The sequence below is a fragment of the Microbacterium ulmi genome (genome assembly GCF_011759705.1).
Lineage (GTDB): Bacteria > Actinomycetota > Actinomycetes > Actinomycetales > Microbacteriaceae > Microbacterium > Microbacterium ulmi.
On the sequence record NZ_JAAOZF010000001.1, the window covers coordinates 783,647 to 838,341 of the forward strand.

Sequence of the window (54,695 nt, forward strand, 5' to 3'; positions counted from 1 at the left end):
GACGGCTTGCGGCTCCCGTAGAACTTGTAGACGAGAGAGGCGTGCGGATGCAGCCACACGGTCGTGCGCCCGTCGCCGAGGCTCGCGTCGTTGCGCCACGTGAAATGGAACGCCTCGCCTCGCCTCAGCTTGTTGCCGATGACGAGCTGCAGGTGCGCGAGGATGCGGTCGTCGAAGTCGACCTTGACGTTGCCCTCATAGATGAACGTGCCCATGCGTGTCCCTTCTCTCAGCGCGGCCGCGAGGCGGCGCGCCCGGCTCACTCCGACTCGACGGCGCTCGTGTGGTGCGGCGTGCCGACGGGCTTGGACTCGGCGGATCCGCGCTGTCGAAGATAGATCGTGAACGCGACCATGGCACCCACCGCGAGGAACTCGGACTGCCAGTTCTGCAGCGTGCGATTCCAGAAGTCCGGCGAGACGAGGTAGTCGGACCACGCGAGCGACGGCATCCCGTGCTCGGCGTTCTCCTCGTTCGCCACGACGAGTCCCGCGAGCGACTGCGCGAGCCACGAGAGCACGAAGATCGCCCCCATGACGATCAGCAGCGAGTTCGCGTAGAGCGCGCCGCGAAGCCCGCCGGCGCGCGCCCACCGCGGAGAGTCCGGCCGGGAATGCGCGCCCACGAGCTGCTCCTCGTCGCTGCCGACGCCCTCGCTGCCGGGCTTCTTCGACTCGGGCGACCCGCGCTGGACGAGCCAGACCGTCGCGAGGATGAAGAGGAAGAACTGCAGGAACTCGGACTGCCAGTTCTCGGCGACGTCGACGACGAAGGCCGACGAGGTCACGAACTCGGTCCAGCCGATCGGCGGACGGCCGTGCTGGGCGAGCTCCTCGTTCTCGTACGCGAGACCGACGACCGACTGCGCGGCGAGCGCGACGACGAAGATCAGGAGGAATCCGAGGCTCAGCGCGTTGTCGCGCAGGAAACGTCGCACCGTCACCGTCCTGTGAGGGCGATCGCGATCATGACCGCGAGTCCGACGCCGACGATCGTCATCCAGGTCCAGAAGACGAACCGTCTGCCGAACGTGCCCTCCGTGGTGTCATCGGCCATGGGGCCACCCTAATCCCGCACCCCGTCCGAGGGCCCGAGCCCCGGCGGCCGCCCGCGCCGCTCTCCACCCTCGCTAGGGTGGGCCGCATGGGCACCATCTACTACGGCGGCGAGGCGACTCCGATCCACATCGAGGATCGCGCCCTCGCGCACCTCAAGGTCGTCATCGCGACGAAGCTCCGCCGCGGCGAGGCCTTCACGCTGTCGTGGCAGCACCCGGAGGACCAGCCTCGCGGTCGCAGCACGATCTGGCTGCATCCCTCGATCCCGCTCCGCTTCGTCTTCGACGACCCCGAGCCGCCGATGCTCAGCCGCACGTGGATGGAGGAGCTCGCGAACTCCGCCAACACGTCGGGCGGCATCCTGCTCGTCGCGGAGCACATCGACACGGCGCCGGTCGGGACGGCCGCCGAGGGAGCCGGGGAGTCCGCCTGACCGGATGCCGGTCGGGGCGTTCGCGTCAGAGGCCGCTCAGCGCGCCGTCGAGATCGGCGAGGAGGTCTTCGGCCGCCTCGATGCCGACCGAGAGCCGCACGACCTCCGGCGGGACGGCGAGCTCGGTGCCGCGCACGGACGCGTGCGTCATCTCGTCCGGGTAGTTCATGAGCGACTCGACGCCGCCGAGCGACTCGGCGAGCTGGAAGACGCGCGTCGACTCGGCGAAGCGGCGCGCGGCAGCGGCATCCTCCAGCGCGACCGAGACGATCCCGCCGAATCTCGACATCTGCCGTGCCGCGAGCTCGTGGCCCGGGTGGGCGGGAAGCCCCGGGTAGTAGACGCGCGCGACGCGATCGTGGCCGTCGAGGAACTCGGCGACGGCCTGCGCGTTCTCGCTGTGCCGCTGCATCCTGATCCCGAGCGTCTTGATCCCCCGCGTCGTGAGCCACGCGTCGAGGGGTCCCGACACGGCGCCCGCCGCGAACTGCAGGAACCTCGCCTTCTCGTGCAGCGCGTCGTCGTCGAGCACGAGCGCGCCGCCGACGACGTCGGAGTGACCGCCGAGGTACTTCGTCGTCGAGTGCACGACGACGTCGGCGCCGAGCGAGAGCGGCTCCTGCAGCGCAGGCGTCGCGAACGTGTTGTCGACGACGACGAGCGCGCCTGCGTCATGCCCGAGTCGCACGAGACCCGCGATGTCGGTGATGCGCAGGAGCGGATTGCTCGGCGTCTCGACCCACACGATCTTGGCGGGCCGCTCGGCGAGCGCCGCGGCGACGGCGTCGAGGTCGCTCATGTCGACGACGCGGAGTCCCACGCCCCACGGGCCCAGGATCCTCGCGATGAGCCGATACGTCCCGCCGTACACGTCGCTGCCGAGCAGCACATCGTCGCCGGGCGCGAGCACCGCGCGCAGGAGCGCGTCCTCCGCTGCGAGCCCCGACGCGAACGAGAGCGCGTGGCGTCCGCCCTCGATCGCCGCGAGCTGCGTCTCGAGCGCGGTGCGCGTCGGGTTGCCGCTCCGTCCGTACTCGTACCCCCCGCGCAGCCCGCCGATGCCGTCCTGCGCGTACGTCGTGGAGAAGTGCACGGGCGGGATGACGGCACCCGTCGTCGGGTCGAACGCCTGTCCCGCGTGGACGGCGAGGCTGTCGAAGCCGCGGAGGTTCTCGATGGTCATGCGTCGCTCCCTGCGTCGTCGGTCGGGGTGGGTCCGGTCTCGAAGCCGTGCGCGTGCATCCAGCCGTCGTCGAAGACCTTGCTGAGGTAGCCGCGTCCATGATCGGGCAGGAGCACGACCACGACGGCGCCCTCGTCGAGATCGCGCGCCGCGCGCAGCGCCGCGACGACGGCCATCCCGCTCGACCCGCCGACCAGGAGGCCCTCCTCCTGCGCGAGCCGGCGCGTCATCGCGAACGACTCGGCGTCTCCGACGCGGTGCAACTCGTCGACGACGGACGGATCGTAGGCCTTCGGCCAGAAGTCCTCGCCGACCCCCTCGACGAAGTACGAGTGGACGGGTCCGCCCGTGTAGATCGACCCCTCGGGGTCGGCGCCGACGATCCGCACGGCGCCGTGCGAGGCCTCCTTGAGGAACCGGCCCGTTCCCGTGATCGTGCCGCCCGTGCCGACGCCTGCGACGAAGTGCGTCACGCGTCCGTCCGTGTCGCGCCAGATCTCGGGCCCCGTCGACTCGTAGTGGCTTCGCGGACCGTGGGGGTTGTCGTACTGATTGGGCTTGAACGCCCCGGGGATCTCGGCGACGAGCCGGTCGGACACGCTGTAGTACGAGCGCGGGTCGTCCGGTTCGACGGCCGTCGGCGCCACGACGACCTCGGCCCCGTAGGCGCGCAGCACGGCTCGCTTGTCCTCCGCGACCTTGTCGGGCACGACGAAGACGCAGCGGTAGCCCCGCTGCTGGGCGACCAGCGCGAGCCCCACGCCGGTGTTGCCGCTCGTCGGCTCGACGATCGTGCCGCCGGGGCGCAGCAGCCCGTCGCGCTCGGCGGCGTCGATGATGTTGGCGGCGATGCGGTCCTTCGACGAGCCGCCGGGGTTGAAGTACTCGATCTTGGCGAGGATCGTCGCGCGGATGCCGTCGGTGACGTGGTTGAGACGGACGAGCGGCGTGTTGCCGACGAGATCGGCGACGGTGCGGGCGTAGCGCACGGTGGTGCTCCTGTGGGATGGCGCGCACGAAGCGCGGAGGCGGTCGGGTCGTCGGCGAGAGCGCGGGGCGCTCAGCGACGACAGCGACAGGTCAGCACCTCTCCACCATACGCGCTCGGATCCCCTCCGTGGGAGCCCGCGGGGACGCGGCGGGCGATGCGCGCGAGCAACACGGCGCAACACCCGGTCACGTGCCGTCATCCGACTGGAGCAGCGCCGCGCGATGGTGGGAGCGTGGACGCAGCGGTCACCGCACCGCACACAGCATCTCAAGGAGCCACGAGCATGAGCGACACCGCCTCGACCCCACAGGGTCCCGTCCTGCCCGACAAGCCGCGATCCTCCCGGACGTGGCTGTGGGTCACCATCGCCGTCGTCGCGGTCGCGGCCGTCGTCGCGGCCGTCCTGCTGATCCCGCGTCTGCTCGGTGCGGGGGATGCCGCATCCGGCGACCGCACGACCGTCCGGCTCGGCACGACCGATGCGTCGCAGGGCCACTGGCCCGTGCTGCAGGAGATCCTCGCGGACGAGGGCATCGACCTGGAGATCGTGAGCTTCGACTCGTACGAGACGCCCAACCCGGCGCTCGCCGACGGGGAGATCGACCTCAACGCCTTCCAGCACATCGACTATCTGTCCGATCACAACGTCGCCACGGGCGACGGGCTCGCCGTCGTGGGGCCCACCCTCATCGTGCCGCTGCCCATCTACTCCGCGAAGTACGACAGCGTCGAGGACTTCCCCGAGGGCGCGCGCATCACGATCCCGAACGACCCGACCAATCAGGCGCGCGCGCTCAAGGTGCTGCAGGCGGCGGGCCTCATCGTCCTCGACGAGGACGCCACGACGCCGACCCCCGCCGACATCCTCTCGGGGACGGTCGAGGTCGAGCCCGTCGACGCGTCGCAGACCGCGCCGTCGCTCAACGACCCGCAGATCGCGGGCGCCGTCGTCAACAACAACTTCGCGACGGATGCCGGCATCCTCGATCAGGCGCTCTTCTCAGTCGACCCCGCGCAGCCCGAGAGCTGGCCGTACATCAACATCATCGCGTCGCGAGCAGGCGAGGAGGACGACCCGGTCTTCCAGAAGGTGTGGGAGGCCTATCACGACCAGCGCGTGACCGACATCGTCGTGAAGGAGTCGGGCGACACCGCGATCATCGTGCAGGAGTCCCCGAAGCAGGTCCGCGACTGGCTCGCGGAGATCGAGGCCCAGAAGAAGGCGGCCAGATAGCGCGACTCCGAGGATCGTCATGGTGCGGTCGCAGGCCTTCGGGCCGCGACCGCACCATGACGTGTCCCGGCCGAACCCGAAGGGAACACGATGGGAACCATCATCGAGCTGACCGACGTCCACAAGCGGTTCGACGTCGACGGCCGCACGGTCACGGCGCTGTCGGGCGTGGACCTGCGGATCGAGGCGGGGGAGATCTTCGCCATCATCGGACACTCCGGTGCAGGCAAGAGCACGCTCGTGCGGATCATCAACGGCCTCGAGCGCGTCACGAGCGGGCTCGTCGTCGTCGACGGCGTCGACATCTCCACCATCCCGGAACGACTGCTGCGTCCCGTGCGCCGCAGGACCGGGATGATCTTCCAGCAGTTCAACCTCTTCTCCTCCCGGACGGTGGCGGGCAACGTCGCCTACCCGCTCCGAGTGGCGGAGTGGCCCAAGGCGCGACGAGATGCCCGGGTCGCCGAGCTGCTCGACTTCGTCGGGCTGCTCGACCGCGCACACGCGTACCCCGACCAGCTCTCCGGCGGCCAGAAGCAGCGCGTCGGCATCGCCCGCGCGCTCGCGACCTCTCCCCCGATCCTCCTCGCAGACGAGTCGACGAGCGCGCTCGACCCCGAGACGACGGGCGAGGTGCTGCGCCTCCTGCAGCGCGTCAACCGCGAGCTCGGCGTGACCGTCGTCGTCATCACGCACGAGATGGACGTCGTGCGCGCCATCGCCGATCGCGTCGCCGTCATCAGCGAAGGACGCATCGTCGAGCGCGGCAGCGCGTTCGAGGTGTTCTCGTCGCCCCAGTCCGACACGGCTCAGGCGTTCGTCGCGACGGCCCTTCACGACCGGCCGAGCCGGGACGAGCTCGCGCGGCTGCGCACGGCGCACACGGGCCGGATCGTGACGGCGCGCGTCGTCGACGGAGGCGGCATCGGCGCCGTGCTCTCGCGGGCAGGCGTCCACGACGTGACGTTCGAACTCCTGCACGGCGCCATCAGCACGCTGCAGCAGCGCTCCTTCGGGTCGCTGACGATCGCGCTCGACGGCCCGGATGCCGGAGTCGACGCCGTCATCGCGGAGCTCAGCGCCGTGACGGCCACGGAGGAGGTGGCGGCATGACGATCGCGGATCTCCTCGGCGGGCTCGCTCCGCTCGTAGGCGCGCAGTGGGACTGGGACCGCTACGGGCCCCTCCTGCTCGAAGCTCTCGGCCAGACGCTCTGGATGGTCGTCGCGACCCTCTTCTTCGGCGGGATCGGCGGGCTCGTCGTCGGCCTCGGGCTCTATGTCACCCGCAGAGGCGGGATCCTCGCGAGCCGGACGGCGAACGGCATCCTGAATCTCATCGTGAACTTCTTCCGGCCGATCCCGTTCATCGTCTTCCTCGCGGTGGTCGCGCCCTTCACGTCGTTCATCGTCGGCACGTACATCGGGACGGCCGCCGCGATCGTCCCGCTGTCGATCGCGACGACGTTCGGGTTCTCGCGCATCGTCGAGCAGAACCTCGTGACGATCCAGCCGGGCGTCATAGAGGCGGCGCGGGCGGCGGGCGGCGGACCGTGGCGCATCATCCTCACGCTGCTCGTGCCGGAGGCGCTCGGGCCCCTCATCCTCGGCTACACGTTCGTGTTCGTCGCCGTCGTGGACATGACCGCGGTGGCGGGTGCCGTCGGAGCGGGCGGTCTCGGCTCGTTCGCGCTGCAGTACGGGTTCCGGCGGTGGGACTTCGTGACGCTGTGGATCGCCGTGGGACTGATCATCGTGCTCGTGCAGCTGGGCCAGCTCCTCGGCAACGCGCTCGCCCGCCGCGTCCTGCGGCGGTGACGCGAATGCCCCCGGTCCGCACAGCGGGCCGGGGGCATCGAGGGGGCGAGGTCAGGCCCCGAGGAGACCTCCGCGGGGGCGGATGAGGCCGATGCGGGTGAAGGCCAGGTAGAGCTGGCAGCCGAGGCAGAACGCGAACGCCGCGTTGAGGAAGGCGGCGACGAACGCCAGCGCACCCGCGATCGGCAGCGCCCACGGCACGCCGGCGACGTGCAGGAGGAGGCCGACCGTGACGACGAGGAAGCCGACCACCTGCGCGAAGCGTGGGGGGCGCGGGTCTTCCAGCTCGGCCGGCGGCGCGAGCCGCGGCCTCACGAGGGTGCGGAAGATCACGCCCCACGGCGCCGTGCGCGGGGATGCGAAGCCCCACACGAAGAGCAGGTCGACGACCAGCAGCACGAGGAAGCCGGGGTCGAGGACGCGTTCGGTGAGGGTCGTGCCGGTGCGGACGGCCGGCCCCAGAAGGGCCAGGAACGTGCCGACGAGAAGCAGAATGGCAGTGATCCAGGCCGTGAACCGTGGCCCGCGCGGGTCGATCCCCTGCGGCCTGCCTGCGGGCGCGTTGTCGGACATGGGCTCCTCCTGATGGCTCGGGCTCTGCGTGCGCCGTCCGTCACCGCACGCGGGAGGGCGGCATCCGGATGCTCGCGACAAAGGTACGTCGTCGCACGCGGCAGAGCACACGACGCGTCACAGTTCGACGCACGACGGACCCGCGTCTACGCGACGCGCGGCGAGGGCCTGACCGTCTCGGCGGTCTCCTCGAGCTCCAGCAGCACGGCGCGCTCGAGCGGCGTCTCGTTCGGCTGGTGCAGCGTCAGCAGCAGCCCGCCGTCAAGCGTGCGCGCGATCATCCCGTGCCCGCCGTCGCGGGCCCAGATCGGGGCGTCCTCCTGCACCCACGGGCCCTGCACGCGACCTGAGGCCGACCGGGCGATCCCCATCGCGTACCCGGACCCGCCGAAGCTCGACCACAGCATGATGAGACCGCCCGAGGCGAGGCGGTGCAGGAACGGGCCGTCCGTGACGTAGGCGGCGACATCCTCCGGCACCCGCGGATGGCGCAGGCGCTCGACCCAGGGCGCCTCGGACGCGCGGAAGAGCACGAGCGGCTCGCCGATCGCGCGGGAGAGGTCGGGCGAGAGCCGCTGCGCGACGATCTCGCCGTCCCAGACCTGCGCCCACTCGTGGCAGAAGACGATCCAGGGGTCGCCAGCCTCATCGACGTGGAGCGTCCCGTCGAGGCACTCCCACTCGCGCGGCGTGACGGGTCCGTCGCCCCACGGGACGTAAGGGCCGGAGGGAGCGTCCGAGACGAGGATCTGCGTCCCCCGGCGCACGCCCTCGGCCGTGAACGTCGCGAACATGAAGAACCGGCCGTCGTAGGCGTGCACTTCGGGCGCCCAGTAGTTGCGGTCGCTCCAGAAGCCCGCGGGCGGACGGAAGGCCGGGATCGGCCCGACCCACTGCTCGAGATCCGCGCTCCGGTAGCAGTCGAATCCCTCCGCGGGCCCGCGCCAGATGTCCTTGTCCGTGCTGCCGAACAAGTAGTACGTGCCCGTCTCGGCGACAGTCAGGACGAAAGGGTCGCGGATCTGGATGCCGGCGAGGCGCAGCGTGGAGGGGGCAAGGTCACGAGGCGTATCGGATTCATGCGACATGTCATCGCCCATCCTCCCCCATGCCGGCGGACTCTCGAGCGAGGTGGCGTCCGCAGGGAGGTCGCGTCAGAGGTCTCGCGTCAGAAGGGAGGTGCGCCGCCGGATCCGAGCGGGTCTTCGCTCCTGATCAGCCAGGGTTCGCGCATCAGCTCCCGTCGTCGTCTCACTTCGTCATCGAGCACGAACCGCACCGTCGACTCGGGACGATCGGTGTGCGTGCGGCCGGCGGGGCTCGTCCACACCAGGACGCCGGGCCTGACCTGCTCGACGGTCCATGCCGTCACATGTTTGAGGACATGATGCCGTCTGCACAGGTGGGCGAGGTTGCAGTGACTGGTCGCTCCGCCGTGCGCCGCGTCGATCGTGTGATCCACGTCACAGCGATGGACCGGCATGCGGCATCCGGGGAATCTGCAGTGCTCGTCTCGCGCGACCAGGAAGCGGTTGAGCGGGATGCCCGGCCGATAGCGGTCGACAGCGAGAACGCTTCCCGTGACGGGCGAGGTCATGACCCGCTCCCATCCCGTGGTGCCGCCGGCGAGTGCGCGGGCAGTCTCGGGGTCGATGGGGCCGTAGCCGGCGAGCAGGCACGGCTCAGCCGACGCGCCCGCCATCGTGAGCACGGCGATCGTCACCTGCACGGTGGCGCGGATCGCGTCGAGTCCGTCTCCCGCGACGCAACGGTCGGGGCCGGCCGTGAGCAGCGTGTCGGTGGCGATGTCGGCCATCAGCTGCGCCATCGTGCGGGCATCGCCCTCTCCACGCGTCTCTCCGGTCTCGCGGGCGGCGATGACGGAGCGCGCCTGCTGCGTGAGTCGGTCGTGGATGCCGTGGGCGAGGGTCGCGGGAGTGACCAGCATGACCCCAGCCATGCCGTCTGCCATGTCGATCAGGTCGATCCGCCCGCGGGCGGCGGCATCCTCATGTCGGTCGTCGATCGTGCGCTCGAGGAAGTGCTCTGCGATCACGCGGAGCACGGGGGCAAGTCGACCCGGGGTGAGCTGCGCCGCGCGATCGATCGCGAGTCGGAGGAACTCGGCGCGTGCGTCGTCGTCGACGATCGGGGCACCCGCGTCGTGAATCACGTCGAGATGGCGCCGAGAGATGCCGCCGCGCGCCAACGCGTCGACACCGTCTGCGAACCGAGCGCAGAGGTCGACCGCCTCCGTGAGCAGTCGCGTCACGGTCCACTCGGACACACGGGTCGACGTGGCAAGCTCGGCCACGAGGGAGCGGCGGTCGAGCTCGGCTCGTCGTATCTGCTCGGCAGTGGGGTTCGCCGGTGCCGCAATCGCGTCGGCCGCCTCGGCCAGCAGACGTATCTCGGCGGCATCGTCGGCCGCGCGGCTCCGTCGTCCCGCTTCGAATGCGTCGATGACCCGCTCGGCACGGGGATCAGAGGCAGGATGAGCAGACATGGGGCTCGCAGACAGTGAACGGATGACGGCGAGATTCCTGCGCGTATCCGCGCCAGCATCCTTCTCATCACGTGCGGTCGTTGCCGCGTCTGCTCTCGGCTCCCCACGTCGTGCGGAGCAATCCATTCATCGAATCTCTTGACGAAAGACTATCACCCTGCGATGTCGTCTACAAGAACAGACCTTCGATCCATGCGATGCCGACTCCGGCGCGCCGGCAGGCGATGGGCCCGCCGGCGCGCCGACCCCTCCTGCACGGCTGTCCAGAGCTCGCGACTCCCTGCAGCTCACCGGCTCGCGAGGTGCTCCTGCTCCTGGGTCTCCGCGAGCGCCCGCTCGACGGCCTCCTGAACGCGCGCGTCCTCGAGCGCCTGCCGGCGTGCGCGCCGGCGCGAGCGCACGCGCAGCGCGACGACGACGAGCAGCGCGAGCACCACGACGAGCACGAGCAGCGCCCACGGTACGGCGGCGCCGACGGCCGTCGCGGTGACGGGAGCGAGCGCGGTCGTCGAGCCGGACGCATCGACGACGATGGGCGTCACGGTCGCCGTCGCCGTCAGCCACAGGGCCGCGGGGACGTCGCGCACGGGGAAGGACACGGTCCAGCTCTCCCCCGGGAGCAGCTGCGGGGGCGCGTCGACGGCCGGCGCCTGCGTCGCGAACAAGCCGAAGGGCCCTGCGACGGTGGCGGCCTGCCGCGCCGAGAGCACGGCGTTGCCCGTGTTGCGGATCGTGTAGCTCACGGTCGCGTCGCCGCCCGCGAAGGGATCGAGCCCGCCGTCCCACGAGAGGTGCGCGTCCTCGACCGCGAGGCTCGGCGCGAGATCGCCGCCGACGCGAAGTGCGATCCGGATGCCGAGCCGGCGGTCGACGCTGATGCTCGCCGCGGAGTCGTGCTCGGCGAGCGAGGTCACGATGCCGCCCGCGTAGTCGCCGGGAGTCGCGTTCTCGGGCACGGCCAGCGTGAAGGGGACGTCCGCGGTCTCGCCCGGACCCACGGTGATCGTCTCGGCGTCGCTGTGCAGCCATGCGCCGATGCCGATGGACTTCTCGTCGGCCGAGACGAGGTCGAACTGGCCGCTCTCGGTCGTGAAGCCGTCGGCGGCGTAGACGGCGAGCTCGAGCGGCTCGGTGCCGTGGTTGGCGACGACGAGCGCGTCGTCGACCTCGGCGCCCGGGTCGAGGGTGTAGCCGAAGCTCGTGCGGTCGTCGCCGAAGGCGCCCGCAGCAGTGCGGACCGACCACGCGGCGTCGTCGTCCGCGGCGTGCGCGGCGCCGACAGGGGCGGCGGCGAGCCCGATCGCGACGAGCGCGAGCAGCGCCGCGCGCAGGACGGAGCGGGGGGAGGTCGTGACGAGCGTGTGCATGGAGAGATCCTCGGCGTGTAGGGAAGTGATGAACGCCCGGTGGGGCGGGCGCCCGGAGGCGCCCACCCCACCGGTCTCGATCTGAGCCGGTCAGCCGGCCAGAGCGGTGATGGTCAGGGTCGTGCGGTAGCTGCCCTTCGCGACGGCGGCCGGGATCTTCAGATCCAGGTCGGCGCCGAGGACGGCCGTGCCGCGCTCGTGACCCTGCTTCGCGGAGCCGAGGCCGCGCGAGACCGACAGGCCCGTGCCGCTGTCGAAGCCCGAGACGACGGGAGCCCCCGCAGCGGCGCCCGCACCCGAGGTGACGAGCTTCGGCGTCCAGCCGAGGTACTTGCCCGAGAAGGTGTTCGTGCCGTCGCGGAAGTCCCCGACCGAGGCCGAGATCGACCACGGCGCCTGCGAGCGACGCGAGTCCGAGACGGTGATCGGGTTGATCTGGCCCTTCGCCCCGAAGTACGCGCCGTCATGATCCTCTGCCGTGCCGAGGTCGACGAGGCCGTTGTGGCCGTCGATCGTCCAGCCGAACTCGCCGGGCGCGGCATCCGGGACTGCGACCTGGATCTCCTCGCCGTCGCCGTGGTTCTGGTGGATCGTCACCGAGTCGACGATCGAGCCGACCGGCTGGGCAGCGGTCGCGCCGCTGTCAGGACCGCACCACGGGACCTTGTTGAGCTCGACTGCGGCGTTGGGGGCGTCGCACGTGCCGCTGCGGATGTTCTCCACGACGAGCTGGTCGGCCTGCACCTGCACCTTGACGTACGTGCGGACGTGCTCCTGGTTCTGCACCGAGTTGTACCAGTAGCTGCCGGGGTTGAGCGGGTCGGCGCCGTTCCCCGCGCCGCTCGTGCCGCTGTCGTCGGGCGCCGTGATGTCGTAGTACTTCGAGCCCGAGGCCGAGTTCGCCGTGACGTAGATCACGCCGCCGGGGCCGGGGTAGACCTCGGCCTGGCCGGGCTGCTCGTCCGGGTTCGCCTTCGCGCCGTTCTTGATCTCGTAGCTGCGCGAGTAGCTGTGGTCGTGGCCCTGGAGCACGAGGTCGACGCCCAGGTTCGAGAACGCCGTCGGGAAGTCGACGCGACGGACCTTGTTGTCGCCGTCCTTCGCGTGGTCGGCGGGCGAGTAGATCGCGTGGTGGTACACGAGCACCGTGTACTTGGCCTCGGCGCCGTGCTGGTCGACGACATCCGTCACGTACTGGATGTGGGCCGCGTCTCCGCCGCCGCCCTGCGACGTGGCGTAGCTGTTGCTGTTCAGGTCGATGAACAGCACGTCCTTGTAGATGTACCAGTAGTCGCCGCCCGACGAGTTCGACGACGGGTCGCCGTTCGAGTAGTAGGCGCCGGCACGGTCGGTGTTGGGCGTGAACAGGTGCTGCTCGTACGCCTTGCCGCCCACGTCGTGGTTTCCGATGGTCGCGGCCCACGGGTACTGGCGGAGCTTGTCGGGCGCGAGGAACGCGTCCCACTGCGACTCGGTGTTGGCCGTCTCGACCTGGTCGCCGCCCGAGACGAGGATCTCGGTGTCGGGGTTGGCCGCGAGGGCCACGTCCAGGGTGTCCTTCCACCCGGCGCCGTCGCGCGCCGTGTCGCCCGACGAGCCGATCTGGGGGTCGCCGAAGAAGAGGAAGTCGAAGGCGCCGTCGAACGACTGCGTCTTGAACGAGTAGACCGGCGACCAGCTGCCTTCGGCGCCGACGCGGTAGGAGTACGTCTTGTTCTCCTCGAGGCCGGAGATCGTCGCGTGACGGTTGAACCCGCCGCTCGTCGCGATGTTGGCGCCGCCGATCGCGGAGAAGGTCGCGGCGTTCGCGGGGAACGTGCCGTCGACGACGACCGCGGACGGCGCGACCTGCACCGACTGGGCGGTGTCTGCCGACGAGTACCACGTGACGATGCGCTGGGACTCGTTCGCGCCGACGCCGAGGATGACGCCCGTGAGGGTGACGGGGTCGGCCGCGAACGCCGGGACGGCGACGACGCCGCTCAGGGCGACGCAGGTGCCGACGGCGGCCGCGGTGAGCCACGACGCGCGGCGACCTGGCCGACGCCGCGATTGTGCTTGTGCACGGGGGGATGACATAGTCGTCCGTTCTCTCAGGTTCCCCTTGCGGGGAAACAGTTGACGCTGATCAACTTCGGGCCGCCAGGTGAACCCTGGATGAACGCCAGGATCCGGGACGGTGGCGCGGGGGCGAAGACCTGGCGCTCGTCGCGCTAGAGGCCGAAGATGCGCTGCACGAACCAGATGAGCCCTGCGATCGACACCGACACCGCGAGGGCCCCCGTGGCCCACAGGCCGACCCGCGGAGCGCGCCGGCGGACGAGGGCCAGGATCGGGAACAGCACCGCGATGATCGTCAGCTGGACGGCCTCGATCCCGAGGTTGAACACCAGCAGCGACCACAGCAGGGTCCACGACCACGGCTCGTCGATGCCGAGGGCGCCCGCGAAGCCGAGTCCGTGCACGAGCCCGAACGCGAACACGACGCCGAGCCGGAGCCATCCGGCCCCGTCGAGCCCCCACGGACCGCTCTTCTTGTCGAGCTCGTCCGCGGCATCCCCCCGTCGCCACAACTGCCACAGATGCCACGACGCGACGATCGCGATCGACAGCGCGATGACGGGCTCGACGAACGCGGACGACACCGAGACGACGCCGGTCGCCGCGAGGATGAAGGTCACGGAGTGCGCGACGGTGAACGACGTCGCGGCGAGCACGACCTCGCGCAGTCGCCGCGAGCCCGCGATGAGCGCGAGCAGGAACAGGATGTGGTCGATGCCCGTCAGCAGGTGCTCGGCGCCGAGGTGGAAGAACTCCCAGAAGCGCTCGCCGGCGCTCTGCTGCGTCGAGAACGACGGCTGCGACGCGTCGAGCGCTGCACTGCCCGATCGCCCGTCGATGTCGTACGTCAGGACGACCTTCGTCCCCGTCACATAGCCCTCTTCGTCGCCGAACAGCTCGCTCGCGACGACGTGCCCGTCACCGGACGGCTCGCACTCGTGCTCGAGCACGAGCACGGCATAGGGCACGTCCTGCTGCTGCGTCATCGTGATCGCCCCGACCTGCGCCGGCGTGCAGGTCTCGCCGCCGGCGGTCACCGTGAACCGCTCGCCGACGTACGCGAGGACGGAGTCGCGGTGGGCCTCGAGCACGGCCGCCTGGGCAGCGGCATCCCCCGCCTCGAATGCGGCCGTGCCGTCCTGGAAGAGCGGGTCGTCGTGTTCGGCGTCGGCGGCCGAGACGACGAGCAGGTCGTACTCGAGCTGCAGCTCGGTGCGGACGGCTCCGTCCTCGGCGGCGGTCACCTCGGCGTACACGACCGATGTGAACCCGTGGGCGGATGCCGGAGCCGCGGCGAGCAGGCCGGTCAGCAGGACGGCACCCCCCGCCAGCAGTGCGAGCGCGGATGGACGGGAACGGCGGGGCATGGCTCTCCTTCGGGGGGCAAGGGCCCGAGAAGGCTTTCGCGCGTTGGTGAACCGATGGAGGACCGAAGGGGAACGGATGGCGAACAGTGCCGCGAGCGGTCCTGGAGAGGGCGCGGGATGTCGCACAGTGGAGAAGCATGCGCCTGCGCGCCTCGACCCCCGGAGGACGAATCCTTGCACTCACGTCAGCGGACCATCGCCGCGCTCCTCACGGCGGCCCTCGCCGCCGTCCTGCTCGCCGGCTGCGCGGGCGACGACTGGGCCGGCCCGCGCCCCGCGCCCACCCCCATCGGCGCGCTCGGTGTGGGGTTCGAGCCCGCGGCGGAGCCGAGCCCGGAGGCCACGATCGAGCCCGCGGCGGGATCGTGGGATGACGTGCACCCTTCGCCGGGCTACCGCGTCGTGCTCCTGACGGCGGGCGACGACGCCCCGACGAAGACCCTCGTGACGGCGATCCGCGAATGGGCGGGCGACGAGAAGGTCGACCTGCGCACCGTCGAGGCGGACGACGACCTCATCGCCGGCATCGTGACGGCGATGGACATGAACCCGGATCTCATCATCAGCGCGGGCAACGACCTCATCGATCCGCTCGCGACCGTCAGCGCGAACCACCTCGACCGCCACTTCCTCGTCGTCGGCGCGGAGGTCGCCGAGCCCACCTACAACGTGACCGCCGTCGACTGGACGGGGGCGTCGTTCCGCGGCGAGGGGCTCGGCACGCCGTCGGACTACGACCCCGCGACCTTCACCCCGGAGCGGTCGGCCGAGGCCGTCCGCGCGGGTGTCGCGGCCGTGCTGCACGGCCTCACGGGCCTTGTCATCTGGATCGACTGACGCCAGCCCGGATCCGGGGACGGATGCCGCGCCCCGCCGCGCCCCCGCGGGGCCCCCTGATGTTCACCTCCGGGCATCGCGGCGAGGCTGTCGGCGGAGCCGCCGGACGAGTACCGTGGATGCCGCCAGCGCCTGCCCCGGGAGACCCGAACCATGACGCAAGACATCGCCGACGACGCCGCAGCGATAGACGAGATCGTGGAGCGGCTGACCGAGCGCTTTCCCGCCCTCCCCGCCACGACGATCCGCGAGGTCGTCGTGGGCGAGTACGAAGGACTCGACGGCGCCCACGTCCGTGACTTCGTCGCCGTGCTCGTCGAGAAGCAGGCGAAGAAGCGCCTCAAGACGTTAGGGGCCTGACGCGCGAGGCTACGCCGCGTGTGCCGAGCGGAGCCGCTCCCGCAGCCGCCGCTCGACCAGCAGAGGCACGTAGTCCCGCAGGCGCGCTCCGTCGAACCTCTCGAGCTCTTCCGCGACGATCTCCAGGACGACGTCGTCCTCGACGGCAGGATAGCGATCGCCGAGACGCCGGATGATGTGGATCAGCGCCTCGTACTCGTTGTCGGGGTTCGTGCTGCTCACGCTTCGATGATCCGCCACGCGAGCCCGCTTCGTCCAGGTCTCAGCCGAGCGCGTCGCTGCGCGGCGGTGGATCTGCGCCGGCGCCCCGCGTGCCCGGCATGCGCGGCACGGCGCTGCCTGCGCGCTGCCCGGCGCTCGTCGGCGGCCGCGACCCGCCCGCGACAGCGCGTCGTGACGGCCGCTGGATCGTTTCGCCGACCTGCCGCATCCGCTCACGCCGACAGCCGCGCCGTCGGGATAGTCTCGCGCGGTGGCACTCACGTCGCGCGAGCTGGCCGCCCGGCGCCGCATGTTCCGCCGCCGCCGAGCGGGCGTGCTCCTGGTGGTCGTCCTGATCGTGCTGACCGCGACGATCGTGCCCCGGATCGCGGCCGCCGCGGCCGCCGCGGGGGTGCGCGCCGATCTCGCACGGCTCGTCGATGTCGCGGCTCGCGCCGTCGAGGCGTCCTCGTCGCTCGCACCCGCGGACGCCTCGGCGGCTCTCTCCGACGCGCGGGCCGCGGCTCTCGCGGCCGAGCCGTCGGACGAGGCGAGAGCGGATGCCGCGGCGGCCCTCGCGTCGGCCGTCGGCACGTATCGCGAGAGCGCCGTCTCGGCGGCCAAGGACGTCCTCGGCGAGTGGTCGGATGCCGAGAAGGCGACGGAGGACGCGCTCTATCGCGCGATCAAGGCGCTGAACAAGGCGGATCCGGGTGACCTGCCGACGGCTCTCGCCGCGGCCTCGGATGCGGCGGACGCCGTCCGCGCGTCGGCGCAGGCGTATCGCGACGCCATCACGGCCGCCTCGGCGGGAGTGAGAACGCAGCCCGCGGGCGGCGACGTCGACGCGCAGCTCGCGTATCTGCGCGCGCATGCGACCGACTACGACGTCGACGAGTGGGGCGACTACAACTCCGCCGGGGGCGACTGCGTCAACTTCGCGAGTCAGGGCCTGCTGGCCCGCGGCTGGCGGATGGACGACGAGTGGTACTCGGGCGGTGCATGGAAGGCGTCGAAGGCGTGGCGCGACACGGCGGCGATCGACGCGTACCTGGCTGCGCAGGGACTCCCGTTCGCCACGACCGCCGACCTCGACAGGGTGCGCGTCGGCGACGTCGGCGTCTTCGACTGGGGCGGAGGCGACGAGGGGCTCGACCACACGATGACGGTGTCCCGTGTGACGTACTCGCCGAATGGTCCTGTCGTCTCGTTCGCGAGCCACAACACCGACGGCACGGATCGCCCCTTCCCGAAGGTGCTCTCCGACCCGGCGTCGGGATCGCAGATGCGCATCTACTCGATCCCGTGACCGGCGGCCGCGCTCACGCCCCGGGGATCAGCAGGCCGCTCTCGTAGGCGGCGATGACGAGCTGGGCCCTGTCGTGCGCGTGCAGCTTCATCATGATGCGCTTGACGTGTGTCTTCGCGGTGTGCGGCGAGATGAACAGCTCGCTCGCGATCTCGTCGTTCGAGCTGCCGCGGGCGACGAGGAGCAGGACTTCGCGCTCCCGGTCGGTGAGGTGCGCGAGCCGCGCGGGCACCGCCCCGCCGGCGGTCGCGGAGTGCGGAAGGACGTATCGCGTGATGAGGCTCCGCGTCGCCGCAGGCGAGAGGAGGGCATCGCCCGCGTGGATGGCAGCGACGGCGCGCACGATCTCATCCGGCTCTGCCCCCTTCCCGATGAAGCCGCTCGCTCCCGCACGCAGCGCCGCTACGAGATACTCGTCCTCCTCGAACGTCGTGAGGATGAGCACGCGCGTCTCGGCGAGCGCGGGATCGTCGCAGATCCTCGCCGTCGCCTCGATGCCGTCGAGCCGCGGCATCCGGATGTCCATGAGGACGACATCCGGATGAAGCTCCTGCGCCCGCGCGACGGCCTCGAGTCCGTCGACGGCCTCCCCCACGACCGTCGCCGTGCCCGCGCCTTCGAGCAGGTCGCGCACGGCCGACCGGATGAGCGCCTGGTCGTCGGCGATCAGCACGCGGGTCATGCGCTCTCCTCGGGGATCGGAAGAGCCGCCTCCAGGCGGTAGCCGGCGGCCGTCTCGGCGGTCTCGACCGAGCCTCGCACGGCCGCGACGCGCTCGCGCAGACCCACGAGACCGAAGCCGCGGGGCTCGGCGGAGCGCGGCGCGCCGCCGGTCGGGTTCGCGACGACGATGCGCGCGGCATCCGACCCGATCTCGACGAGGACGTGCGCGCGATGCTCCGCGCCGTGCTTGAGCGCGTTCGTGAGCCCCTCCTGCACGATCCGGTAGGCGACGGCATCCGTCGGCAGCGGCAGACGCGCGAGGTCGCCTTCGATCCGCACGACCGTGTCGAGGCCCGACTCGCGGAACGAGGCGACGAGAGCGTCGATCCCCCGCAGGCTCGGCTGGGGCGCCGTGGCGTCCTCGCCGTCGACCCGGTCCTCGGCGCGCAGCACGGCGAGGAGGTCGCCGATCTCGCCGAGCACCGTCCGCGACGCGGTGCGGATCGTCGCGAGCGCCTCGCGCGTCTTCTCGGGCCGCGTCTCGAGCGCGGCAGTCGCGACGCCGGCGTTGAGGCTGATGACCGAGATCTGGTGCGCGACGGCGTCGTGCAGGTCGCGGGCGATGCGCAGCCTCTCGTCGCTGACGCGCCGGCGTGCTTCGGCCTCGCGCGTCTGCTCGGCGCGGATGGCCCGCTCGGTCACGGCCTCGAGGTACTCGCGGCGCGAGCGGGTGCCGTCTCCCGCCGCGGCGGCCAGCGCGACCGTCACGACGGCGGGGAAGATGCGCGGCTCGAAGACGTCGCCGGCCGCGACGACGACGGTGAGGAAGATCGCCGCCACGGCGACGCCCAGCGCGATCAGCGACGTCCGGCGAGACAGCCGGTTGGCCGCGCCGAACATGGCCACGACGATCGCGAGGAGGATGCCGGGCGACATGAAGCCGGACAGGATCGCGACGACGTAGACCGCGACGCACGCGCCGAGCACCCACAGCGGCAGGCGACGTCGCAGCGGGAGCAGCGCGGCAGGCAGAAGGGCGAATGCGTACTGCAGGGGACTGTGCGGGTGCGATGCGGCATCGGGGAAGGGCGCGAGGGCTGCGCCGACGATGAACAGCGCAGCGAGCGCGTCGCCGGCCCACCCCGGCGGACCATGCCGCGGCGAGAGCACCGCGTCGTCGGCAGCCTTCCGCATGAGATCAGTGTGGCCCTCGGCCGCGAGGTTCGCGTCGCCCCCACGGGTGAGCGCGGGATACCCCCGGCGGGGTACCGGAGTTGCCGCCCGCGGGGGACGCGCGGCAGCGTCCGTGCGACCAGGCTGGACAGCACGACCTCAGGGAGACTCATGACGACCCCGCTCATCTCGATCACGGACGTGCGCAAGACGTACGGCCGCGGGCCCAATCGCTTCGACGCCCTCCGCGGCGTGAGCCTCGACATCCACGCCGGCGAGAGCCTCGCGATCATCGGCAAGAGCGGATCGGGCAAGTCCACGCTCATGCATCTGCTCGCCCTCCTCGACGCCCCCACGAGCGGCCGCATCGAGCTCGAGGGCACCGACACGAGCAGGCTCCGCGGTCGTGCGCTCAACCGCACGCGCAACAAGACGTTCGGGTTCGTGTTCCAGCAGTTCTTCCTGACGGCGAACACGTCGGTGCTCGACAACGTCATCCTCCCGCTCAAGATCGCCGGCGTCGGGCGATCCGATCGCAAGCGCAAGGGCCTCGCGGCGCTCGCTCAGCTCGACATGCAGGACAAGGCCCGCAACAGGGCGATCGACCTGTCCGGCGGCCAGAAGCAGCGCACCGTCATCGCGCGCGCGCTCGTCAACAACCCCCGCATCATCTTCGCCGATGAGCCCACGGGCAACCTCGACTCCGCCACGGGGGCGGTCGTGGAGGACATCCTGTTCGCGCTGAACCGCGAGCACGGCATCACGCTCATCGTGGTGACGCACGACGAGGATCTGGCGGCGCGCTGCGACCGCCGCATCCACATCCGAGACGGCGTCATCGTCCCCGAGGAGGTGGCGGCATGAACGCGGGCGACCTCGTCACCTCGGCCGTCTCGAACACGTTCCGTTCGAAGACCCGCACGATCCTCACGATCCTCGCCATCTTCGTCGGAGCCTTCACGCTCACGATCACGAACGGCCTCGGCACCGGCATCAACCGGTTCATCGCCGACACCGTCTCGTCGATCGGCGCGGAAGACGTCATGACGGTCACCAAGACGCCGGATGCCGCGACAGGCGGGCTGCCGTCGAACGACCCGGTCGAGTACGACCCCGACGCCATCGGCAGCGGTCGTCCCGGCCCCGGCGGCTTCGGCGGAACCGTGACCGCGATGACGACGGCCGACCTCGACACGCTCGAGGGGATCGACGGCGTCCTTCGCGTGGAGGCCGCCAAGTCGGTGAGCCCCGACTTCATCCAGCACGACGGCGGCACGCGCTGGGTCATCGGCGTGGGCAACCTCATCCCGGGTCAGACGGCCCAGCTCGCCGCCGGAACGACTCCCGACCTGGACGCCGACCAGCTCCAGATCGCGATCCCGGTCTCGTTCGTCGAACCGCTCGGGTTCGACAGCGCCGACGACGCGATCGGCCAGACCGTGACGATCGCGATCAGCGATGCCGTGCGGACGCAGCACACCGTCGAGGCGACGATCGTCGGGGTCGCGGAGGAGACGTTCGTGGGCGGCGGCGCGAGCGCCCTGCCCAACGACGCGCTCACCGACGCGCTGTTCTCGCTGCAGAACACCGGCGTGCCGCTGGATCAGCAGGATCGGTTCGCGAGCGCGAGCGTCTGGTTCGATCCGGATGCCACGGCCGACCAGGTGGACGACCTCGCGTCCGCCCTCGCCGACGCCGGGTTCACGGGCACGACGGTCGCGGATCAGCTCGGCGCCTTCACGTCGATCATCGATGCGATCGTGCTCGTGCTGAACGCCTTCGCGATCATCGCCCTGCTCGCGGCGAGCTTCGGCATCGTGAACACGCTGCTCATGTCGGTGCAGGAGCGCACGCGCGAGATCGGGCTCATGAAGGCGATGGGCATGGGCAGCGGCCGCGTGTTCACGCTGTTCAGCCTCGAAGCGGTCTTCATCGGATTCCTCGGCAGCGCGATCGGCGCAGGCATCGCGATGCTCGTGGGCGGCGTGGTGAGCCGTGCGCTCGCGAACGGCCTGTTCGCCGACCTGCCCGGGCTCACGCTCATCGCGTTCGATCCCGTCTCGATCGCCGTGATCATCCTCGTCGTGATGGGGATCGCGTTCCTCGCGGGGACGCTCCCGGCGGCGCGGGCGGCGAAGGCCGACCCCGTCGAGTCGCTCCGATACGAGTGAGCGGGACAGGGCGAGGCAGACGCCTCGAACGACGCTCCCCGCGGGAGAGGGGCGCAGCGCGCCGCTTCGTCACGCGGCGCCGGCGAGGACCCGACCCGGATTGGACCAGAGGAGCTGATCCAGCTCGTCGACAGTGAAGCCGGACGACAGGGCCTGCTCCCGCACGCTCGTGAGCAGGTGGGTGAGCCCCACACCGCCATAGGCGGAGAAGTGCGAGAGACGGAACAGATCGTGCGAGACGAGCACTCGGTCCGCGTGGCCCGCGTCGAAGAGCCGCCTGATCCCATGCAGCTGCCGGTCCGTCTCGTGCGGGACGTCTGACGCGAAGCCGTCGAACTCCAGCCAGCATCCGTGCTCGGCGAGCTCGCGGTGGTAGTCGGTGTCGGGAACGGTGTCGAGGTGCCCGACGACGATGCGATCCGCTGCGACTCCGACGTCGTCGAGGATGCCGACCAGGTCGCGGCCGACCTGCCAGCGAGCAGCGTGCAGCGTGATGGCGAGCCCGGTCGAGACCTGGGCGACACCCGCGGCCCTGAGCGCGCGTTCCTCGAGCGCCGAGACCCACGCGCGGTCGGAGCCGACTTCGCCGATGATCCCGGGCCGGATGCCGGTCGAGCCGACGCCGTCGCGGATCTCGGCGACGAGGGCGCGTGCGGCGGTCGCGACGCTCTCCCGGTCGAGAGTCGTGTCCGCGATGTACGGGTCGCGATAGTGACCGCATCCCATGACGATGTGCACCTCGGCGAGCTCGGAGGCGCGCTTGAGCAGCTCGGGGGCCCGGCCGAGGGTCGCCGGCGTGACGTCGACGACCGTGCCTCCCCCCGCCGCTTTGAAGCCGACGAGCTCGCGGACGGCGAGGTCGAGGTCGCTGAGCAGTCCGTCGGATCGATATTCGCGCAGCGTGTCGGCGAAGAGGTGCTCGTGGATGAGCGTCACTCCGAGCTCGTCCGCAGCGACCGGTCCGCAGACCGTCATGACAGGCGCAGGCATCACCGCACCTTCGCGAGGAACTGTCGCGTGCGATCCGACTGGGGGTTGCTGAAGAACGCGGACGGATGCCCTCGCTCGACGACGCGCCCGTGATCCATCATGACGATCTGGTCCGCGACATCCCGCGCGAAGCCCATCTCATGGGTCGCGATCACCATCGTCATCCCGCTGTCCGCCAGCTGGCGCATCACCTCCAGCACCTCCCCGACCATCTCGGGGTCGAGGGCGCTGGTCGGCTCGTCGAAGAGGATCGCCTTCGGTCGCATGCCGAGTGCACGCGCGATGGCGACGCGCTGCTGCTGGCCGCCGGACAGCTGGCCGGGGAAGGAGTCGGCCTTCTCGGCGAGGCCGACGCGTGAGAGGAGCTGGCGCGCGTAGTCCTCCGCGTCCGACCGGGGGATGCCTGCGACGTGCACCATCCCCTCCGTGACGTTGGCGAGAGCCGTCTTGTGCGCGAAGAGGTTGAACCGCTGGAAGACCATGCCCATCTCGCCGCGCTGGCGCGACAGCTGCGCGTCCGAGAGGGGCCGCGTCCGTCCGTTGACGATGCGGCTGCCGACGAGCTCGCCGTCGAGGCGCACGTCCCCCTTCTCGGGCTCCTCGAGCCGGTTGATGCACCGCAGGAGCGTCGTCTTCCCCGAGCCGGACGGCCCGATGAGCACGACGACCTGGCCGCGTTCCACGCGGAGGTCGACGTCGAACAGGATCTGCCGTGCGCCGAACCACTTGCTGACGCGGCGAACATCGATGAGCGGGGTCTGGGGGTCCATCGTCACACCATCTCGTTCTGCTGGACGGGCCCCTTCGCCCGACGCCTGCTGGACAGGGGGGCGCCCCACGCGGCACCCACACGCTTCTCGATGACCATCTGCGCGGCCGTCCACGCTGCCGTCAGCGCGAGGAAGTAGAGGGCGACGGCCCCGAACACCTCGAAGGGCTGGAAGGTCTGGCCCTGGATGATCGCAGCAGCCGTGTAGAGCTCCGTGACGCTGATGACCGACAGGAGCGAGGTGTTCTTCAGCATGAGATTGAACTGGTTGCCGAGCGGCGGGATCACCGTGCGGACCGCCTGAGGGAGGATGATCCGCCTCATCGCCTTCCGACGCGTCATGCCGACCGCCTGCGCGGCCTCCATCTGGCCGCGGTCGACGGCGTCGATGCTCGAGCGGATGATCTCGGCCATGTACGCGCCCTCGTTGAGCGAGAGCGCGAAGATCCCCGCGAGGATGCGCCCCGCGATCACGACTCCGAACACCTGGAGGTCGTCCCACCGGTATCCGCCGAAGACGGCGAGCCCGAAGAAGGGGAAGCCTGCGAAGAAGATGATCGACACCTGGACGAGGAACGGGGTGCCGCGGAACACGAAGATGTACGTGGAGGCGATCCATCTCAGGACGCGGAACCGGCTGCGCCTCGCGAGGTCTGCGATCAGCCCGATCACGACGCCGAACACCTGCGAGAGGATCGCGATCACGATCGTGAGCACGAGACCCGAGAGGATCATCGCGTTCGGGTGGAGGAGGTAGTCCCAGAAGGCCGTCCAGTCGAACGGATATGAGTTGTTGGCGGTCCTGAACGGCACTGCGCCACCGAGCCTTTCGTCGGGGGGTGAGGGGCGCGAGAGCGCCCCTCACCCCGCACGGGACTAGACCTTGTGCGGATCGACCGCGATGTCGGCGAGGCCCCAGTCGTCCCAGATCTTCGCCCACGTGCCGTCGTCGACCATCGACTGTACGGCGGCCATGACCGGCTCCGAGACCGCCGCGTCGTCCGGTCGGAACGAGAAGGCGGTCAGACCCGCCGTGTCGCCGTCGCCCAGGGTGAAGGTGTCGGTGAACTCGATCTTCGCCTTCTTCTCCTGCTTGAGAAGGAGCGCTGCGACCTTCTCGGTCATCCACGCGTCCACCTGTCCCGACGCGAGCGCCTGATAGGCGTCGGGGCTGCGGGGGAACTGAAGGATGTTGATCGGCTCGTCGCCCGCCGCGACGCACTCCGCGCTCAGCGCCTCGAGCGCCTCGACGTCTGCGCCGCCCTTCTGTCCTGCGACCTTCACGCCGCACAGCTCGTCACGCGTGCCGACGCCGTTCGGGTTGCCCTGCGTCACGACGACCACCTCGTCGGCGCGCCAGTACGCGACCATGTCCAGCTGCTCCATGCGTTCGGGCGTCACATACTGGTCGGCCCAGATGAGATCGCACTTCCCGCCCTTCACCGCCGCGATGATCGTGTCGAACACGGAGTTCTGGAAGTTCGGCTCGAGTCCGAGACGCGCCGCGACCTCGGTGATGAGGTCGATGTCGACGCCGACGGGGTCGCCCGCGGCATCGAAGTACTGGAACGGCTGGTAGGGCATGTCCATGCACGTCGTCAGGTGGCCGGCCCGCACGAGGCTGTCGGACTCGATCGTCGCGACGACGTCCGGCGCGTCGCCTGCCGCCTGGGCGGGCGACGACTCGGGGGCGCATCCGGTCAGTGCCACGAGGGCGACTGCAGCCGTCGCGAGGCCGCTGAGCATTGTCCGTTTTCTCACTGTTGATCTCCAATGACGCTCGGGTCGCCGACACGGAAGCGTGTGGCCGGGATGAATGTCAGGAACATAATCGATCGATCGATCGCCTGTCAACGCACTTCTCGCGAGTTCGAGCACACGTGAGAATCTCGCAATTCGCACGAAACATCGCGGAAATCGGCGTCCATTGCACGTGAGCCAATCGTGGAGTACGTTGCTCTCCTAGCCGATCGATCGATCAAGGAGGACCGGCATGACGATCAGTACGAGTGAGTCCGTACGATCAGACATCCGGCGCGCTGCGCTGGAGCTCTTCAGCGCTGTGGGCTTCCATGGCACCGGCATCCGGCGCATCGCGGACGAGGCTGGTGTCTCGCTCGCGACGCTCTACCACTACATGGCCAACAAGGAAGCTCTCCTGGCCGAGATGATGTCGGAGACCATCCTGACCCTCCTGCGCAACGCCGAGCTCGCGCTCCAGGGCACCGTGAGTCCCGTCGAGAAGCTGCGAGAGCTCATCGCCGTCCACATCACGGTGCATGTGGAGGAGCGGATGCTGTGCATCATCAGCGACACGGAGATCAGGTCGCTGAGCCCCGAGAACCACGACCTGGTCGTTCGCTATCGCGACGACTACGAGGCGCTGTGGAAGCGCACGATCGCAGCGGGCAAGCGCACAGGCGACTTCACGGTGACGGACATCGACCTCGCGGCGAAGGCTCTCCTCGACATGTGCACGGGCATCGTGCACTGGTACAACCCCGACGGGCGCATCGATCTCGCGACGCTCATCGACATGTACGTCGAGCTCTGCATGAACGCGCTGCGCTCGCACAAGCCGCGACGGAAGGCCGCCTCGTGAGCGCGCCGGACGCGCTCGGGATGGACCGCGTGCTCGTTCCCGACGGCGTCCTTCCCCAGGCGGCCCACCGGCTCGACGCGCGAAGCGCGATCCGCGCGGGAGAAGTCGCGATCGCGGTCGACTACCTCAACCTCGACTCGGCCAGCATGCGCGACCTTCTCGCGCACAACGGTGATGATCCGGAGAGGGTCAAGGCGGAGGTCCGAGCGATCGTGGCCGAGCGGGGCAAGATGACCAATCCCCGGACCGGATCAGGGGGCATGCTCGTCGGAACGATCATCGGTGCGGGCCCCGGCGGCGAGCGGACGGATCTCGCGGTGGGCGACCGCGTCGCCACCCTCATCTCGCTCACCGCGACGCCGCTCGCCCTCGACGACGGACTCGACGCGTGGGACGGACGCTCCGAGATCGTGCCGGCGAGAGGTTTCGCGATCGTGCCCTCCGCGCGGACGCTGTGCCGGCTGCCCGAGGACGTCCCGATCCAGACCGCGCTCAGCATCCTCGACGTGTGCGGGGCGCCCGCGCATGTCGCCCGCCTCGCGGAACGGCCCATGATCGCGGGACGCGTGCAGCGGATGCTGCTCCTCGGCGGCGGGAAGAGCGCCGTGCTGGCATCGGCGGCCGCCCGGCGGCTGGGCATCGGCACGATCTGCGCCGTGCCCTCCGAGGCCGAGGCCGAGCGCCTGCGCGCGCTCGATCTGTTCGACGACGTCGTCGTGGCCGACGCGACCAGACCGGGCACCGTCAGGCGCGCCGTGCTCGATGCGGGCGACCTGCCCGACCTCACCCTCGTGTGCGTCAACGCCCCGGGCTGCGAGCATGCCGCACTCGTCTCGACCAGGTCGGGAGGGGCGGTCGTCTACTTCTCGATGGCGACGAGCTTCACCGCCGTCGCCTTGGGCGCGGAGGCGCTCTGTCTCGACGTCGATCTCTACGTCGGAACGGGATACGTTCCCGGGCACGCCGAGCTCGCACTCGATCTGTTCCGACGCGACCATCGCGTCCGCGCGTTCTTCGAACGGACGCCGACCACATCCCCGAACCGCAACCTGGAGCACGCATGACGACAGTCACCCATCGCCGCTACGTCCCCTTCAGCGAGGCCCACTACGCCGGCGGGCTGGTCGACGGCGCGTTCGTCCTGCGTCTGTTCGGCGAGGTCGCGACCGAGATCAGCATCCTGACAGCACATGACGAGGGACTCCTCGCGGGCTACGAGAGCGTCGACTTCCATGCGCCGGTGCGCGCGGGAGACGTCATCGAGGCCGTGGGCGAGATCGCGTCCGTCGGACGCAGAAGCCGTCGAGTGCTGCTGACCGCACGCGTCACCGCCCGGTCGGCGGGCGACGGGTCGTCGCGCGCAGAGCCCCTGGCCGAGCCCGTGCACGTCGCGACCGCGACCGCCGTGCTGGTCGTTCCGGCAGAGGACGTCCCGACGGAGGTCGTGCCGACCGGACTCGTCGACGTGGGAAGCGTGCGATGAGCGGGATGTTCATCACGGTCGCCCCCACCGGGGCGGAGTCCACGAAGAGTCAGAATCCCGGCATCCCGCTCCAACCGGCGGAGATCGTCGCGCAGGCGATCGAGTGCGAGGCGGCGGGCGCCGGCCTCATCCACATCCATGCGCGCGATCGCGACGGGCTCTCGACGCTGAACCGCGGCATCCTCCAGGAGATCGTCGACGGCGTCTCGTCGCAGACGGACCTCGTCGTGCAGCTCTCCACGGGGGGCAGCGTCGACGACGACTTCGAGAGCCGTCTGAGAGTCCTGGACCTCGGCCCCGAGTCGTGCTCGCTCACATGCGGCACCGTCAACTTCGGGACGCAGGTCTTCCACAACCCACTCCCGTTCGTCGAGGAGCTGTACCTCGAGACGATCTCGCGAGGCATCGTGCCCGAGTTCGAGTGCTTCGACCTGGGTCACATCGCGACGCTCCATCGGCTCCTCGACACGCACGGAGAGCCCGCGACAGGGGTCGTCCACTGCAACCTCGTCCTGGGGGTGCCGGGCGGGATGCCGGGCGACCTGCCGACGTTGGTCGCCGCGCGGGCCGCCCTCCCCCGCGGGGCCTCGTGGTCGGCGACGGGGATCGGGCGAGCGCACCTTCCCGTGCTGCTCGGCGCGCTTGCGATGGGCGGCAGCCTGCGCGTAGGCATGGAGGACGTGCTGCGGTACTCGCCGACGGAGCTCGTGCGGGACAATGCGCAGCTCGTGGAGCGCGCCGCGCGGCTGGCCGCCGACGCGCAGCTCCGGCCGCTCTCCGGCGAGGGCGTGCGACAGAAGCTCGGACTCGCGCCGCTCGTGGGCGAGGCGGAGCCGATCGCGGATCGGGCCGCCGTGCGCTGAGCCTCCACGCGCGGGCCTGGGCGGCCGCACGTGGTCGGCTCAGCCGTGGGTGCGGCTCAGCGGTCGACCCCCGCCGGTGCGTCGATGCCGTCTCGCGAGCCGACGATCTCGTCCTCGGGGAGGGCTTCGGCCAGGTGACGCAGGTCGTCGTCGGAGAGCACGAGCTCGGCGGCTGCGGCGTTCTCGTCGAGACGCGCGCGATGCCGCGTGCCCGGGATCGGCACCACGCCCTGGGAGAGGATCCACGCGAGAGCGACCTGCGCCACCGTCGCACCGCGCTGCCGGGCGATGAGCTCGACGCGCTCGACGAGCCTCCTGTTCGCCTCGAACGCGTCGGGCTGGAAGCGCGGCAGCCCGCGACGGGCGTCGTCGGGCGCGAGCTCGTCGAGCGAGCGGATTCTCTCGGTGAGCACGCCGCGCCCGAGCGGCGAGAACGCCACGACGCCGATGCCGAGCTCGTCGGCGGTGGCCTTCTCCGCGTTCGAGAGCAGGTCGCGCGCGAACAGCGAGAACTCCGACTGGACGGCGGCGATCGGATGCACCGCCTGCGCGCGCCGAAGAGTGGGAGCGGATGCCTCGGACAGGCCGATGTGGCGCACCTTGCCCTCGCGCACGAGGTCGGCGAGGCCTCCGACGCTGTCCTCGATCGGCACGGCCGGGTCGACCCTGTGCAGGTAGTACAGGTCGATGACGTCCATGCCGAGATGGCGGAGCGACCGCTCGGCTGCGCGCCGGAGGTACTCGGGCGTGCCGTTGCGTCCGCGGATCGTGCCGTCGTCGTCCATCTCGGCCGATGCCTTCGTCGCGATCACGAACTCGTCTCGGCGATGCCCGATCGCGCGGCCGATGAGCCTCTCGTTCTCGAACGGGCCGTAGGCCTCGGCCGTGTCGATGAACGTCACGCCGATGTCGAGCGCATGCTGGAGCGTCGCGATCGCCTCGGTCTCGTCGGTCGGGCCGTAGTAGGCGCTCATGCCCATGGCCCCGAGGCCGATCGCCGAGACGTCGAGTCCGTCGCCGAGGGCTGTGCTTCTCATGTTCTTCTCCGTTCCAGGTCGTCCGCGGTGTGATGTCGTGTCGCAGCGTGAGGTCGTCTCACGGTGTTCGAGTGCTGCTTCGCCGTCCTCGCGGCCTCCCCGCGCCGCTCAGGGGCGGCGTCCGCGCCGCTCACGGGGTCCCCGCGCCGTCGCCCGGGGGCTCGGCGATGTCGAGGATCGCCTCGGCGAACGCGTGGGGAGCCTCCGCAGGGAGGTGATGACCCGCATGCACGACCTGCCGGTGCTCGCGGTACCCCGTGAACAGGCGGGCGTGCTGGGAGCCGTCGGTCGCGGGGAAGTTGCCGTCGGCCGTGCCGTCGAGCGTGATCGTCGGGACGACGATGGCGGGCTGATCGGCGAGGCGCCGCTCGAGCTGCTCGTACCGTGGCGAACCGGGCGAGAGGCCCAGGCGGTGGCGGTAGGAGTGAATGACGATGTCGACGTAGTCGGGGTTGTCGAACGCGGCTGCGGCGCGCTCGAGCTCGGCATCCGTGAACCGCCACTCGGGCGAGTTGCGCCGCCAGATCACGTCCGCGATGCCGCGGCGGTCCAGCTCGAGGCCACGTCGGCCCCGCTCCGTCGCGAAGTACCAGAAGTACCAGAAGCCCGCTTCGAGATCCGGCCGCAGCGGAGTGGCGGATGCCGCGATGTCCTGGATGAGGTATCCGTTCACCGACACGAGCCCCGCCACCCGCTCGGGCCACAGCGCCGCGACGACGCACGCGGCACGCCCGCCCCAGTCGTATCCGGCGAGGATCGGCTGGTCGAGCCCGAGCGCGTCGAGGAGGGCGAGCAGGTCGGCGCCGAGGGCCGCCTGCTGGCCCGAGCGCTCGGCGCCGTCGTCGAGGAACCGCGTCGCGCCGTGTCCCCGCAGATGCGGGACCACGACGCGGAAGCCCGCGTCGACGAGCAGCGGGACGACGTCTGCGTAGCTGTGCACGTCGTACGGGAAGCCGTGCAGCAGCACGACCGGCTCCGCGTGCGGATCGCCTTCGTCGACGTAGGCGACGCGCAGCTCGCCCGCCTCGACGTCCTTCGTGACGAAGCTCCAGGGGTTCATCGTTCCGCTCCGTTCCGCGGCGGGGCCGGGCTGCGGCCGTTGCGAGGGGGAGCGCCGCGAGTCATGATCTTCGCCATCTCCGTGCCCTTTCGTCTTCGTGGCGGTGATGGGGGGCGCCCAGGGCTCCGGACCCTGGCCCTGGGCGCCGCCCCGTCTTGTCACGCCGCCGACGCCGCGAGGCTCGCGACGTACGCCTTGCCGGCCTCCGCGATGGTCGCGGCGACGGCGTCGGGCTGCGACACCGAGATCGCGTGCGACGCTCCTGCGATCTCTCGGATGCCGCGGGATGCCGCGCGCTCCGCACCGGCGCGGTGCACCGCGACGGGGATGTTGAGGTCCTGGTCGCCGAACACGTGCCACGAGGGGATGTCCTTCCACGCGGGGCGCGAGGTCGGAAGCCCCTCGGAGAGCGCGGCCTGCGTCACGGGGCGCTGGGTCGCCGCCATGAGCCTCGCCTCGGCATCCGGCACGTCTGCGGCGAACTGGTGCGGGAACAGCTCCTGGCGGATGACGAACTCGTTGCCGCCCGTCGCGACGGGATAGGCGGCGAGCGCGTCGCCGAGCGTGCTGCCCGGCGCGCTCGTCGAGAGCTCGAAGGCGCTCTGCCCCGTCTCCGGCACGAAGGCCGCGACATAGACGAGGCCGACGACGGCGTCGTTCCGGGCCGCGGCCTCCGTGATGACGAGGCCGCCGTACGAGTGCCCGACGAGCACGACGGGGCCGCCGATCGACGCGATGACGTCGCGGACGTAGGCCGCGTCGCCGGCGAGGCTGCGCAGCGGGTTGGCGGCGGCGACGGCGGTGACTCCGTGCTCCTGGAGACGGGCGATGACGCCGTTCCAGGACGCGGACTCGGCGAACGCGCCGTGGACGAGGACGATGGTGGGCTTGTCGGTCATGATCGGTTCCTTCTGTGTGGTGGGGGTGGGGGGTCAGGCGAACGCCTTGCGCAGGACGCGCACGGCCTGCTCGACCGCGGCGGTCGTCGCGGCGGAGGGGCGCAGCGGGTTGAGCATCATGAAGTCGTGGATCGTCGCGTCGTACCGGACGAGGGTCGTGGGGACTCCGGCCTGGATGAGCCTGCGTCCGTACGCCTCGCCCTCGTCGCGGAGCACGTCGTTCTCGTCGACGACGAGGAAGGTCTCGGGAAGGCCCGCGAGCTCCTCGACGGACGCGCGAAGCGGGGACGCCGTGACGCCCTTCCGCGCCTCGGGGTCGGGCAGGTAGCTGTCCCAGAACCACGCCATGGCGTCGGCTCGGAGATGGAAGCCCTCCGCGAACTCGCGGTAGCTCGCGGTGTCCTGGCCGGCGTCGGTCACGGGGTAGTAGAGCGACTGGTGGACGAAGGAGACGTCTCCGCGCCTGGTCGCGAGGATCGCGAGGACCGCTGCCATGTTGCCGCCGACCGAGTCACCCGCGACGGCGAGGCGCGCGGCATCCAGCCCCTTCGCAGCGCCCTCCCGCGTGATCCAGCGCGCCGTCGCGTACCCCTGCTCGATGGCGACGGGATGCCGCGCCTCGGGCGAGCGGTCGTACTCGACGAAGACGACGGCGGCGTCCGCCCCCGTCGCGAGCTCGCGCACGAGCCGGTCGTGCGTGCCGGCGTTGCCGAGGACCCAGCCGCCGCCGTGCATGTACAGCACGACGGGCAGCGGTCCGGCGCTTCCCGCGGGCGTGACGATGCGGACGCGGACGTCGCCCGTCTCGGCGGGAACGGTGATCCACTCCTCGTCGACGTCGGGCTGGTCGACGGGGGCGGCCTGGACGGAGTCGAGGAGCGCGCGTGCGCCCTCGACGCCGAGATCGGCGAGGAACGGGGGCGTCGAGGTCGCGTCGGCGAACGCCTGCGCCTCGGGCTGCAGGATGTGGTCGGGCATGTCGGATCCTTCCGGGATGGGTGAACGGTGTGCGGTCCGGTTCGGGAGCCGGCGTCAGGAGCCGGTCATGCCAAGGAAGACCGGACACGACGCTCTCGTGTGACAGTCGCCGCGGCGTCGGGATAAACAACGCTTCCTATTTCCTCGTGTTCGATGTATCTTCATGTCCGGGAGAGGACCGCAGGCCGATCACGTCGCGGCGGGTCGGCACGATCGGCGCAGCGCGCCCAGTGGAGCTGACATGAATCCGCACCCCGACAGCATCCGACTCGAGGACGACGCGACCGTCGTGTTCGAGGCATCCCGTCGCAGACTCTTCGGGATCGCCTACCGGATCCTGGGCAATGCCTCCGACGCGGAGGACGTCGTCCAGGAGACGTGGGTGAGGTGGCAGCTGTGCGAACGCGCGGCCGTGCGCGAGCCGTCGGCGTTCCTCGCCACGGCCGCGACCCGCATCGCCATCAACGTCCTCGCGAGTGCGCGCCACCGCCGCGAGACCTACATCGGCCCGTGGCTGCCGAGCCCCGTCGACACGAGCGCGGATCCCACCCTCGGCGCCGAGCGCGCCGAGGCGCTGGATCTCGCGACGCTCCTCCTCATGGAGCGGCTCACGCCGGCCGAACGCGCGGCGTACGTCCTGCGCGAGGCGTTCGACTACCCGTACGAGCGGATCGCCGACATCCTCGAGTCGACGACGGCGGCCGTCCGCCAGCTCGTGAGCCGCGCGCGCAAGCATCTCGCCAACAGCGCGCCCCGCGCAGCCGACCGCACGGCGCACCGCGCGTTCTTCCGCGCGTTCCTCGACGCCGCGCGCACGGGCGACCTGGCGGCGCTCGAGGGGCTCCTCGCCGCCGACGCCGTGAGCTATACGGACGGCGGAGGGGTCGTGCGCCGCACGGCGCGGCGTCCGATCCGCGGGCGCGAGACGATCGTGCGGTTCCTCTCCGGCGTCTCGCAGTGGTTCTGGGACGACATCGCGGTCGAGCACATCGAGGCGAACGGACGAGCCGCCGTGCTGCTCCTTCGGCACGGCATCCCCTTCGCGCTTCTCACCGTCACGGTGCGGTCCCTCGCGATCAGCCAGATCCTGTGGGTCATGAACCCCGCGAAGCTCGCCTCGATCGCGCCCGCGGCGGTGCAGGCGCCCGATGCGCCACGGCGGCGGCAGCTGGTCGCGCAGGCGTGAGCGCGGACCTTCGTACGGCGGGCGGTCCGCGGCCGAGTCGCGTCGCGCCGATCACTCGTGTGCGATTGGATCGATCACGAGCGAATGGTGCTAGCGTCGGAGCGTGAACGAGACGCCGGCATCCGCGCCCGTCGTGGCCCTCGACGACATGGTGTGCTTCAACCTGCACGCCGCCTTCCGCGCCGTGACGGCCGTGTACCGGCCGCTCCTCGAGCCGCTGGGCGTCTCGTATCCGCAGTACCTCGTCCTCGCGATGCTGTGGGAGCACGGCGACCTGCCGGTCGGCGAGCTCGTCTCGCGGCTCCAGTCCGACTACGGCACGATCACGCCGCTCGTCAAGCGCATGGAGACGCAGGGCCTCGTCGTGCGCACGCGCAACCCGAGAGACGAACGCTCCGTCACGGTCTCGCTCACACCCGACGCGGACGCCCTCCGCGTGCACGCGCCCCGCATCTACCAGGTCATCACCGAGACCTTCGGGTTCACCCCGGATCGAGCGGATGCCGCGCTCGAGGTGCTGCGGTCGATCTCGGCCCGCGCATCCCGGGCGTCCTGAGTCCGCCGCTCCACGTCACAGATCGCACGGCTGCGCGGTCTGTTCTGTGAAGGCGCACTGCGCTCACCGCGCGGTGTGCTCCTGCGAGAGTGGAGGCGTGACCCATGACGATGCCGGCAGCAACAGCACAGTCGGGGCTCGAATGGGCGAGCGACGCCTTCCAGCAGTCCCGACGGCGGCTCTTCGGCATCGCCTATCGCATGCTCGGCACCGTCGCAGACGCGGAAGACGTCCTCCAGGACGTCTGGATCCGATGGCAGACCGCGCGTCCCGACGACGTGCACGAGCCGGAGGCGTTCCTCGCGACCGTCACGACGCGCCTGTCGATCAACGCGCTGCAGTCCGCCCGAGTGCGGCGCGAGACCTACATCGGGCCGTGGCTTCCCGAGCCCGTCAACACGCAGGACGATCCCTCCCTCGGCGCTGAGCGGGGCGAAGCCCTGCAGTACGCCGTCCTGCTCCTGCTGGAGAGGCTGACGCCGACCGAGCGCGCCGCGTACGTCCTGCGTGAGGCGTTCGACTATCCGTACGAGCGCATCGCCGGCATCCTGCGGACCACCCCTGCCGCCGCGCGACAGCTCGTGAGCCGCGCGCGCAGGCACCTCGCATCCGAGCGGCGAGCGGAGGCGCCGCCGGCCGAGCAGCGCCGGCTCCTCGATGCCTTCCTCGCGGCCGCCCAGCGCGGCGACGTCGCACAGCTCGAAGAGCTGTTCGCGTCGCACGTCGTGAGCCTCACCGACGGCAACGGCGTCGCGAAGGCGGCACGCATCCCGGTCGTCGGCCTCGAGCGTGTCGCGACGTTCGTCGCCGCGTTCTCCTCGCACTTCTGGACCGGCAAGGCGATCGGCTGGACCGAGGTCAACGGACAGCCCGCCGTGACGCTCTCCGAGGGCGCGGCCGTGACGACGGTGCTCACGCTGACGTCGTCCGCCCAGAGCATCACGCGCCTGCTGTGGATCATGAGCCCCGACAAGCTCGGGCACGCGTCGATTGCGGGAGCATGACATCGTGGCGCCCGTTCGAGTGGCTGCGGCGATTCGGCGCACACGCCGCCTCCTCGGCATCGCGGGATCGTCGCGTCGTCGAGGCGCTCGTCGACGCGTGGGGCAAAGCGGATGCCGCCTTCCCGGCGGAGCTCCTCCGTCCTGACGTCGTCCTCGCCGTCGACAGCGGAGGCGCCTCGCCGGTCGCACCCGCGACGGTGCACGGCGCCGAGGCCGCTGCACAAGAGCTCCGCGACCTGCGCGACGCGTTCCCCCGGGCGACCCTCGCGACGCGCGAGGTCAACGGCGCCCCTGGAGTCGTCCTCCGTGCCGACGGGCGGGTCGTGGGGGTCGTCGCGGTCTCGGTGCGGGGGTCGGCCATCGAGGGGATGTGGGCCGTCGTCAACCCCGTGAAGCTCGAGCACTGGAACCGCGGCTGACCCGCCTCCCGTGCGGATGTCACATCCGACGCCGCGTCCCTGTCATACCTGGTGGGCGTCGGAACCGACGTCGCTGGATCGAGAAGGGCAAGGACATGGCAAAGGTCGTCGTCATCGGAGGCACGGGCCTCATCGGATCGAAGGTCGTCGCGAAGCTCACGGAGCACGGCCACGAGGCCGTCGCGGCGGCACCCGCCACGGGGGTCGACACCATCACGGGCGAGGGCCTCGTCGAGGCGCTGACGAGCGCAGACGTCGTCGTCGACGTGTCGAACTCACCGTCGTTCGAGCCGTCCGCCGTGCTCGCGTTCTTCACGACGTCCACGCGCAACCTCCTCGCGGCGGAGGCCGCGGCGGGAGTGAGGCACCACGTCGCGCTCACGATCGTCGGCACAGACCGCCCGCAGAGCATCCCCTACTTCGCGGCGAAGGTCGCGCAGGAGAGGCTCATCCGCGAGTCGGGCATCCCCTTCTCGCTCGTGCACGCGACGCAGTTCTTCGAGTTCCTCGGCAGCATCGCCGACGTCTCGACGGACGGGACGCAGATCCGGCTGCCCGGCGCGCTCATCCAGCCCATGGCGGCGGCGGATGTCGCGACCGCCGTCGCGGGCGCTGCCGCGGGAGACCCCGTCGGCGACGTCGAGGTCGCGGGGCCCGAGGCGTTCGGCCTCGACGAGTTCATCCGCCGAGGTCTCGCGTTCCGCGGCGATCCGCGCACGGTCGTCCGCGACGACGACGCCCCGTACTACGGCGCGAGGATCGAGCAGCGCACGCTGCTCCCCGTCGAGGGCGCCCGCATCTTCGAGACGCGCCTCGAGGAGTGGCTTCCGCTGAACCCGCCGCGCGCGTAGCCCAGGCTCGTCGGATTGAACCCCTTCCTTCGCCGGCTCGTGTCCTTTGAAGAGGGACCTCGGCAGGGAGGGCCCCCGATCGGAAGCGGGTGAGTGCATGGCAGAGAGCAGCCGGGGCGTCCTGAGGGTCGTGCAGATCCTCAGCGCAGTCCTCCTTCTGGCCACGGGCGGGATACACCTCTACCTCGTCTTCAACGGCGTCGGCGGCATCCTGGGCGTGTTCTTCGTCCTCAACGCCGTCGCGGGACTCGTCCTCGCGATCGCCGTCATCGTCCTGCGCGGGCGGCTGCTGCAGCTGGCGGCCGTGCTGAGCCTGCTCTTCCTCATCGCGACGCTGGGCGCGCTCCTGCTCGCGCTCACGGTGGGGCTGTTCGGGATCACGGAGACGTGGGACTTCACGCTCGTCCCGGAGACGGTCGTCGTCGAGTCGATCGGAATCGTCGTGCTGGCGATCCTCACCGTCCTCGTGCTGCGTCGGCCCGCCGCCGTCCGCGCCGCCTGACGGCGCGGACGGCCTCCACGGTCGAGCTCGAGGCCTCATGGCCCACGGTGGGAGGGCGTGGCGAGTCGGGGCACAGACCCCGACTCCGCACGCTGCGTCTCGACCTGCTCGATCGCCTCGGCGACGGAGAGCCCGCGTCCCTCGGCCATCGCCGTGTCGAGCTCCGCGCCTGCGCCGTGCTCTCGCAGCGTCGCGAGGGGAATCATGTGGAACTCGAAGGCGCCCGGATTGAGGATGCCCTTGCGCGTGCGCAGTGCCCGCGCAGCGCCGAGGAGCAGGCCCGCGCGGCGCGCATCGCCCTGCGCCGCGGCGAGCCCGACGAATCCCTCCAGACCGTACGCGATGCCCTCGTCGTGTCTCAACGAGAGCGACTGCTCGAGGCTCCGCGCGAAGTCGGCCCGCGCGCCGTCGAGATCGCCCGCGAAGAACCGCGCCCACCCCCGGTGGTTGAGCGCGATGACGATGCCCAGCAGCTCGCCCTGCGCCGTCGCGAGCCGCAGGCTCTCCTCGAACCGCGCTGGCGCGGCCGTCTCGTCGCCCGCGACCAGGGCGACGCGGCCGAGCATGACGAGGGCCATCGCCTGACCCCACGCATCGTCGATCGAGCGGAACTCGTCGAGGCTCACGCGCAGCGCCTCGGTGGCGGCGCCGGCATCGGCGTCCTCAGACCGGGCGAGCAGGCCGAGCGCGATCGAGACGCCGGCCAACGCCGCGCCGAAGGTCTCGCCGCTGGCGGCGAACAGCTCGCGACTCTCGCGCATGCCGACCGTCGGGTCGTAGTCGGGGTCCTGCCAGAACCGGATCGCGCTCGTGTAGTACAGCGCGATCGCGCGGGCGCGGACGCTGAGCCCGCGATTCTCGTGCACGGCGAGCTCGAGCAGCTCTGCCATCCACTCCCGCACGATCCCGAGGTATCCCCCCACCCAAAGGAAGAGGTACAGCGCCCACGCGTAGTCGGCGGCGGCGTCGAGCTCGCGCCGGTCGATGAGCGCGCGCGCGACGCCGGCGACGTTCTCGACTTCGCGTTCGAGCGACTGCAGGACGCCGTGCTGACCGGGGCCGCGCAGCTCTATCGCGGCGCGCTGGGCATGTTCGGAGTACAGGTCGATCCACGCCGCCGTCGCCCGTTCGCGCAGCTCGGGCGTGAGCTGCTCGTCGGCGTACGCCCGGACGAGCATGAGCATGCGGAACGTCTCGGCCCCCGACTGCTCCGTCCGCGAGAGCAGGCTCGCGTCGACGAGCGCCTCCAGGCGGCCGAGGGGGTCTTCGACGCCGACCGCCGCGAGCATCTCCTCCGCCGAGCCGAAGGCGAATGCGCCTCTGAAGACCGAGAGCAGCGACAGAGCGCGACGCGACTCGTCGTCGAGCAGGTCGACACTCCACTCGATCGTCCTCTTCTGAGCGCGCTGGCGCTCGGGAAGGTCGCGTCCCGCGCTGACGAGCAGGTCGAGCGCCGAGTCCATCCGCTCCAGGATCTGCGCGGGCGAGAGGATCCGCATGCGCGCCGCGGCGAGCTCGATCGCGAGCGGCATCCCGTCCACAGCGCGGCAGATCCCCACGATCTCGTCGGCGTTGTCGCGGGTGAGCCGGAACGACGGGTTCACCGCGGTCGCTCTGGCCACGAACAGCGCGACCGCCGAGGCACCGGCTGCGGCGTTCGCCGAGTCGTCCACGTCGGGAAGATCCAGGGGTTCGAGCGCGAAGACGCGCTCCGACCGCAACCTCAGCGGCGACCGGCTCGTCACGAGGAGCTGCAGGTGCGGCGCGTCGGCGATCAGCGTCACGAGCACGTCGGCGGCGGCGAGCAGGTGCTCCATGTTGTCTACGACGAGGAGCACGTCGCGCTCGGCGACGGCGGCGGCGACCTTGCCGACGAGCGGCGCGTCGCCTGTGTCGCGCACGCCGAGCGCACGCGCGATCGCGGTCATCACCCGGTCCGGCGAGCTCACGGACTCGAGGGCGGCGAACGCGACCTCGCGGCCCGCGGCCGCGGCATCCCTCGCGATCTCGATCGCCAGGCGCGACTTGCCGACGCCGCCGGGGCCGACGAGGGTCACGATCCTCGTGGCCGGACGTGCCAGCAGGGCCCCGATCTCGGCACGCTCCCGGTCGCGGCCGACGAGCTCGTTGTACGGCACCGGGATGTCGGGCGCGTGCCGCACGGTGGCGGCCGACGCAGTGCCCGCGCGTGCGGCGTCGAACCGTTCCGCCAGTAGGGTCGCGAGGTCGGACAGGACGAGGTCGGCGAGCTCTCCGGGCGTCCGGAACGACTTGTAGGAGGTGCGCCCGTCGGCGCGGATGTCGTCGAGCAGCGATTCGAGGCGCGGCTCACGATCGGGGGCCGGATGCTTGACGTAGATGAGCGTGGGCAGGCCGCTCGAGAGCCGATACTCGTCTTCCAGGCCCGAGATGCGCTCGCCCGGCGCGACCCAGCCGTACTTCTGCCAGTAGATCCCGACGAAGATGTCGCTCTGCTCGAGGTACGACCGGTACAGCGCGCTCGGGGCGTGCGGACGGGCGCCCAGCTCGAACATCACCGGCGCGAGCCGCAGCCGCTCCACCGCGGAGCGCACGGCGAGCCGCTCGGGTTCGAGCTCGCGCAGAGTGGAGCTGACGAAGACCCGGATGCGGTGGTCAGGGGTGCGGATCGCTGCTCGAGCGACGTTCATGGGGAGATCCTGTCTTCGCGCGAGCGCGCGGTCGGGTGGTTCGTGGAACGGGTCGAAAGGGTGTGGGGCGTTCGCTCGCCTGGGCTGGCCTACGCTCGGCGCGCCCTGCGGCGAGGCGCCCGCAGCGGTCGCTGCTCGGGAAAGGTCCAGTCGAAGCGCACAGCGCCGAGCCGGACGACGGTCGTGACGAGCACGCCGACGAGACCCGCGATGGGGACCGGCGTCCCGAGGGCCGCGAGCACGATGAGGATCGCCGAACCGGCGGCGGCTGCGACGGCATAGAGCGAGCCGACCTGCAGGAACGCGACGGGGATGCCGAGCAGGAGGTCGCGCACGAGGGAGCCGCCGATCGCGCCGACGACACCGACGAGGAGGGCGCCGACCTCGCCGACGCCGAGGGAGAGGGCCTTGGTGGCCCCGATCGCGCCGAACAGCCCCATGACGACCGCATCGAGCACGGTGATGACCCACGTCGCCCGCACGAACAGGGGCTGAAGCGCCATGCCGATCACCGCGCATGCCGAAGCGACGGGCACGTACCAGTTGCTCCAGACCACGATCGGCTGCTGGTTCAGCACGATGTCGCGCAGGAGGCTCCCTCCGAGCGACACTCCGACGCCGATCACGATGACGCCCAGAACGTCGATGCGGCGGTCCTTGACCCCCGCCGCGAACATCGCGCCCTGCAGTCCGCCGAGGCCGGCGGCGATCAGCTCCACCCAGAGCGGCACGTGCAGCGGTGTGATGTCCATGTCTGCCTTCCTCCATCGGGAGGGGCCGGCATCCCGCATCCGTGAGGCGGGATGCCGGCCCTGTGCCGTCAGCGGGTCGTGTTGCGGACGGCCTCGAGGATGAGGTCGGCCACGGCGTCGGGCTGCGAGACGGTGACCGCGTGCGACGCGTCGATCTCGACCGCGTGCGACTTGGCGCGCTCGGCCATGAACCGCATGGACTGCGCGGGGATGGCGAGATCCTTGAGGGTCACGAGAGCCCAGGAGGGGATGCTGCGCCAGGCCGCCTTCGTCGCCTTGTCCTCGAGGGCAGCCGCCGCGATCGGGCGCTGCGTCGCCGCCATCAGCGCCGCATCGTGCTCGGGCAGGTCGGCGGCGAACACCGCGCGGAACTTGTCCTGCTGGATGTACAGGTCGGTCCCTGCCGCGCTGCCGTTGGCGGGGAACGGCACCGACTCGAGCGCCGGACCGAGCTCGCCGCCGGGGAACTTGGCGGCCAGCTCCCCCGTGCTCTCGCCCGGCTCGAGCTCGAAGCTCGCGACGAACACGAGCGCGCGGACGTTCTCCGCCCCCTCGGCCGCCTCGCTCATCACGGAGCCGCCGTAGGAGTGGCCGGCGATGACGACGGGGCCGTCGATGCTGTCGACCACGCTGCGCACGTAGGCGGCGTCGTGTGCGAGACCGCGCAGCGGGTTGGCGATCGCGAGGACCGGCAGATCCTCGCTCTGCAGGCGGCCGGCGACGCCGTCCCAGCTGGCGGACTCGGCGAACGCGCCGTGCACGAGCACGACGGTGGGCCTGCCCTCTTCGGAGTGGAAGACGGTGTGCGACATGGGAGACTCCTTCGATCAGGTGATATGTGATACGCAATATATTGCGTTGCGGAATGGAACGTCAAGCATCGGAGGATATTCCCGAGCAAGGCGAGCCGATTGGCGTTGTGCGAGGGATTGTGTGCAATATGTTGCATGCCCATCCCGTCGCACGCTCCCGCAATCGACCGCACCCTGCTTCGAGACGACGTCTATCGCCGGCTCAGGGACGCCATCGTCGACGGCACGTTCGGCCCGGGCGAGCAGCTGAAGGACGGCGACCTGGCGGCGTGGCTCGGAGTGAGCCGCACGCCCGTCCGGGAAGCGCTCCTCCGCCTCTCCGGCAGCGGTCTCGTCGTCGCCCAGCCCGGCCGCTCGACGATCGTGAGCGGGATCGACGAGGTCTCGCTGCGCGACGCGCGGGACGTCATCGCGGCGATGCACGAGCTCGCCGTTCGTGAGACCGCGGGAAAGCTCGACGCCGAGGCGCTCGAGCGCATGCGCGAGGCGAACCGGCGCTTCGCGCGCGCGCTCGACTCGGGAGACGTGGCGGCGGCGCTCGACGCCGACGACGACCTGCACGCCGTGCCCGTGGCTGCGCTGGGCAATCGAGCGCTCGAGTCGGTGCTCGATCAGTTCGCCCCCGTGCTCCGTCGCGTGGAGCGACTGCGGTTCGGATCGAACGGCCGAGCATCCGTGGAGCTGCACGAGAAGCTCATCGCGCTGTCCGCCGCAGGAGACGCGGACGGCGCTGCGGCTGTCGCCTTCGACACCTGGCACAGTCTGCCCACGACCCCGTACGCGGCCTGATCGCCGCCGCCCACCGACTCCCGCACCCGCTACACGCGGTAGGGTAGCGCCATGACATCACGTTCGCCCGCCGCCGTCCCCGTGAGAGACCGTCTCCTGCTCGCGGGAGCCCGCCTCCTGGAGGAGGCGGACGGCGGCGACGTCTCCACCCGCGCGATCTGCGAGGCGGCCGGCGTCCAGGCGCCGACGCTCTACCATCACTTCGGCAGCAAGCAGGGCCTCCTCGACGATGTCGTGAGCCACGGATTCCGTCGCTTCCTCGCCGCGCGTCCTCCGCTGGGCGCCGAGGACACGTCCGATCCTCTCGACGCCATCCGCGACGCGTGGGACATCCACGTGCAGTTCGGCGTCGAGCATCCGCGGTTCTACGGATACATCTACGCGCCGATCGGCCGCGAGACGCCGTGCCGCGTCGTCTCCGAGGTCGAGGAGATGATCCTCTCGACCCTCGAGCCCGCCGCCCTGCACGGCCGGCTCACCGTCGCGCCCGCCGACGCGGCGCGCCAGATCCTCGCGGCGAGCAGCGGCGTCGTCCTCTCCCTCATCGCGAACGCGGGCGAGCCCGTCGACGGGGAGCTGTCGCGGCGGACCCGCGACGCGATCCTGGCGTCCATCACGCGATCGAGCGGCACGCGCGAGTCCGTGCCGACGGTGTCGAGCACGGCGATCGCGCTGCAGGCCGCTCTCGATGCGCAGGGGTCTCCCCTGGGCGCACCCGAGACGGCCCTCCTGCACGCCTGGCTGCGCGAGCTGGCCGCGACAGCTCCCGATATAGCACTCGGAGCCGCTGCACTATAGCGCTGCTATATTGGTGTTCAGCCCGCTCCGCCGAACGCGGCGCCGGGGAGAGGAGAACACCATGAACACGTCATACGCCCCCTACGAGCCCGCACTGCTGCCCGACGCGGTCACCCGCTATCTGCAGCGCAGCGGAGAGAACCCCGATCGCGAGGCGGTCGCGTCCGCCTTCGCGACGGACGCCGTCGTGGAGGATGCCGGGTCGACCTACACCGGAGTCTCCGAGATCCGCGACTGGATCGCCGGCTCGTCGGCCGAGTACACGTACACGACGACGCACATCGGGCAGCAGCAGATCGGGGATGCCGAGTGGATCGTCGTCGGCCACCTCGAGGGCGACTTCCCCGGCGGCACCGTCGACCTGCGCTTTCACTTCACGCTCGAAGGCGACAGGATCCGCTCGCTCGTGATCGCACCCTGACATCGGCTGCGTGCCCGCCGACACGAGAGCGGGCCGGATGCCGCGGCATCCGACCCGCTCCGTGCGGACTCAGCCGAGCGCCGTGAGCGTCAGCGTCGCTTCGTAGGCGCCGTCGACCACGTCGAGCGGCAGCCGCAGGTCGAGGTCCGCGCCGAGCAGCGCCGAGCCCCTCGTGTGACCGTCCTGCGCGTGGCCGAGCGTCGAGGAGACCGACAGGCCGTCACCGCCGAGGAACCCCGGCAGCACCGCCGCGCCGGCCGCCGCGCCGCCGCCGGATTCGCGCACCGTGGGCGTCCATCCGAGGTTCTTGCCCGAGAACGACTCGCCGCCGGAGGTGAAGTCGCCCACCTGCGCCGACACCGACCACTCCGGGGATGCCGCTCGCGTGTCGGTCACCCGGATCGGGTTGATCGAGCCGGATGCCGCCCAGTGGTCGCCCGCGTTCTCGGCGACGCCGAGATCGACGATGCCGTTGGTGCCGTCGATGTTCCAGATGAACTCACCCGGACCCGACGCCTCGGGCACCTCGACGCGCAGCTGCTGCGCGTTCTCGTCGTCGGCGCACGCCCCCGCTCCCGGGTTGGCGGCGTTGTAGGCCTCGCTCCATTCCCGCAGCTCACCGGGGTAATCGGTGATGATGCCGTCGACGCCCAGCGCCGTGAGGTTCGCCCATGCGGACGCGGAGTTCTGCGTCCAGACGAACACCTTCAGTCCCGCCTCGTGAAGCGCGCGCAGCTCCTCGGGACCCGGTGCGCTCGACGGGTTGATCCCGATCTGGCCGTACTGCTTCACCAGGTCGACGACGCTCGCCGGCAGGCTCCCGCCGACCAGGAGCATGCCCGGAAGCTCCGGATACAGCCGGTTCAGCCGGTCCTCGATGTCGAAGTTGAAGCTCTGGGCGATGATCTTGCCGCGCACTCCGTACTGCTCGATGAGGTCGATCGTGGTCTGCAGGTACGGGTTGGGCCAGTCGCCCTTGTACTCGAGAAGGAGGTGGATGTCGGCATCCTGCAGCCAGTCGAGCACCTCCTCGAACGACGGCACCTTCGTGCCGACGAACTCGGGACCGTACCACGAGCCCGCGTCGAGCGTCTGCACGTAGTCCCACGTGACGTCGTGGATGCGGCCCGTCCCGTCGGTCGTGCGGTCGAGCGTGTCATCGTGCAGCAGCACTGGCACGCCGTCGGCCGTGTAGTCGATGTCGATCTCGAAGTAGTCCGCACCGGCCTGCTCCGCCCGCTCGATCGCCGGCATGGTGTTCTCGGGAGCACGCGACGAGTATCCGCGGTGGCCGATGATCACGCCGGTCTGTCCGGGGTTCACGGTGCCCGGGATGCACGGCAGCAGCTCGGGCTCGGGCAGCGGCTGGAGCTCGTAGACGGCGATGTCGTCGTACGACGCAGTCACCCCGTTCTGCGTGAAGCCCAGGATGCCGTCGGCGCTGCGGAGCAGCTGCGAGCCGTCGAGCACCTTCTGCCCGTCGAAGTACCACTCCGCGCGGTCGCCGTGCACGACGATGGCGACGCGGACGTCGCGACCCGTTCCCGCGTCGTACGGCGCCGTGCCCGTGAACGGCACGTACCACTGGCCGTCGATGTTCATCTGCGCGAACTCGACTCCGCTGCCCGTGCTGGTCGTCGTGCGCACCGCCGCCTGCTGCCACGGCGCGGCGCCGTTCGGCTGGATGTCGAGCCCGAGCGCAAGCCAGCGGCTCGCGTTTGCGACGGCATCGAAGCGCACGGTGGCCTCGAAGCGGTAGTCGTCGAGGTGCGGCCCGAAGGTGATGCGCGCGATGTTGCCGCCCGAGCCGACGAGCCGTCCATCGGCCACGCGCCAGTCGCCCTCGACCGGGGCGAACCCTTCCGGCAGCGTGCCGCCTGAGAAGTCCTCGTCGAAGACGAGAGCCCCTTCGGGTGCGGGCGGGTCGATCTCCGTGATCGTGATCTCGTCGTACGAGACGGTCGAGCCGTCGACGACGAGGCCCTGGATGCCGGTCGCCGTGCGAGCGAGCTGATCGGTCTCGAATACCTTCGTGCCCTCCCAGTACCACTCGCCGTGCGAGCCCTGCACGACGACGGACACGTGCACGTCTGCGCCGACGCCCGCTGCGGCCGGGGCGGCGTGGGTGTCGGTCACGTCCCACGTGTTCTGGGCGGTCCGTCGAGCGAACTCGAGCCCGTTGCCCGCTGCGGTGTTCGCGCGCAGCGCGGCATGCTGCCACGGCACGGCGCCGTCCGGCTGCATGTCCAGAGCCAGCGCATGCCAGCGCGAGTCGTTCTCGACGCTGTCGAAGCGGAGCGTCGCATCGAAGCGGTAGTTCTCGAGCGTCTCGCCGAACGTGATGCGCGCCGGGCTCCCCGCGTACGAGGCACCCGTGCCGAGCAGCCTGCCGTCCGCGACCCTCCATTCGCCTGCGACGGCGTTGAAGGTCGACGGAAGCTGACCGCTCGAGAAGTCCTCGTGGAGGATGACGCGATCGGCCTCCTCCGGTTCCGCCTGCGCCGGTCCCGCGGCGGCGAGGATGCCCCCGGCGGCCAGCAGAGCTGCCGTGGCGAGGCCCGCGATGACGCGGCGCCTCCGTGGTGGTGTCGTAGTGATGCTCATCCGCATTCGTCCTTCCCGATGGGTGGCGCGCGACGGGGATTCCGGCGGCCTGCGCCAGTGAACCGGCGCGGGCTTACGGACGGCTCGCGAGGAGGACAGCGGAGAGCGAGCATGCCGTGAAACGTCGGTGATCAGGGCCGACCATTGCGCCCAACGGTCGGCGGCGGACGACGAGCGAGCCCGCGGCGGCTCAGAGGCGATGCCGCACGGCATCCCCGTCGCGCATCGTGTGCCCGCCCGCGGTGTTGACGACCGAGAACGCGACGGCACTGGCCACATAGCGGTCGTCGCTGTACTCGAAGGCGCGGCCGTCCGCCGCGCGCGCCGTGCGGATCACCTGCAGGAGCGGCGCCGTGCGAGGCAGCCGCAGCAGCCTGCTGTCGAGCGAGCCCGCGCTGACGGCCTGGATGCGGTGCTCGGCATGGGCGAGCCAGACGCCGTGCTTGTCCTCGACGACCTCCATGATCGAACGCACGTCGAGCGGCAGCTCCTCGATGATCGCCGCGAGCCATTCCGGGAACGTCGTGCGCTTGACCATGACGGGTCTCTCGCCGAGCGCCCGCACCCGGACGATGCGCAGGACGGGATCGAGCCGGTGCAGGCCGAGCTCGCGGGCCTCCAGACTCGTCGCGCGACCGCGTGAGAGCCTCACCGTCCTGCCGGTCGGCTCCAGCCCCGCCGCGAGCGCCCACTGGCCGAAGGAGCGGAGCACGCTGAGGCTCTGGGGCCTTGTCGGCTCGTGCGCGTACCAGCGAGCGCCTCGCTGCGACAGCAGCATCCGCTCGCTCTCCAGCTCCTCCAGAGCCTGGCGCACGGTGCTGCGCGCGACGCCGAACTCGCGCGCGAGGGCCGTCTCGCTCGGCAGCGCGGTGTCGACGGGATAGCGGCCGTCCGTGATCCGAGCCTCGATCTCATTCGCAAGACGACGGAATCGCGGCGGTCCGACGGCGTTCGGCCGGTCGCGACCGCTCGCTGCGGCGGCGGGAAGTCGACTCGTCAGTGTCGTCACGCGATCGCGTCGCGATGGAACGCGGGCGTCGGAGACCGCCGTCCCCGTTCCAGGCGGAGACGACCGGCTGGTCCGTGCTGGGCTGACGGCGGGCGCCTCGCCCGACCTCGTCGCGCGACCGTGCTCCCCCTGCGGAGCGGAGGCATCCGTCGCGGTCACGACACGACGGCCGCGTCCGTCCGCTCGCGATCGTTCAGCGCCGCGGCGACGGCGGCCTCGATTCGGGCGGCCTCACCGCGGCGACGGCGACGGCGCGCGCGCAGCCAGGCCGTCATCCCGGCCGCGATGAGCACGACCAGCACGAGGAGCGTCCACGGCACGGCCCACACCGTCGCGGCCGCGTGGACCGCGTCAAGCGCCGGAAGGCCGTCAGCCGACGCGACGGCGACGACCTCCGGAGTGGCGGCGACGTCGGCGGTCAGCAGGAACGCCGGGACGACACCGGGCACCGCCACCTCGATCGTCCACGTGTCTCCCGGGAGCAGTTCCGGGATCGCCGCGAGCTCCTGCGCCGTCGCGGGGAAGAGCCCGAACGGGCCGCTCAGCGTCACGGCGGCGCCCGCGGCGAGCCGGGCGTTCCCGGCGTTGTGCACCGTGAAGGTCGCCGTCGCCACCCCCACGTCGAAGGGGCTGAGGGCTCCGTCGTACGTCAATCCCGCGTTCTCGATGAGCAGGCGCGGCGCAAGCTCGCCTCCGACGCGCAGGTGCACGCGGATGCCGAGGCGACGGTCGACCGTGATGCCCTGCGCCGCGCCTGCGTGGCGCAGCGAGGTCACGACGCCGCCGGCGTAGTCACCCGGAGGCACGTCGGCCGGCACGGCGACCGTGAACCCGACGTCCCTCGACTCGCCGGGCTCGATCACGACGTCCGCCGCGCCGAGGGTGATCCACGACCCGACGCCCGTCGAGGTCTCACTGCGAGGCAGCAGATCGAGCTCGCCGCTCGTCGTCGTGAAGCCGTCCGCGGCATAGAGGTCGAGCGAGAGCGGTGCATCGCTGTGATTGGTCACGGTGATGGCGTCTTGGAGCGACTGGCCGCCCTCGAGCTGGTACGCGTAGTTGCGCCGCTCGGAGCCGTGCTCGTTGTCGGCTGCGCGTACGCCCCACGTCACGTTGCCCGTGTCAGCTGCCACGCCGATGCCGGGAAGGACCGCGAGCGCGAGCCCGAGGAGGACCGCCGGCACGAGTCGAGGCGAGGTCGCCGGGCGGCGAGGGGCGCGGACGCGCATGGGATGCTCCTTGCGGTATGACGAGGCGACGGCGAGCCATCGTGACAGCGCCGGGTGGCCACGGAGTGAACACGGGGTGCCGGTGCGGGCATCCTTCGGTTTACCGCCCTTTGGCGCGTCGTATCTCCCGGGGGGATCTCTCGCGGCACGCCCCGCAAGGATGCCGCCGCCGGCATGTTCCGCACGCAATCCCACCGAGGAGCTCTTCGACATCGCTCGGGGGCGTATCGGCGGTCAGCTCTTGCCGAGCTCCTCGGCGAACATCACGATGATGCCGCTGGGACCGCGGACGTACGTGAGCTTGTACACGTCCTCGTAGTCGGCGACGCCGCGCAGCGGCAGGCAGCCGTGTCGCGCCGCGATCTCCAGGGCCTCGTCGATGTCGTCGACCGAGAAGGCGACCCGGTGCATCCCGATCTCGTTGGGACGCGTAGGGTCCGTCTCGATCGCTTCGGGGTGGATGTACTCGAAGAGCTCGAGGCGACCCTGGCCGTCCGGCGTCTGGAGCATCGCGATCCTGGCGTGGTTGCCGTCGAGGCCTACGGCCGTGTCGGCCCATTCGCCGCTGACCGTGTCACGGCCGATGACAGTGAGACCGAGGTCGGTGAAGAAGGCGATCGTGGCTTCGAGGTCGCGGACGGCGATGCCGACGTTGTCGAGCTTGATGGCCATGGGCTCATGCTACCGACGCCACCTCCGCCGAGTGATGGCTCGTGACGAGCTCGACCGCCTCCGCCCCGAGCTCGAGACGTGCGTGGAGCCGGAAGACGACCAGGTCTCGGGCCAGTCGCGTGAACCGCCTGCCAGCCGTCGCCGCGCCGCTCCTAGACTCGAGTCGTGCCGCGCTACACCTCACCGCTTCCGTCGAACCTCACCGATGCCCAGCGCGTCGTGTACGACACGATCGCAGGCGGACCGCGCGCGAGCACGCCGCTCGTGCCCGTCGTCGACGACGACGGCAGACTCCTCGGGCCCTTCGGCCTCATGACGATCGTCCCTTCGATCGGCGACGCCGTGCAGGGCGTGGGCGCGGCGATCCGATTCCGCGGAACCCTCGCCGCGCTCGTTCGCGAGACGGCGATCCTCACCGTCGCGGCGCACTTCCGCTGCGACTTCGAGTGGTTCGCCCATCGTGCGGCGGGCGCGGACGCGGGGCTCGACGGCGATCAGCTCGAGGCGATCCGCACGGCCGCACCGGCGGATCTCCCGCCCGACGCGGCGCACGCGCGAGCCGTCGTGCAGGCGATCCTGCGCCGCGGGCGGCTCGACGATGCGGACTACGCGCGCGCCGTCGAAGCGTTCGGCGAGACGGGACTTGCGGAGCTCGTGTGGCTCAGCGGCTATTACTCGATGCTCGCGATGGCGCTAGGGACGTTCGACCCTGCCGTTCCCGACGTGGTGCAGGGTCAGTTCGACGGCTCGCCGTGAGCGAGTCGGCCGCTACGCGGCGACCGCGATCTCGCCCCACAGCGACGCCAGCGATTCCTCCAGAGACTCGGCTCCTGCACCCGCGGTGGCGACGTAGCCGTCGGGGCGTACGAGCACCCAATCCGCTCCAGATGCCGCGAGCCAGTCGGTGAACCGGCGGTCGGCCTCCACGAGATCCCCCTCTGACGGCGCAGACCCCCTGGGGCGGATGACGGCCGTCGCGGCGCCCAGCCGTCGCAGCGCGGCGGCGACGTCGGCCCCCACGTCGATGGCCGCGGGTGAGAGCAGCGCGAAACGGAAGCCGAGCACGTCGTCGAGCAGACGACCATCCCGGTTCGCGATGCGCGGCTGCACCGCGATCGTCCCCGCGAGCGGATGATCGCCGACGAAGGCCGTGACTGCCGGCTGGAAGGGTGGTGGCGTCTCGATCTGCGCCGCCAGCACCCGGTCGCGTGCAGCAGCCTTCACGGGATCGGTCTCGCACACGAGGAGTCCGACCTCCATCGACTGACGGATGAACGCGAGGACGTGCGGGCGGCGGCTGCGGGTGTATGCGTCGAGAAACGCGACCGGTGCCGAGCCGCGCAGCACGAGATCGAGCATCCAGGCGAGGGTCGCGGCATCCCTCATCCCGCTCACCATCCCCTGCCCCATGAACGGAGGCATGAGATGCGCGGCATCCCCCGCCAGCATCACGCGCCCTGAGCGGAACGTGTCGGCGACGAGCGAGCGGAACGTATAGGCGGCGGATCGCAGCAGATCGGCCGTCGAGGGATCGACCCAGCGGCTCAGCGTGGGCCACACCGCCTCGGGAGCGGCAGCCTGGACGGGATCGGCGCCGGGCGAGAGCATGAACTCCCAGCGGTAGTGCCGACCGCCGAGCCACGCCATGTGCCGCGGCTGCGCAGGATCGAGCACCTGCCCCGTATCGGGCACATCGGGAAGCGACCGTCCCTCGTGCACCTCGACGTCGTTGACGACCCACGTCGCCTCGAATCCGAGGTCCTCCTCGCCGATCCCGAGCGCGCGACGGACAAAGCTGTTCGCCCCGTCTGCGCCGATCGCGAACGTCGCGCGCACCGTCTCGGTCCCTGGGGAGCCGGGCGCGCCGACTGTCAGCACGACCTCCTGGGCCGTGCTCTCGATTGTCCTGACCTCGACACCCTGGCGGATTCGGACACCCGGCGTCGATGTGGCGGCCCGATCGAAGATGCCCTCGATGTCGGGCTGGAAGAAGTGATATGACGCCTCCCACCCCGTCGGCGTCCGCCAGCCGCGCGGCAGGTCGGAAAGGACCGAGAGGTCGGCGCGCAGCAGCAGGTACTCGCGCGCAGGGACGATCGCCTCGTGGACGGCGTCAGCGATCCCCATGGCCTGCAGGATCCGCATGGCCTCGTGGTCGAGGTGACACGCCCGCGGCAGGGGGTAGAGCTCCGGCTGCCGGTCGAACGCGACAACGCGCCACCCGAGCCGGCCGAGAAGGATCGCGAGCGACTGCCCGACGGGGCCGTAGCCGACGATCGCGACATCGGCGTCGGTCATCGCTCGCTCCGGTAGGAGACCGGCTCGTGCGCAGCGACGATCGTCGAGCGCAGGCTCCCGAGGCCCTCGATCGACGCGACGACTTCGTCGCCCGGCTTCAGAAATGGGAACCGGTCGACGCCGTAGGTCTGACTGAGCTCGTTGATGCAGCCCGTGCCGCACGTGCCAGAGCCGATGACGTCGCCCGCGCGCACCTCCGTGCCGCGACTGGCATACGCCACCATCTCGCCGAACGAGTAGTGGACGTCCGACCAGTTCGCGCGCGAGTACTCGACGCCGTTGACGCTGCACGTCATGGTGCGATCGAAGCCGGTCGTCGTGCGATACGTCTCGAGCTCGTCCTTGGTCACGAGCCAGGGTCCGAGCGAGGTCGCCGTGTCCTTGCCCTTCACGGGACCCATCGACAGCAGCATCTCCTTGCGCTGCACGTCTCGGCCGCTCCAGTCGTTGAGCACGGCGTACGCGATGACGCAGTCCTCGCCCTCCTCGGGGGTGAGGTCGCTTCCGCCCTTTCCGAGGATCGCGGCGACCTCGAGCTCGAAGTCGAACCGCTCAGCCGTCGGCGTCATCGGCACATCGCCGTCGCCGCGGAAGGCGTACGGGTTCGAGAAGTAGAACACCGGGAGCTCGTACCAGAGCGGATCCATCTCGAGTCCGCGCCAGGCGCGGCCGGCCTTGACGTGCTGCTCGAACGCGTAGAAGTCGCGGAAGGTCGGGGGCGTCGCGATCGGCGAAAGCGCCGCCGTCCGCTCGGCACGGATGGCAGCTCCGCAGCGCAGCGCCTCGTCGCCTGCCGAGAGCAGCGCGTCCTCACCCTGCTGCACGAGCGGAAGCAGGTCGTCGTATCCGGGGATGACGCGGTGCACGTCGCCGTCGACGACGCCGATCCCCACGCCGTCGTCCCCGATGAATCGAACGAACTTCATGTACTGGCTCCTTGTCTCAGCGCTTCGTCGTCGGCGCGATACCGTGATCGCGGAATCCCTGGGCCAGGAACCCCGTCGTCGTGCTCCACTCGTTCCACCACACGGCCCCGTCCTCCCACTCGACCGGCGGGCGGTCGTCGTCGAAGATGTGCTCCATGTCGGTGTAGAGCTCGACGACGGCGCCCGTGTGCTCGACGTAATAGCAGGCGACGTTCTGGCCGGCGCCGTGGCGGACGGGCGACTGCAGCAGTTCGCGGCCCCGCGCATGCAGGCGGTCGCCGAGCTTCACGAGGTCCACGACGGACTGTGTCTCCCACGCGTGGTGGTGGAGCGTTCCGCGACCCTGGAGCAGCGCGATGCCGTGGTGCTCGTCGTTGCAGCGCAGGAAGTATCCGCGCGAGCCGCCCGTGCCGATCACGTCGGACACGCGGAAGTCGAGCACGCGCGTCAGGAACTCGACCATGCCCCGGTGGTCCCGCGGATGGTAGTTGAAGTGCCCGTACCGCTTCGGCCCGAAGCCCGTCGGCTGCACGGGGCCGAGGCCCGTGCGAAGGAGCACCTCGTACGCGAAACCCTCCGGTCCCACGAAGCTGAAACCGTCCTCGGCACCCTCGGTCGCTGGGCGATCGCCGATGATCGCGAGCCCCTCGGACTCGACGCGTCGCCGTACCTCGCACAGGGCGTCGCCGCTCGGCGCGATGAGGCCCAGGAGGTCGATGCTGTCCTCGCCGCCGGCGACATAGGTCAGCTCAGGCCGAGAGCCCGCCGCCGCGAGGTGCACGCGATCGCCCGTCCGGCCGACCTCGTGCAGTCCGAGGATCTCGACCTGCTCTCGCACGGACGCCTCGATGTCGGTCGTACGGATCGTCACCGGACCCATCTCGGAGATCACTCCCCAGGCCACTGTCGTCTCGCTCTCTCGAGCCCGCACGCACGGGCATCGCTCGGGAACACGTTCGGGAACCGCACGGTCAGCCGGCCGCTCCGGCATCGGCGAACGGGTACGGCTTGGGCTCGGGCCACCACGGGTAGGCCTTCTTCTCGGCGCTCATCGTGTGGCGGAGCGTTCCGACCCCTTCGAGGGTCAGTTCGACGACGTCGCCGGGCGAGAGCTCGCGACCGAGCTCGATCGACGAGCCGTTGCCCATCGTGCCGGAGGCGATGAGGTCGCCCGGCTGCAGGCTGTCTGCGACCGAGACGTAGGCGACGAGCTCGGCGGGCGACCACACCATGTTCTCGGCACGGCACTGCGACCACACCTCGCCATTTATGCGCACGGATCCGGTCAGGCCCTCGATGGAACCGATCTCGTCCATCGTCGTGATCCAGGGCCCGATGCCGAAGGCGAAGTCTTTGCCGTGCTGCGGCCCCATGCCGATCGCGATCTCGACGAGCTGCACGTCGCGCGCACTGAAGTCGTTGAAGATCGTGACTCCGAAGATGTGGTCGAACGACTCGTCGGGCGTGAGGTCACTGCCCGGCTTGCCGATGACGTAGCCGATCTCCAGCTCGTAGTCGATCCATGAGCTGAACGACGGATAGGGCACCTCCGCACCAGGACCGTAGATCGAGCCCGTCGAGCCCTTGAAGTAGCCAGGCATGCGGTAGATGCTCGGATTCGGCAGAGCATTCGCGGCTCGCCGCGAGTAATTGACGATGTGGTCCTGGAACGTCAGCCCGTCCCGGATCATGGGCGGATCCAGCGGCGCCACCCAGTCGACCGCGTCGAGCGGGATCGATGCGTCATCGGCTGCGGCGAGCGCCACGTGCGCGGCGTCGAGGAACAGCGGTCCCGCGGCGATGGCCGCCGACATGCTCGACGGGAAGACGGCCCTCGCGAGGCGCCGGGCTCCGGCATCCCACGCTCCTCGCCTTCTCTGGACGAGGGCGAACGCGCGTGCGAGGTCGACGACACGGTCGCCGGCGAGGTCCACCGCGACGATGCGCTCGTCGGGTCCGTCGGGGGTGGCGGAGCTGATGCGGCCGAGCTTCATTGCTGTCCTTCCGATCGGGCGAAACGGAGAGCGCCCATCGCGAGGGGCGCCGATCCTGCGACGAGCGCGACGCGGTCGCCGATCGCCACGTCGAGCGCATCGTCGCCGACGATGTTGGCCAGCACCGTGGGTCCGTCGTCGAGGCTCACGTACGCCAACACGTACGGCGAGGCATCGGCGAACGCGGGCACGCCCCGGTGCACGATGGAGAACGAGTAGACGTCGCCGCTGCCGGAGAGCGTCCGCTCCGCCTCCACCGTCGTGAGGCACGCAGGGCAGATCGGCTTCGGGAACCAGACGTGGCGGTCGCACACCGCGCACCACGGCAACGTCACACGGCCCCGGGCGAGCTCGCTCCAGAAGCGCGACGTGTCGGCGGTGACGGCCACCTCGAGATACGGCAGCGCGCGAGGCATCAGGCATCCCCTCTCTGCAGGATCGCGGTGGCCCCCGCGGCGCGTGTGCCCATCGACATGCCGCTGCCGTGCACGACCGCGAACTCGGCGTCGCGGACCTGGACCGCGGGCCTCGCCTCACCACGGAGCTGACGCACCGCCTCGAGCATGCGTGCCATGCCGCCACGGCGGTCGGGGTGGCTGCTGCACAGACCTCCGCCGTCGGTGTTGATCGGGATGCGCCCGTCGGGCGCGATGAGCTGCCCGTCGGCGATGAGCCGTCCGCCTTGGCCGGGCTCGAAGAATCCGAGACCCTCGAGGTTGACGAGCGCCGTGATCGTGAACGAGTCGTAGACCGACACGTAGTCGACGTCGGCGACCGAGATGCCCGCCGTCTCTAACGCGCGCCTTCCCGTCGTCGCCGAGATCGATGTCGCGAGATCGTACGAGCCGTTGCGCGAGTGGGTGATCGCCTCCTCCGTCGCGAGGATCTTCGGGCCTCCCGAGCCGCGCTCCTTCGCCGTCTCCTCCGAGACGACGACGATCGCGCCGCCCCCGTCGGTGGTGACACAGCAGTCCAGCCGGTGCAGGGGCTCCGCGATCCACGGCGAGTCGAGCACCTCCTCGACTGTGACGGGTGTCCGCAGGAGCGCGTTCGGATTGTGCTGCGCGTGCACGGATGCCGCGACCTTGATGCCCGCGAGCGTCTCCGGCGTCGTCCCGTACTGGTGCATGTGACGCCGCGCGACCATCGCGTACTCGGGCACCGTGAACGATCCGTGCGCGATCTCGAACGGATCCGCCGAGGCGCCCACGGGCATGGA

General features: G+C 70.7%; 57 protein-coding genes (2 of these 57 running past the window's edge). 23 read left to right on the forward strand and 34 right to left on the reverse strand.

The features are described 5' to 3' along the window. Both FHS08_RS03795 and FHS08_RS03800 read right to left on the reverse strand, forming a co-directional pair. A protein-coding gene (locus FHS08_RS03795; protein ID WP_167035589.1) for a DUF7882 family protein crosses the window boundary here: on the reverse strand, positions 1–215 show its 5' portion. It extends 121 nt beyond the left edge of the window; only the first 215 of its 336 coding nucleotides appear in the window; its start codon is at positions 213–215; its stop codon lies beyond the left edge, outside the window. A 44-nt stretch (positions 216–259) separates the two neighbouring features. Then, positions 260–937, reverse strand: coding sequence for a DUF6766 family protein (locus FHS08_RS03800; RefSeq protein WP_167035591.1), 678 nt, complete (start codon positions 935–937; stop codon positions 260–262). 206 nt (positions 938–1,143) lie between these two features. On the opposite strand from FHS08_RS03800, the gene FHS08_RS03805 reads away from it, so the two are divergent. Continuing rightward, on the forward strand, positions 1,144–1,491 hold the full coding sequence (locus tag FHS08_RS03805) for a DUF7882 family protein (protein ID WP_167035592.1): 348 nt from the start codon (positions 1,144–1,146) through the stop codon (positions 1,489–1,491). Between the two features lie 25 nt (positions 1,492–1,516). Here the strand turns inward: FHS08_RS03805 and FHS08_RS03810 are convergent, their stop codons facing one another. Both FHS08_RS03810 and FHS08_RS03815 read right to left on the reverse strand, forming a co-directional pair. Next, a complete protein-coding gene (locus FHS08_RS03810) occupies positions 1,517–2,674 on the reverse strand; it encodes a cystathionine gamma-synthase (RefSeq protein ID WP_167035594.1) in 1,158 nt (385 codons plus the stop codon). Further along, complete coding sequence (locus FHS08_RS03815; protein WP_167035596.1) at positions 2,671–3,663, reverse strand: pyridoxal-phosphate dependent enzyme; 993 nt, start codon at positions 3,661–3,663, stop codon at positions 2,671–2,673. Before FHS08_RS03815 ends, FHS08_RS03810 begins: the two co-directional genes overlap by 4 nt. 285 nt (positions 3,664–3,948) lie before the next feature. Between FHS08_RS03815 and FHS08_RS03820 the strand changes: the two genes are divergently transcribed. The 3 genes from FHS08_RS03820 to FHS08_RS03830 all read left to right on the forward strand — a co-directional run bounded on the left by FHS08_RS03820 (position 3,949) and on the right by FHS08_RS03830 (position 6,716). After that, positions 3,949–4,899, forward strand: coding sequence for a MetQ/NlpA family ABC transporter substrate-binding protein (locus FHS08_RS03820; RefSeq protein ID WP_167035598.1), 951 nt, complete (start codon positions 3,949–3,951; stop codon positions 4,897–4,899). Positions 4,900–4,989: 90 nt separating this feature from the next. Next, positions 4,990–6,012 carry a methionine ABC transporter ATP-binding protein gene (locus FHS08_RS03825; protein ID WP_167035600.1) on the forward strand — a complete coding sequence of 341 codons (1,023 nt, stop codon included), beginning with the start codon at positions 4,990–4,992 and terminating at the stop codon, positions 6,010–6,012. After that, a complete protein-coding gene (locus FHS08_RS03830; protein ID WP_167035602.1) occupies positions 6,009–6,716 on the forward strand; it encodes a methionine ABC transporter permease in 708 nt (235 codons plus the stop codon). Before FHS08_RS03825 ends, FHS08_RS03830 begins: the two co-directional genes overlap by 4 nt. Before the next feature lie 51 nt (positions 6,717–6,767). Here FHS08_RS03830 and FHS08_RS03835 read toward each other — a convergent pair whose 3' ends face one another. From FHS08_RS03835 to FHS08_RS03860, 6 genes are all read right to left on the reverse strand, one after another. Beyond that, positions 6,768–7,289, reverse strand: coding sequence for a DUF4395 domain-containing protein (locus FHS08_RS03835; RefSeq protein ID WP_167035603.1), 522 nt, complete (start codon positions 7,287–7,289; stop codon positions 6,768–6,770). 146 nt (positions 7,290–7,435) lie between these two features. After that, positions 7,436–8,377 (reverse strand): glycoside hydrolase family 43 protein, encoded by a 942-nt coding sequence (locus FHS08_RS03840; RefSeq protein WP_167035605.1) that lies wholly within the window; start codon positions 8,375–8,377, stop codon positions 7,436–7,438. An 80-nt stretch (positions 8,378–8,457) separates the two neighbouring features. Beyond that, positions 8,458–9,795, reverse strand: coding sequence for an HNH endonuclease signature motif containing protein (locus FHS08_RS03845; protein WP_167035607.1), 1,338 nt, complete (start codon positions 9,793–9,795; stop codon positions 8,458–8,460). A 287-nt stretch (positions 9,796–10,082) separates the two neighbouring features. Further along, positions 10,083–11,162, reverse strand: coding sequence for a WxL protein peptidoglycan domain-containing protein (locus tag FHS08_RS03850; RefSeq protein ID WP_167035609.1), 1,080 nt, complete (start codon positions 11,160–11,162; stop codon positions 10,083–10,085). 90 nt (positions 11,163–11,252) lie between these two features. Then, the gene (locus FHS08_RS03855) at positions 11,253–13,241 is read right to left on the reverse strand and encodes a purple acid phosphatase family protein (RefSeq protein ID WP_167035611.1); all 1,989 of its coding nucleotides are present in this window, start codon (positions 13,239–13,241) and stop codon (positions 11,253–11,255) included. 134 nt (positions 13,242–13,375) lie between these two features. Then, positions 13,376–14,590 carry a HupE/UreJ family protein gene (locus FHS08_RS03860; RefSeq protein ID WP_167035613.1) on the reverse strand — a complete coding sequence of 405 codons (1,215 nt, stop codon included), beginning with the start codon at positions 14,588–14,590 and terminating at the stop codon, positions 13,376–13,378. 174 nt (positions 14,591–14,764) lie between these two features. Between FHS08_RS03860 and FHS08_RS03865 the strand changes: the two genes are divergently transcribed. Together FHS08_RS03865 and FHS08_RS03870 are read left to right on the forward strand one after the other, a co-directional pair. Beyond that, positions 14,765–15,427 carry a type 1 periplasmic-binding domain-containing protein gene (locus FHS08_RS03865; protein WP_167035615.1) on the forward strand — a complete coding sequence of 221 codons (663 nt, stop codon included), beginning with the start codon at positions 14,765–14,767 and terminating at the stop codon, positions 15,425–15,427. Between the two features lie 153 nt (positions 15,428–15,580). Then, positions 15,581–15,787, forward strand: coding sequence for a three-helix bundle dimerization domain-containing protein (locus tag FHS08_RS03870; protein WP_167035617.1), 207 nt, complete (start codon positions 15,581–15,583; stop codon positions 15,785–15,787). A 9-nt stretch (positions 15,788–15,796) separates the two neighbouring features. On the opposite strand, the gene FHS08_RS17220 is transcribed toward FHS08_RS03870, so the two are convergent. Then, complete coding sequence (locus tag FHS08_RS17220) at positions 15,797–16,009, reverse strand: three-helix bundle dimerization domain-containing protein (RefSeq protein ID WP_167035619.1); 213 nt, start codon at positions 16,007–16,009, stop codon at positions 15,797–15,799. A 250-nt stretch (positions 16,010–16,259) separates the two neighbouring features. Between FHS08_RS17220 and FHS08_RS03880 the strand changes: the two genes are divergently transcribed. Next, positions 16,260–17,297 (forward strand): amidase domain-containing protein, encoded by a 1,038-nt coding sequence (locus FHS08_RS03880; protein WP_167035622.1) that lies wholly within the window; start codon positions 16,260–16,262, stop codon positions 17,295–17,297. A gap of 13 nt (positions 17,298–17,310) precedes the next feature. On the opposite strand, the gene FHS08_RS03885 is transcribed toward FHS08_RS03880, so the two are convergent. Then, the gene (locus FHS08_RS03885) at positions 17,311–17,979 is read right to left on the reverse strand and encodes a response regulator transcription factor (RefSeq protein WP_167035624.1); all 669 of its coding nucleotides are present in this window, start codon (positions 17,977–17,979) and stop codon (positions 17,311–17,313) included. Beyond that, positions 17,976–19,154, reverse strand: coding sequence for a sensor histidine kinase (locus tag FHS08_RS03890; RefSeq protein WP_167035626.1), 1,179 nt, complete (start codon positions 19,152–19,154; stop codon positions 17,976–17,978). The genes FHS08_RS03885 and FHS08_RS03890 overlap by 4 nt, the downstream gene beginning before the upstream one ends. Positions 19,155–19,304: 150 nt before the next feature. Here FHS08_RS03890 and FHS08_RS03895 point away from each other — a divergent pair, with 150 nt between their 5' ends. Both FHS08_RS03895 and FHS08_RS03900 read left to right on the forward strand, forming a co-directional pair. Then, positions 19,305–19,997, forward strand: a complete 693-nt coding sequence (locus tag FHS08_RS03895; RefSeq protein ID WP_167035628.1) for an ABC transporter ATP-binding protein — start codon at positions 19,305–19,307, stop codon at positions 19,995–19,997. Next, the gene (locus tag FHS08_RS03900) at positions 19,994–21,304 is read left to right on the forward strand and encodes an ABC transporter permease (RefSeq protein WP_167035630.1); all 1,311 of its coding nucleotides are present in this window, start codon (positions 19,994–19,996) and stop codon (positions 21,302–21,304) included. Before FHS08_RS03895 ends, FHS08_RS03900 begins: the two co-directional genes overlap by 4 nt. 69 nt (positions 21,305–21,373) lie before the next feature. On the opposite strand, the gene FHS08_RS03905 is transcribed toward FHS08_RS03900, so the two are convergent. The 4 genes from FHS08_RS03905 to FHS08_RS03920 form a co-directional block, all read right to left on the reverse strand. After that, on the reverse strand, positions 21,374–22,294 hold the full coding sequence (locus FHS08_RS03905; protein ID WP_167035632.1) for a phosphotriesterase family protein: 921 nt from the start codon (positions 22,292–22,294) through the stop codon (positions 21,374–21,376). Further along, positions 22,294–23,064, reverse strand: a complete 771-nt coding sequence (locus FHS08_RS03910; RefSeq protein ID WP_167035634.1) for an amino acid ABC transporter ATP-binding protein — start codon at positions 23,062–23,064, stop codon at positions 22,294–22,296. The genes FHS08_RS03905 and FHS08_RS03910 overlap by 1 nt, the downstream gene beginning before the upstream one ends. Positions 23,065–23,066: 2 nt before the next feature. Further along, positions 23,067–23,876 carry an ABC transporter permease subunit gene (locus tag FHS08_RS03915; RefSeq protein WP_208382196.1) on the reverse strand — a complete coding sequence of 270 codons (810 nt, stop codon included), beginning with the start codon at positions 23,874–23,876 and terminating at the stop codon, positions 23,067–23,069. 63 nt (positions 23,877–23,939) lie between these two features. After that, complete coding sequence (locus FHS08_RS03920; protein ID WP_167035636.1) at positions 23,940–24,809, reverse strand: ABC transporter substrate-binding protein; 870 nt, start codon at positions 24,807–24,809, stop codon at positions 23,940–23,942. A gap of 247 nt (positions 24,810–25,056) precedes the next feature. Between FHS08_RS03920 and FHS08_RS03925 the strand changes: the two genes are divergently transcribed. The 4 genes from FHS08_RS03925 to FHS08_RS03940 are packed head-to-tail and all read left to right on the forward strand — an operon-like array spanning position 25,057 to position 28,011. Beyond that, a complete protein-coding gene (locus FHS08_RS03925) occupies positions 25,057–25,665 on the forward strand; it encodes a TetR/AcrR family transcriptional regulator (RefSeq protein ID WP_167035638.1) in 609 nt (202 codons plus the stop codon). Further along, positions 25,662–26,729: an MDR/zinc-dependent alcohol dehydrogenase-like family protein gene (locus tag FHS08_RS03930; RefSeq protein WP_167035640.1), complete on the forward strand. Its 1,068-nt coding sequence runs from the start codon at positions 25,662–25,664 to the stop codon at positions 26,727–26,729. The genes FHS08_RS03925 and FHS08_RS03930 overlap by 4 nt, the downstream gene beginning before the upstream one ends. Next, positions 26,726–27,148: a hotdog domain-containing protein gene (locus FHS08_RS03935; protein WP_167035642.1), complete on the forward strand. Its 423-nt coding sequence runs from the start codon at positions 26,726–26,728 to the stop codon at positions 27,146–27,148. The genes FHS08_RS03930 and FHS08_RS03935 overlap by 4 nt, the downstream gene beginning before the upstream one ends. Continuing rightward, positions 27,145–28,011, forward strand: coding sequence for a beta-keto acid cleavage family enzyme (locus FHS08_RS03940; protein WP_167035644.1), 867 nt, complete (start codon positions 27,145–27,147; stop codon positions 28,009–28,011). Before FHS08_RS03935 ends, FHS08_RS03940 begins: the two co-directional genes overlap by 4 nt. 56 nt (positions 28,012–28,067) lie before the next feature. On the opposite strand, the gene FHS08_RS03945 is transcribed toward FHS08_RS03940, so the two are convergent. The 4 genes from FHS08_RS03945 to FHS08_RS03960 form a co-directional block, all read right to left on the reverse strand. Then, on the reverse strand, positions 28,068–29,048 hold the full coding sequence (locus FHS08_RS03945) for an aldo/keto reductase (protein ID WP_167035646.1): 981 nt from the start codon (positions 29,046–29,048) through the stop codon (positions 28,068–28,070). Positions 29,049–29,178: 130 nt separating this feature from the next. Further along, the gene (locus FHS08_RS03950) at positions 29,179–30,108 is read right to left on the reverse strand and encodes an alpha/beta fold hydrolase (protein WP_167035649.1); all 930 of its coding nucleotides are present in this window, start codon (positions 30,106–30,108) and stop codon (positions 29,179–29,181) included. 158 nt (positions 30,109–30,266) lie between these two features. Further along, entirely contained in the window at positions 30,267–31,007 is a 741-nt protein-coding gene (locus tag FHS08_RS03955; RefSeq protein ID WP_167035651.1) for an alpha/beta fold hydrolase, read from the reverse strand. A gap of 33 nt (positions 31,008–31,040) precedes the next feature. Further along, positions 31,041–31,985: an alpha/beta hydrolase gene (locus FHS08_RS03960; protein ID WP_167035653.1), complete on the reverse strand. Its 945-nt coding sequence runs from the start codon at positions 31,983–31,985 to the stop codon at positions 31,041–31,043. 241 nt (positions 31,986–32,226) lie between these two features. Here FHS08_RS03960 and sigJ point away from each other — a divergent pair, with 241 nt between their 5' ends. The 6 genes from sigJ (at position 32,227) to FHS08_RS03990 (ending at position 36,503) form a co-directional block, all read left to right on the forward strand. After that, on the forward strand, positions 32,227–33,171 hold the full coding sequence (gene sigJ, locus FHS08_RS03965; protein ID WP_167035655.1) for an RNA polymerase sigma factor SigJ: 945 nt from the start codon (positions 32,227–32,229) through the stop codon (positions 33,169–33,171). A gap of 103 nt (positions 33,172–33,274) precedes the next feature. Beyond that, a complete protein-coding gene (locus tag FHS08_RS03970) occupies positions 33,275–33,727 on the forward strand; it encodes a MarR family transcriptional regulator (RefSeq protein WP_208382197.1) in 453 nt (150 codons plus the stop codon). A gap of 104 nt (positions 33,728–33,831) precedes the next feature. After that, positions 33,832–34,731: an RNA polymerase sigma-70 factor gene (locus FHS08_RS03975; protein WP_167035656.1), complete on the forward strand. Its 900-nt coding sequence runs from the start codon at positions 33,832–33,834 to the stop codon at positions 34,729–34,731. After that, complete coding sequence (locus FHS08_RS03980) at positions 34,728–35,150, forward strand: sigma-70 family RNA polymerase sigma factor family protein (RefSeq protein WP_167035658.1); 423 nt, start codon at positions 34,728–34,730, stop codon at positions 35,148–35,150. Before FHS08_RS03975 ends, FHS08_RS03980 begins: the two co-directional genes overlap by 4 nt. A 95-nt stretch (positions 35,151–35,245) precedes the next feature. Then, the gene (locus FHS08_RS03985) at positions 35,246–36,001 is read left to right on the forward strand and encodes an SDR family oxidoreductase (protein ID WP_167035660.1); all 756 of its coding nucleotides are present in this window, start codon (positions 35,246–35,248) and stop codon (positions 35,999–36,001) included. A 97-nt stretch (positions 36,002–36,098) separates the two neighbouring features. After that, positions 36,099–36,503 (forward strand): hypothetical protein, encoded by a 405-nt coding sequence (locus FHS08_RS03990; protein WP_167035662.1) that lies wholly within the window; start codon positions 36,099–36,101, stop codon positions 36,501–36,503. A gap of 35 nt (positions 36,504–36,538) precedes the next feature. On the opposite strand, the gene FHS08_RS03995 is transcribed toward FHS08_RS03990, so the two are convergent. From FHS08_RS03995 to FHS08_RS04005, 3 genes are all read right to left on the reverse strand, one after another. After that, complete coding sequence (locus tag FHS08_RS03995; protein WP_167035664.1) at positions 36,539–39,172, reverse strand: ATP-binding protein; 2,634 nt, start codon at positions 39,170–39,172, stop codon at positions 36,539–36,541. Positions 39,173–39,261: 89 nt separating this feature from the next. Continuing rightward, the gene (locus FHS08_RS04000; protein WP_167035666.1) at positions 39,262–39,924 is read right to left on the reverse strand and encodes a trimeric intracellular cation channel family protein; all 663 of its coding nucleotides are present in this window, start codon (positions 39,922–39,924) and stop codon (positions 39,262–39,264) included. A gap of 68 nt (positions 39,925–39,992) precedes the next feature. Beyond that, positions 39,993–40,736, reverse strand: a complete 744-nt coding sequence (locus FHS08_RS04005; RefSeq protein WP_167035668.1) for an alpha/beta fold hydrolase — start codon at positions 40,734–40,736, stop codon at positions 39,993–39,995. A gap of 135 nt (positions 40,737–40,871) precedes the next feature. Between FHS08_RS04005 and FHS08_RS04010 the strand changes: the two genes are divergently transcribed. The 3 genes from FHS08_RS04010 to FHS08_RS04020 all read left to right on the forward strand — a co-directional run bounded on the left by FHS08_RS04010 (position 40,872) and on the right by FHS08_RS04020 (position 42,744). Beyond that, complete coding sequence (locus tag FHS08_RS04010; protein ID WP_167035670.1) at positions 40,872–41,525, forward strand: GntR family transcriptional regulator; 654 nt, start codon at positions 40,872–40,874, stop codon at positions 41,523–41,525. Between the two features lie 51 nt (positions 41,526–41,576). Beyond that, positions 41,577–42,323, forward strand: coding sequence for a TetR/AcrR family transcriptional regulator (locus FHS08_RS04015; RefSeq protein WP_167035672.1), 747 nt, complete (start codon positions 41,577–41,579; stop codon positions 42,321–42,323). 61 nt (positions 42,324–42,384) lie between these two features. Continuing rightward, positions 42,385–42,744, forward strand: coding sequence for a nuclear transport factor 2 family protein (locus FHS08_RS04020; RefSeq protein WP_167035674.1), 360 nt, complete (start codon positions 42,385–42,387; stop codon positions 42,742–42,744). A gap of 69 nt (positions 42,745–42,813) precedes the next feature. Here the strand turns inward: FHS08_RS04020 and FHS08_RS04025 are convergent, their stop codons facing one another. From FHS08_RS04025 to FHS08_RS04040, 4 genes are all read right to left on the reverse strand, one after another. Next, complete coding sequence (locus tag FHS08_RS04025) at positions 42,814–45,348, reverse strand: glycerophosphodiester phosphodiesterase (protein WP_167035676.1); 2,535 nt, start codon at positions 45,346–45,348, stop codon at positions 42,814–42,816. A gap of 190 nt (positions 45,349–45,538) precedes the next feature. Then, entirely contained in the window at positions 45,539–46,357 is an 819-nt protein-coding gene (locus tag FHS08_RS04030) for a UTRA domain-containing protein (protein WP_208382198.1), read from the reverse strand. Between the two features lie 155 nt (positions 46,358–46,512). Then, positions 46,513–47,586 carry a WxL protein peptidoglycan domain-containing protein gene (locus tag FHS08_RS04035; RefSeq protein ID WP_167035678.1) on the reverse strand — a complete coding sequence of 358 codons (1,074 nt, stop codon included), beginning with the start codon at positions 47,584–47,586 and terminating at the stop codon, positions 46,513–46,515. Between the two features lie 234 nt (positions 47,587–47,820). Then, entirely contained in the window at positions 47,821–48,258 is a 438-nt protein-coding gene (locus FHS08_RS04040) for a VOC family protein (protein WP_167035680.1), read from the reverse strand. 165 nt (positions 48,259–48,423) lie between these two features. On the opposite strand from FHS08_RS04040, the gene FHS08_RS04045 reads away from it, so the two are divergent. Continuing rightward, positions 48,424–49,014, forward strand: coding sequence for a carboxymuconolactone decarboxylase family protein (locus FHS08_RS04045; RefSeq protein WP_167035682.1), 591 nt, complete (start codon positions 48,424–48,426; stop codon positions 49,012–49,014). Positions 49,015–49,026: 12 nt separating this feature from the next. On the opposite strand, the gene FHS08_RS04050 is transcribed toward FHS08_RS04045, so the two are convergent. The 6 genes from FHS08_RS04050 to FHS08_RS04075 form a co-directional block, all read right to left on the reverse strand. After that, positions 49,027–50,556: a bifunctional 3-(3-hydroxy-phenyl)propionate/3-hydroxycinnamic acid hydroxylase gene (locus FHS08_RS04050; protein WP_167035684.1), complete on the reverse strand. Its 1,530-nt coding sequence runs from the start codon at positions 50,554–50,556 to the stop codon at positions 49,027–49,029. Next, on the reverse strand, positions 50,553–51,482 hold the full coding sequence (locus FHS08_RS04055; protein ID WP_167035686.1) for a fumarylacetoacetate hydrolase family protein: 930 nt from the start codon (positions 51,480–51,482) through the stop codon (positions 50,553–50,555). The genes FHS08_RS04050 and FHS08_RS04055 overlap by 4 nt, the downstream gene beginning before the upstream one ends. A gap of 16 nt (positions 51,483–51,498) precedes the next feature. Continuing rightward, the gene (locus FHS08_RS17070; protein WP_167035688.1) at positions 51,499–52,353 is read right to left on the reverse strand and encodes a VOC family protein; all 855 of its coding nucleotides are present in this window, start codon (positions 52,351–52,353) and stop codon (positions 51,499–51,501) included. Positions 52,354–52,453: 100 nt separating this feature from the next. Next, positions 52,454–53,476: a fumarylacetoacetate hydrolase family protein gene (locus FHS08_RS04065; protein ID WP_167035690.1), complete on the reverse strand. Its 1,023-nt coding sequence runs from the start codon at positions 53,474–53,476 to the stop codon at positions 52,454–52,456. Then, positions 53,473–53,892 carry a Zn-ribbon domain-containing OB-fold protein gene (locus FHS08_RS04070; protein ID WP_208382199.1) on the reverse strand — a complete coding sequence of 140 codons (420 nt, stop codon included), beginning with the start codon at positions 53,890–53,892 and terminating at the stop codon, positions 53,473–53,475. The genes FHS08_RS04065 and FHS08_RS04070 overlap by 4 nt, the downstream gene beginning before the upstream one ends. After that, on the reverse strand, positions 53,892–54,695 hold the 3' portion of the coding sequence (locus tag FHS08_RS04075; RefSeq protein WP_167035692.1) for a thiolase C-terminal domain-containing protein. It continues 357 nt past the right edge of the window; only the last 804 of its 1,161 coding nucleotides appear in the window; its start codon lies beyond the right edge, outside the window; its stop codon occupies positions 53,892–53,894. Before FHS08_RS04075 ends, FHS08_RS04070 begins: the two co-directional genes overlap by 1 nt.

What these genes read in the sequence shown, in the direction of transcription:
- FHS08_RS03855 (WP_167035611.1), bottom strand. Translation starts at nt 13,241, where the DNA reads ATGTCATCCCCCCGTGCACAAGCACAATCGCGGCGTCGGCCAGGTCGC.
- FHS08_RS04020 (WP_167035674.1), top strand. Translation starts at nt 42,385, where the DNA reads ATGAACACGTCATACGCCCCCTACGAGCCCGCACTGCTGCCCGACGCG.
- FHS08_RS04050 (WP_167035684.1), bottom strand. Translation starts at nt 50,556, where the DNA reads ATGACCGACGCCGATGTCGCGATCGTCGGCTACGGCCCCGTCGGGCAG.
- FHS08_RS03905 (WP_167035632.1), bottom strand. Translation starts at nt 22,294, where the DNA reads ATGCCTGCGCCTGTCATGACGGTCTGCGGACCGGTCGCTGCGGACGAG.
- FHS08_RS04010 (WP_167035670.1), top strand. Translation starts at nt 40,872, where the DNA reads ATGCCCATCCCGTCGCACGCTCCCGCAATCGACCGCACCCTGCTTCGA.
- FHS08_RS04025 (WP_167035676.1), bottom strand. Translation starts at nt 45,348, where the DNA reads ATGAGCATCACTACGACACCACCACGGAGGCGCCGCGTCATCGCGGGC.
- FHS08_RS03805 (WP_167035592.1), top strand. Translation starts at nt 1,144, where the DNA reads ATGGGCACCATCTACTACGGCGGCGAGGCGACTCCGATCCACATCGAG.
- FHS08_RS03950 (WP_167035649.1), bottom strand. Translation starts at nt 30,108, where the DNA reads ATGAACCCCTGGAGCTTCGTCACGAAGGACGTCGAGGCGGGCGAGCTG.
- FHS08_RS03980 (WP_167035658.1), top strand. Translation starts at nt 34,728, where the DNA reads ATGACATCGTGGCGCCCGTTCGAGTGGCTGCGGCGATTCGGCGCACAC.
- FHS08_RS04035 (WP_167035678.1), bottom strand. Translation starts at nt 47,586, where the DNA reads ATGCGCGTCCGCGCCCCTCGCCGCCCGGCGACCTCGCCTCGACTCGTG.
- FHS08_RS03810 (WP_167035594.1), bottom strand. Translation starts at nt 2,674, where the DNA reads ATGACCATCGAGAACCTCCGCGGCTTCGACAGCCTCGCCGTCCACGCG.
- FHS08_RS03985 (WP_167035660.1), top strand. Translation starts at nt 35,246, where the DNA reads ATGGCAAAGGTCGTCGTCATCGGAGGCACGGGCCTCATCGGATCGAAG.
- FHS08_RS03820 (WP_167035598.1), top strand. Translation starts at nt 3,949, where the DNA reads ATGAGCGACACCGCCTCGACCCCACAGGGTCCCGTCCTGCCCGACAAG.
- sigJ (WP_167035655.1), top strand. Translation starts at nt 32,227, where the DNA reads ATGAATCCGCACCCCGACAGCATCCGACTCGAGGACGACGCGACCGTC.
- FHS08_RS03990 (WP_167035662.1), top strand. Translation starts at nt 36,099, where the DNA reads ATGGCAGAGAGCAGCCGGGGCGTCCTGAGGGTCGTGCAGATCCTCAGC.
- FHS08_RS03945 (WP_167035646.1), bottom strand. Translation starts at nt 29,048, where the DNA reads ATGAGAAGCACAGCCCTCGGCGACGGACTCGACGTCTCGGCGATCGGC.
- FHS08_RS03910 (WP_167035634.1), bottom strand. Translation starts at nt 23,064, where the DNA reads ATGGACCCCCAGACCCCGCTCATCGATGTTCGCCGCGTCAGCAAGTGG.
- FHS08_RS03840 (WP_167035605.1), bottom strand. Translation starts at nt 8,377, where the DNA reads ATGTCGCATGAATCCGATACGCCTCGTGACCTTGCCCCCTCCACGCTG.
- FHS08_RS03955 (WP_167035651.1), bottom strand. Translation starts at nt 31,007, where the DNA reads ATGACCGACAAGCCCACCATCGTCCTCGTCCACGGCGCGTTCGCCGAG.
- FHS08_RS03835 (WP_167035603.1), bottom strand. Translation starts at nt 7,289, where the DNA reads ATGTCCGACAACGCGCCCGCAGGCAGGCCGCAGGGGATCGACCCGCGC.
- FHS08_RS03920 (WP_167035636.1), bottom strand. Translation starts at nt 24,809, where the DNA reads ATGCTCAGCGGCCTCGCGACGGCTGCAGTCGCCCTCGTGGCACTGACC.
- FHS08_RS04015 (WP_167035672.1), top strand. Translation starts at nt 41,577, where the DNA reads ATGACATCACGTTCGCCCGCCGCCGTCCCCGTGAGAGACCGTCTCCTG.
- FHS08_RS03885 (WP_167035624.1), bottom strand. Translation starts at nt 17,979, where the DNA reads ATGACCCGCGTGCTGATCGCCGACGACCAGGCGCTCATCCGGTCGGCC.
- FHS08_RS03845 (WP_167035607.1), bottom strand. Translation starts at nt 9,795, where the DNA reads ATGTCTGCTCATCCTGCCTCTGATCCCCGTGCCGAGCGGGTCATCGAC.
- FHS08_RS03850 (WP_167035609.1), bottom strand. Translation starts at nt 11,162, where the DNA reads ATGCACACGCTCGTCACGACCTCCCCCCGCTCCGTCCTGCGCGCGGCG.
- FHS08_RS04070 (WP_208382199.1), bottom strand. Translation starts at nt 53,892, where the DNA reads ATGCCTCGCGCGCTGCCGTATCTCGAGGTGGCCGTCACCGCCGACACG.
- FHS08_RS03830 (WP_167035602.1), top strand. Translation starts at nt 6,009, where the DNA reads ATGACGATCGCGGATCTCCTCGGCGGGCTCGCTCCGCTCGTAGGCGCG.
- FHS08_RS03860 (WP_167035613.1), bottom strand. Translation starts at nt 14,590, where the DNA reads ATGCCCCGCCGTTCCCGTCCATCCGCGCTCGCACTGCTGGCGGGGGGT.
- FHS08_RS03870 (WP_167035617.1), top strand. Translation starts at nt 15,581, where the DNA reads ATGACGCAAGACATCGCCGACGACGCCGCAGCGATAGACGAGATCGTG.
- FHS08_RS04005 (WP_167035668.1), bottom strand. Translation starts at nt 40,736, where the DNA reads ATGTCGCACACCGTCTTCCACTCCGAAGAGGGCAGGCCCACCGTCGTG.
- FHS08_RS03935 (WP_167035642.1), top strand. Translation starts at nt 26,726, where the DNA reads ATGACGACAGTCACCCATCGCCGCTACGTCCCCTTCAGCGAGGCCCAC.
- FHS08_RS03925 (WP_167035638.1), top strand. Translation starts at nt 25,057, where the DNA reads ATGACGATCAGTACGAGTGAGTCCGTACGATCAGACATCCGGCGCGCT.
- FHS08_RS03900 (WP_167035630.1), top strand. Translation starts at nt 19,994, where the DNA reads ATGAACGCGGGCGACCTCGTCACCTCGGCCGTCTCGAACACGTTCCGT.
- FHS08_RS03995 (WP_167035664.1), bottom strand. Translation starts at nt 39,172, where the DNA reads ATGAACGTCGCTCGAGCAGCGATCCGCACCCCTGACCACCGCATCCGG.
- FHS08_RS03825 (WP_167035600.1), top strand. Translation starts at nt 4,990, where the DNA reads ATGGGAACCATCATCGAGCTGACCGACGTCCACAAGCGGTTCGACGTC.
- FHS08_RS03895 (WP_167035628.1), top strand. Translation starts at nt 19,305, where the DNA reads ATGACGACCCCGCTCATCTCGATCACGGACGTGCGCAAGACGTACGGC.
- FHS08_RS03960 (WP_167035653.1), bottom strand. Translation starts at nt 31,985, where the DNA reads ATGCCCGACCACATCCTGCAGCCCGAGGCGCAGGCGTTCGCCGACGCG.
- FHS08_RS04055 (WP_167035686.1), bottom strand. Translation starts at nt 51,482, where the DNA reads ATGAAGTTCGTTCGATTCATCGGGGACGACGGCGTGGGGATCGGCGTC.
- FHS08_RS04040 (WP_167035680.1), bottom strand. Translation starts at nt 48,258, where the DNA reads ATGGCCATCAAGCTCGACAACGTCGGCATCGCCGTCCGCGACCTCGAA.
- FHS08_RS04065 (WP_167035690.1), bottom strand. Translation starts at nt 53,476, where the DNA reads ATGAAGCTCGGCCGCATCAGCTCCGCCACCCCCGACGGACCCGACGAG.
- FHS08_RS03940 (WP_167035644.1), top strand. Translation starts at nt 27,145, where the DNA reads ATGAGCGGGATGTTCATCACGGTCGCCCCCACCGGGGCGGAGTCCACG.
- FHS08_RS04000 (WP_167035666.1), bottom strand. Translation starts at nt 39,924, where the DNA reads ATGGACATCACACCGCTGCACGTGCCGCTCTGGGTGGAGCTGATCGCC.
- FHS08_RS03890 (WP_167035626.1), bottom strand. Translation starts at nt 19,154, where the DNA reads ATGCGGAAGGCTGCCGACGACGCGGTGCTCTCGCCGCGGCATGGTCCG.
- FHS08_RS03975 (WP_167035656.1), top strand. Translation starts at nt 33,832, where the DNA reads ATGACGATGCCGGCAGCAACAGCACAGTCGGGGCTCGAATGGGCGAGC.